Here is a 55810-nt window from a genome sequence, read left to right on the forward strand (position 1 = left end):
CCTGGATGAGTATAGGAAAATGGCAGGGGCGGCTGGATTCGAACCAACGCATGGCAGGATCAAAACCTGCTGCCTTACCGCTTGGCGACGCCCCTGTATCTGTTGCTACGAGTACCCAGTACCCGATTCCTCTTAGAGCAGACTTTGCAGCTTGCGATGCAACATCGAAACGTTGCTTCCTTTTGCCACAAACCCTGTAAGGGTCTCTGTAAGAAGGGCCGAGACTTTATCAGCTTCAGCTTTGCTTGGGAAGCCCCCAAACACACAACTTCCAGTTCCGGTGAGTTTTGCTTCGGTAAATTTACCTAACAAATTCAAGGCGTTACGTACCTCTGGATAACGTCTTGCTACCACCGGTAAGCAGTCATTTCGACTGTTTCCCTTGGGAACGGGGCGCACTTTAATGGGCGGAGAGTTACGTGTCAACAGTGGATCTGAAAAAATTTCTGCTGTACTTACAGAGACTTGCGGCACAAGCACGAGATACCACGGTTCTTCAGGCTCTACAGGCGTGAGTTTCTCTCCCACGCCCTCGGCGAAAGCCGCGTGGCCACGCACGAAAACCGGGACGTCGGCGCCAAGTGTCAGGCCCAGCGCGGCCAGCCGGTCTTCATCCCAATCCAGTTGCCAGAGGTGATTGAGGCCCAGCAACGTGGTGGCCGCATTCGAACTGCCGCCACCGATTCCGCCGCCCATGGGCAGGATCTTTTCAATCCATATGTCGACGCCCAGCGCACAACCGGATTGCTCCTGAAGTTTTTTCGCGGCTTTGACGATCAGGTTGCTGTCGTGAGGGACGTCGGCGAATTCGGTGTGCAACCGAATCACGCCATCGTCGCGAACGACGAAGCTGATTTCATCGCCGTAATCGAGAAACTGAAAAATTGTCTGCAACTCGTGGTAACCGTCTTCACGGCGGCCGAGGATGTGCAGCATCAGGTTGAGTTTGGCGGGCGCGGGCAGCGTCAGGCGTGGTGCAGTCATGTTCACTGCCCCAGTTTGCGTGGTTGCCAGTCCTTGATCACCAGCGTGACATCAAGGTCGGTGCCGTGCAGTTTGATCCGCTCGGGCAGCCAATAGCCGTTCTGCTCGGCATAACTGAGGTACTCGACCTGCCAGCCATCCTGTTCGAGGTTGGCCAGGCGGCTGTCGACATCCAGAGTCAGGCGACTTTTGCTGTCCGGGGCCGGGAGCCCGCGAACCCACCATGCCAGATGGGATACCGGTAATTTCCAGCCCAGTTGTTCTTCAACCAGGGCTTCCGGGGTCGGCGCGTCATAGCGGCCCTGATTGGCCACTTCCAGCGAGACTTTGCCCGGGCGACCGGTCAAGCGGGCCGCGCCACGACCCAGCGGGCCGGAGAGACGGATGTCGTAGTAGTCCTGGCGTTGCAGCCAGAACAACGTGCCGCTACCCGAATCTTTTGGCGCGCGGATGCCGATTTTGCCGTTGATCTGCCAGCCGTCGAGGCCGGTCAGTTGCTGTTTGTGCTCGCGCCATTGGGCCTTGTTGCCTTGACCCTGGACCGATTCGCGGGCAACGAAGCCCGCGCAACCGGCGAGCAGGGCGATGAAGCTGAAAACGATGATGTGGCGCAAAAACATAATCTTAAAGAGTCTCTGATCCGGTCAGGCGCTTGATGGTGCCGCGCAGGGTTGGGCTGTCGGGCTGTTCCTTGAGGAACTTGCTCCAGACTTGTTTGGCTTCGCGTTGCTTGCCATTGGCCCACAGGACTTCGCCCAGGTGAGCGGCGACTTCCTGATCGGGGAAACGCTCCAGTGCCTGACGCAAATAGCGCTCGGCTTCATCGAGGTTACCCAGGCGGAAGTTCACCCAGCCGAGGCTGTCGAGAACGGCCGGGTCTTCCGGGTTGAGCTGGTGCGCCTGTTCGATCAGGGCCTTGGCTTCGGCGTAGCGTGTAGTGCGGTCGGACAGGGTGTAGCCGAGGGCGTTCAACGCCATCGCATTGTCCGGGTCGCGCTTGATGATCAGCCGCAGGTCTTTTTCCATCTGCGCCAGATCATTGCGTTTCTCCGCCTGCATGGCCCGGGTATACAGCAGATTCAAATCGTCCGGGAATTTCTGCAGGGCTTGCTGCAAGACGTTCCAGGCCTTGTCGCCCTGTTTGTTGGCCGACAGGGTTTCGACTTCGATCAGGTACAACTGGATCGCGTAATCGGGTTGCTCGTCACGCTGGGCCGCCAGACGGCTTTGGGCTTCGGCGGTCCTGCCGTTGTTCATCAGAATATCGGCCTGACGCAATTGCGCCGGCAAGTAATCGTTGCCCGGCCCGACCTGGGCGTACTCGATCAGTGCGCCCTGAGGGTCGTTACGCTCTTCAGCGATGCGCCCAAGGTTCAGGTGAGCCGAATCAACGTGGCTTTCCCGGGCGATCAAGTCTTCCAGGTAACCTTTCGCCTCACTCCAGGCCTTGGCTTCCAGGCAGACCAGCGCCAACGAATAACGCAGTTCGTCGTCTTCCGGGTATTGCTGCACCAGGCTCGAGAACTCGACCTTGGCGTCGTCCATGCGGTCCTGTTCAACCAGCATGCGCGCATAGGTCAGGCGCAGGCGTTTGTCGTCCGGGTACTTCTTGATGCTTTTTTTCAGCAATGGCAAGGCTTCATCGCCACGGCTGAGCCCTTGCAGCAGGCGCGCGCGCAGCAGGATCGGCGCTATCTCGCCTTCGTCCGGCGGGTTGTTTTCCAGCAGGGTCAGTGCGCCTTTGGCGTCGCCGTCCTGTTGCAGCAGCAAGGCCTTGCCGAAAATCAGCTGGTTGTTGTGCGGATGGCGCTGCAACAAACGGTCAAAACCTTTCATCAGACCGTTGCGGGTTTCCTGGTCGGTATCGGCCGCAGACAGGGCGAGGAAGTCGAAATGCGTGTCGCCCTTGCCTTGCAGGACTTTCTCCATATAGACCATGGAGTCGTCGTAACGCCCGGCACGGGCGAGTTGCACGGCAGCCGCCCGTTGCGCCTCGAGATCGTTCGGGGCGTTTTTGGCCCAGATCAGTGCGGTGTCGAGGGCCGGTTGATCAGCGCCCAGGTACTCGGCAATGCGAAATGCCCGCTCGGAGATCCCCGGATCCTGGGTGTTGATGGCCTGGGTCACATAGTTGTCCAGGGCGATGTCGTAACGATTGCGCTGGCCAGCCAGTTCGGCGCTCAACAGGCTGAAGACGGTTTCTTCGCTGAACGAGCTGTAAACCTTGGGCTTTTCAGGTGCCGGAGTGCTGTCTTCGACCGGCGGCGTACCGTCCGACGAAACGGGTGCCAAGGCCTGGCAGCCGCTGAGGAAGACAAAAGCGAGGAGCAACGCGGAAGATCTATTCATATAGGAAGAGGACGACTAACCTGCGGTCGGATCATCATGACACAAGCCTTCGGCCAAACATAACCGCCCAGCCAATTTACCCGCGCATGCAATCCCGGCAGGCCCGGCACTGGTGTAAACGAGAATGGGTCGCGGCTTCGGCAACGTCAACCGGGATGATAGATATCGAGTGGTTGTTCTGGCCCTGTCGAAGTAGGACAATTGTCGGCTTCACGTCACCATCAGCGACCTTGAATGGCCTTCCTTGCACTCGGTATTAACCACAAGACTGCTTCAGTAGACGTCCGCGAGCGCGTGGCCTTTACCCCTGAGCAGCTGGTTGAGGCCTTGCAGCAGCTCTGCCGACTCACCGACAGTCGCGAAGCTGCGATCCTCTCCACCTGCAATCGCAGTGAACTGTATATAGAACAGGATCACCTTTCGGCTGACATCGTGTTGCGCTGGCTGGCCGATTATCATCATTTGAGCCTCGACGAGCTGCGCGCGAGTGCTTATGTGCATGAAGATGATGCGGCAGTTCGTCACATGATGCGGGTCGCCTCCGGGCTCGATTCGCTGGTGTTGGGTGAGCCGCAGATTCTCGGCCAGATGAAATCGGCTTACGCCGTGGCTCGCGAGGCGGGCACCATCGGTCCGCTGCTCGGGCGGTTGTTCCAGGCCACATTCAATGCGGCCAAACAGGTGCGAACCGACACCGCCATCGGTGAAAACCCGGTGTCCGTGGCGTTTGCCGCGGTCAGCCTGGCGAAACAGATTTTCAGCGATTTGCAGCGCAGCCAGGCCTTGCTGATCGGCGCCGGCGAGACCATCACCCTGGTCGCCCGCCATCTGCATGATTTGGGGGTGAAGCGAATCGTGGTCGCCAACCGCACCCTGGAGCGCGCGAGTACCCTGGCCGAGCAGTTCGGCGCCCACGCGGTGCTACTTTCGGACATCCCGGCAGAACTGGTGCGCAGCGACATCGTTATCAGTTCCACCGCCAGCCAGTTGCCGATTCTCGGTAAAGGCGCGGTGGAAAGTGCCTTGAAATTGCGCAAGCACAAGCCGATCTTCATGGTGGATATCGCTGTACCTCGGGATATCGAGTCGGAAGTCGGTGAGTTGGACGACGTTTATCTGTATAGCGTCGACGATCTCCACGAGGTGGTCGCCGAAAACCTCAAAAGCCGTCAGGGTGCTGCCCAGGCCGCCGAAGAGATGGTGTCGGTCGGTGCCGAAGATTTCATGGTTCGCCTGCGCGAGCTGGCGGCGGTGGATGTGCTCAAGGCTTATCGTCAACAAAGCGAGCGCCTGCGCGACGAAGAACTGCACAAAGCCCAGCGCATGCTCGCCAACGGCAGCAGCGCCGAAGATGTGCTGGTGCAACTGGCCCGCGGCCTGACCAACAAACTCTTGCACGCCCCGAGCGTGCAATTGAAAAAGCTTTCTGCCGAAGGCCGCCTCGATGCGCTGGCCATGGCCCAGGAACTCTTTGCCCTCGGTGAGGGCTCATCGGATAGCTTTTCGGATAAGAAACCGCAATGAAAGCGTCACTGCTCAATAAGCTGGACATCCTCCAGGACCGCTTCGAGGAATTGACTGCCTTGCTTGGCGATGGCGAGGTCATTTCCGATCAGAACAAATTCCGCACCTATTCCAAGGAATACGCGGAAGTCGAGCCGATCGTCGCCACCTATAAACAGCTGCTTAAAGTGCAGGGCGACCTCGAAGGGGCTCAGGCGCTGCTCAAGGACAGCGACCCGGACATGCGCGAAATGGCCGTGGAAGAAGTCCGCGAAGCCAAAGAGCAACTGATCGAAATCGAAGCCAGCCTGCAACGCATGCTGCTGCCCAAGGATCCGAATGACGGTCGTAACGTGTTCCTCGAGATCCGTGCCGGTACCGGCGGTGATGAAGCAGCGATTTTCTCCGGTGACCTGTTCCGCATGTATTCGCGTTATGCCGAGCGGCGGGGCTGGCGAGTAGAGATTCTCTCGGAGAACGAAGGCGAACACGGCGGTTATAAAGAAGTCATTGCCCGGGTCGAAGGCGAGAACGTTTACGGCAAGTTGAAGTTCGAATCCGGCGCGCACCGTGTGCAGCGGGTTCCGGCCACTGAATCTCAAGGTCGCATCCACACCTCAGCCTGCACCGTGGCCGTGTTGCCCGAGCCGGACGAGCAGGAAGCCATCGAGATCAACCCGGCGGATCTGCGGATCGACACCTATCGCTCCTCCGGTGCCGGTGGTCAGCACGTCAACAAGACCGACTCGGCCATTCGTATCACGCACTTGCCGTCCGGTATTGTCGTCGAATGCCAGGAAGAACGTTCCCAGCACAAGAACCGCGCCCGGGCGATGTCCTGGCTGTCGGCCAAGCTCAACGACCAACAGACCAGCGCGGCGGCCAATGCCATCGCCAGCGAGCGTAAATTGCTGGTAGGTTCCGGTGACCGCTCCGAACGGATCCGTACTTATAACTTTGCCCAGGGCCGGGTCACTGATCATCGAGTCAACCTGACGCTGTATTCGCTCGACGAAATTCTCGCCGGCGGTGTGGAGGCGGTGATCGAACCGTTGCTGGCCGAGTACCAGGCCGACCAATTGGCAGCGATAGGTGAGTAAATGACGATCATTGCCAGTTTGCTGCGCGCCGCCGATTTACCCGATTCGCCCACCGCGCGTCTGGATGCCGAATTGCTGCTGGCGGCGGCCTTGGGCAAGTCCCGCAGCTTTCTGCACACCTGGCCCGAGCGTATCGTCCCGAGCGAAGCGGCACTGAAGTTTGCCGAGTATTTGCAGCGCCGCCGCAGCGGTGAGCCGGTGGCCTATATTCTGGGGCAGCAAGGCTTCTGGAAACTCGATCTGGAAGTCGCGCCCCACACGCTGATTCCGCGCCCCGACACCGAGTTACTGGTGGAAGCCGCGTTGGAGCTATTGCCTGCGACACCGTCCAAGGTGCTCGATCTGGGCACCGGCAGTGGCGCCATTGCCCTGGCGTTGGCCAGCGAGCGTCCGGCCTGGAAAGTCACCGCCGTGGATCGCGTGCTGGAAGCCGTGGCCCTGGCCGAGCGCAACCGTCAACGCCTGAACCTGAACAACGCCACTGTGCTGAGCAGCCATTGGTTCAGCGCTTTGGAAGGCCAGCGTTTTCAACTGATCATCAGCAATCCGCCTTACATTGCTTCGACCGATCCGCATCTGGCGGAGGGCGACGTGCGCTTCGAACCGGCCAGTGCGCTAGTGGCTGGCGTCGATGGGCTCGACGATCTGCGTCTGATCGTCGCCCAGGCACCCGATTATCTTGAAGCAGGCGGCTGGTTGATGCTCGAACACGGTTACGATCAAGCCTTGGCCGTGCGAGATTTGCTGCTGACCCGCGGCTTTGAAGAGGTCCATAGCCGCACCGATCTGGGCGGTCACGAACGCATCAGTCTGGGGCGCTTGCCGTGCTGAATGATCAGGAATTGTTGCGCTACAGCCGGCAGATTCTGCTGCAACACGTCGACATCGACGGTCAGTTGCGACTGAAAGAGAGCCGCGTATTGATTGTCGGCCTCGGCGGTCTCGGCTCACCGGCTGCGCTGTACCTGGCCGCGGCCGGTGTCGGTCAGTTGCATCTGGCGGACTTCGACACGGTCGACCTGACCAATCTGCAACGCCAGATCGTTCACGACACCGACAGCGTCGGCCTGAGCAAGGTCGATTCGGCGATCCGTCGTCTGAGCGCGATCAATCCCGAGATTCAGCTGATCGCCCATCGCGCTGCATTGGACGAAGACTCGCTGGCCGCCGCCGTTGCGGCAGTGGATCTGGTGCTGGACTGTTCCGACAATTTTTCCACTCGCGAAGCGGTCAACGCTGCGTGTGTAGCCGCGCGCAAGCCGCTGGTCAGCGGTGCGGCAATCCGGCTGGAAGGGCAATTGTCTGTGTTCGACCCCCGTCGCCCAGAGAGCCCTTGCTACCACTGTTTATACGGGCACGGCAGCGAAGCCGAGTTGACCTGCAGCGAAGCGGGCGTCGTCGGTCCTTTGGTCGGGTTGGTCGGCAGCCTCCAGGCGCTGGAAGCACTGAAATTGCTGGTGGAGTTCGGCGAGCCGCTGGTGGGGCGCCTGTTGTTGATCGATGCCTTGGGCACCCGCTTCCGTGAATTGCGCGTCAAGCGTGATCCGGGCTGCAGCGTCTGCGGGTCGAGCCATGCGTGAAGCGCCGATTGCTGTATTTGATTCCGGCGTCGGTGGACTCTCCGTGCTGGCCGAGATCCAGCAGTTGCTGCCCAACGAGTCTCTTTTGTACCTCGGCGATTGCGGGAATATTCCCTACGGCGAGAAAACTCCGGCATTCATCCGTGAGCGTTGCAGTGTCATGGCGCAGTTCTTTGCACAGCAGGGCGCCAAGGCGCTGGTGCTGGCTTGCAATACCGCGACGGTTGCTGGCGTTGCGGACTTGCGACGCGATTTCCCCGAGTGGCCCATCGTCGGCATGGAGCCGGCGGTCAAACCGGCTGCTGCGGCGACGCGCAGTGGTGTGGTGGGGGTACTCGCCACCACCGGCACTTTGCAGAGCGCCAAGTTCGCCGCTTTGCTCGACCGTTTCGCCACTGATGTGCGGGTGATCACTCAGCCGTGCCCCGGGTTGGTGGAGTTGATTGAAAACGGCGATCTGCACAGCGAGGCATTGCGTCAGTTGCTGCAAGGGTATGTCGAACCGCTACTGGCTGCCGATTGCGACACGATCATTCTTGGCTGCACGCATTATCCCTTTCTAAAACCGCTGCTTAAGCAGATGCTCCCGCAGGGCATCAGCCTGATCGATACCGGTGCCGCTGTGGCGCGGCAGCTTCAGCGGTTGTTGGCCGAGCGTGAATTGCTGGCCGAGGGACCCGTTCGTGCTGCCCGGTTCTGGACGAGTGCCGATCCTGCGCATTTCAGAAATATCTTGCCGGTGTTGTGGCATTCGACGGGTGATGTGCAAAGCTTCGACTTGTAGATAAGAATGTGAAGAAACGAATAATGGGCTGGAGCTTCTGATTGAGCGGCGACTTCTACAGCTTTGTCAGTCGGACAGCATAAAAACCATACGAATTTGTTCGGAAAAGGATGTTTCTAATGAAGCGACTATTCTGCTTGGCCGCGATTGCGACCGCATTGATGGGGCACAGTTTTACCGCGCAGGCAGCAGGGGTGGAGTTCGGGGTGGGCCAGACCAGCGATTCGACCATGACTTACCGACTGGGCATGCAATTCGACTGGGACAAGAGCTGGTTGCAGAGTGATATCGGTCGCTTGACCGGTTACTGGAGCGGCGCTTACACCTATTGGGAGGGCGATGAAACGTCGAGCAATCACAGTTTGTCGTTCTCGCCGGTGCTGGTGTACGAGTTTGCCGGTCAGACCATCAAACCCTACGTTGAAGCGGGTATCGGCATCGCGGTGTTTGCCAACACCGAAGTCGAAGACAACAAACTTGGCGGGGCCTTTCAGTTTGAAGACCGTTTCGGGTTTGGTCTGCGCTTTACCGGTGGACATGAGGTCGGGATTCGCGCCACGCATTATTCCAATGCCGGGATCAGCAGCCCGAACGATGGCGTAGAGAGTTACTCGCTGCATTACGCGATGCCGTTGTAACGTCAAAAGTTTCGTCGGAATGCCACCCAGACCAAGCCTCGCTCCTACAGGTTTTGTGTGATCCCTGTAGCGAGGCTTGCCCGCGAAGGCGTCAGACCTGCTGACACATCTCTGAAATTGACCCTTTACCGATACGCCGTCGCAATCCCCTGGCGTTCGGTGATGCATTCCGGTGCGCCCATTTCGAACTCCCGGCAGATCAGCGGACGTTTTTCGTAGATGGTGCACATCATGCTGTTGCGATCCAGCGCGGCGCACCAGCCGTCATCCAGTCGCAGCATGACTTCCCCGCCCCAATCGTCGGTATCGATAAAGCGCTCGGGCACGCCGGTGTCGGTGATCAACATGACTTCAAGCTGGCAGCAGCAGGCCGCGCAGGTCGAACAGGTGATCGCAGGTTCGGCGATTTGCGTGTGGGGAATGGTTTTCATGACGCGCAGTGTAAGGCAGTGGGCCCACGCCGTGTGAAAGGTCTGACGGACGCTCAGGCTTCATGGCAAGTCTTCGAGCGGCGGATTGCATCGCGCCCGCTCGCCAATGGTCGGCCCCGTGCGGTCGGGCTTTTGCGACAGGGGCCAAAGGACAGGCATGAGCAGTTCCGGCAGGGGGAGGTCCAGTGGGCGATTCTTGAGCATGTCGAAGAGGTATCGAGCCGCTTTTCCCGCCGACCAGTCGAGGTGTCCTTGAGCGTTGTTGCTCAGGGGCGTATCAATAAGTCCTGGGCTGACCACGGTCATTTCGATGTTTTCCGGCGCCACGTCGATGCGTAAGGACTCGAATAGATGCCGCAACCCAGCCTTTGAATCGCCATGGGATTCGGCCCGCGGCAGGGGCAACCAGGTCACCGAACTGGCCATGCCCACCAGATGCGGCGCAGTGCCCGCCTGTAGCAGGGGCCGGGCGGCTGCGATGCAATAGCTGCTGGCAAGCAGGTTGGTGCGCACGATGTGTTCGATGATTGATGAGTCGAACTGATTGGCATCGACGTATTCGCAGGTGCCTGCGTTGAGGATCATGGTGTCCAGAGAGCCCCATTCCTTGGCAATCTGCTCGCCGATTTCGCGCACCCTTTGGCCGTTGGTCAAGTCCCCCGCGACCACCAGCACCTGTCCGGGGTAACGCTGAGACAGGGCCTTCAATGGCGCCAATGAACGGGAACTGACAGCCAAGTGGGCACCGGTTTTCAGTATTTCTTCAGCCAGCGCGGCACCAATGCCGTTGCTGACGCCAGTCAACCAGTATCGCCTTGGAGGTGTACGCCTCATCCCAATTCCCTTTTTAACCAGATAATTTCCCGGCTCAACACCGTATTTATAGCGCAGTGCGGCGGCATCAAATTAATTCCGGGGATGATAAGCCATGTCAGGATGGCAGGTTCTTGAACGCGGCCAGGGCCCGTTCGCGGGAAGTGTTCAGGTTGACGATCGGCGATGGATAATCCGTCACATCGAATAATCCGTCGCGTCTCGCGGGATTGTGCAGGTCTTTTTTGTTCATTCCATTGATCTGCGGCAACCAATGTTTGATGAAAATACCTTCGGCATCGAATTTTTCCGATTGACTCAGTGGGTTGAAGATCCGGAAGTAGGGTGCCGAATCGGTTCCGGTGGACGAACTCCACTGCCAGCCACCGTTGTTCGCCGCCAGGTCGCCATCAATCAGATGCCGCATGAAGAAACGCTCGCCTTCACGCCAGTCGATCAGCAGGTTTTTGGTCAGGAACATTGCCACGACCATGCGCAAGCGGTTGTGCATCCAGCCGGTTTCCAGCAATTGGCGCATGGCGGCATCAATGATCGGCAGGCCGGTACGGCCTTGTTGCCAGGCCTTGAGGTCTTCCGGGGCGTCACGCCAGGCGAGGGCTTCGGTTTCCGGGCGAAAGGCCCGGTGCCGGGAGACCCGTGGGTAGCCCACCAGAATGTGTTTGTAGAATTCGCGCCACAGCAACTCATTGATCCAGGTGATGGCACCGACCTTGCCGCTTTCGAACTCCCCCTGATTGCTTTGCAACGCGGCGTGCAGACACTGACGAGGGGAGATGACCCCAGCGGTGAGATAGGCCGAGAGTTGGCTGGTGCCGGGTTTTGCCGGGAAATCGCGCTCGCTGTGGTAATAGTCGATCTGTGCGTCGGTAAAGGTCTCGAGGCGGCGTCGGGCCTCGGCTTCGCCGGCCGGCCAGAGAGCACGTAAACTGTCGCTGGGTGTGTCGAAACCCTCGACATGAGAGGGTGGTTCGTCGCTGGCGATACCCAACGGCGCCTGAATGGCGGGGGCGCTAACCAATCCCGGCAATGAGGCGTGCAAGCGTTCGTAGCAGACCTTGCGGAACTGGCTGAAGACCTGGAAGTAAGTGCCGGTTCTGGTCAGCACGGTGCCGGGCTTGAACAGCAATTGATCGAGGTAGCTGTAAAAGTCGATGCCCTGGGTTTTCAGGGCTTGGGCTACCGCCGCATCACGACGGGTTTCATGGATGCCGTATTCCTCGTTGGCGTGTACTGCGTCGATCTTCAATTGCTGGCACAACTCGAGCAGGACCTTGGGGGCCTCATCCCAGCGGGACGCCTTGCGAATCAGCAGCGGGATGTTCAGGGCGCCCAGCGCATGGCGTAATTCGTTCAGGTTGCGCAGCCAGAAATCCACTTTGCACGGCGCGTCGTCATGCGCCAGCCATTGCTGCGGACTCAGCAAATACACCGCCACAGTCGGGCCGCAGGCTGCGGCGGCCGAGAGGGCGGTGTTGTCATGTAGACGCAAGTCGCTGCGCAGCCAGATCAATTGCATGGTGGTATCCGCACGATCCATTAAAAAAGCGTCATTAAATGAGCCCACGCTGAATCAGGCCCTGATGGGCCGACAACGGGTCTTCGGCCAGGGACAAGTCAGCAATGGCGACGGTTTTTGCGGATAACTCGGCGTGGTGAATGCACACCGTTGGTCCGGCAATCATTTTGGGGCAGCTGACGCCATTCAAAAGTTTCGTCAGCTGCGCAAGATTCATGGCTTTGCTGGAATACAGCAGTACGCCGCGGGCTTGCAGGTGATCGACCGCCAGCGCAAGTTCACCAGCGGGGAGCGGCCAGTCGAAAACTTCCACCGGGCAATCGACGCTGCTGATCAGCCAGGCGGTGAGCCACAGATGAGGCTCCAGTGGCAGGTCCGAGTGATTGATCAGCAGCAGCGGCGCGGTGCGTAACTGACGATTGTTATGGTAGATCCTCGCGCCGAATTTGCTACGCAACCAGGAATAAACAAACACTCGCTCCATCTGCGCGCCGAACTGACCTTGCCAGCGTTGTTCCAGTTCCGCCAGCAACGGCATCAACAATCTTTCACACAGGGTGCGTGGCGGATACAGCGCCATCGCCTGATTCACCGTGTCATCGAGGGTGCGTTCGGCCAGCTGAGTGACCGCTTGCAGCAGTGTCTGACGCAGCACCAGCCAATCGTTCCCGATGGGGTCGGTAAGCCCCTGAGGCGTGTCGAGCAGTTGTTTGACCTGGCTGACAGCCACGCCGCGATTGAGCCAGGTGAGAATCGTCAGGATCCGTTGAACGTGTTCGGCACAGAACAGCCGATGCCCCTTGGGCGTACGCTGGGGCACGATCAGCCCATAGCGCCGTTCCCAGGCGCGCAAGGTGACAGCATTGACCCCGGTCTGCCGGGCCACTTCACGAATGGGCAGCCAACCAGCGTCCAGGGCCTTCTTGAAGTCGGTGCCCAGGTCTTCGCTGGCGCTGGTGTCCGGTGGGTTTTTCATTAAATTGTGTTTCGCAGGCTGAGGTTTTCCGGATGCGGTTGCAGGTAAACCTGTTGCGCAATGTAGGGATCCGGGTGTTGGCGAAAGTAGTGTTTGAGCAGCGTCAATGGCACCACCAGCGGCACGATGCCCTGGCGATACTGGCCGATGACGTGCTGCACTTCTTGTTTGTCTTCAGGGCTGATGACTTGTTTGAGATAGCCGCTGAGGTGCTGCAGCACGTTGGTGTGGGTGCGGCGTGTGGCGCATTTTTTCAGCGCCGCCATCAGCTCGCTGAAATAGCGCGGGCCGAGCACTTCGAGAGCGGACTGGCCCATATTGCCCAGCAAGTTGCCCAGGGTTTTGTATTGCACCGGGTTGTGGGCCATCAACAGGTATTTGTAGCGCGAGTGAAAGTCAGTGAGGTTGCGCCGGGTCAGGCCTGTGTGCAGCAACTGCTGCCAGGCGCTGTAGGCGAACACGCGGGTGAGGAAGTTTTCCCGCAGCACCGGGTCGTTGAGGCGGCCGTCTTCTTCCACCGGTAGATCAGGATGCAACGCACAGAAGGCTTGGGCGTAGATGCCACGGCTACCGCCGTCCATCGGCACGCCATTGGCGTGGTAGACCTTGACCCGTTCCAGCCCGCACGAAGGGGATTTCTGCATGAAGATATAGCCGCAGATGTCGCCCAACTCCATCGCCATTTTTTGACCGTACTCGGCCAGCGGTCGGGTGACGTTGATCTCAGGGGTGATCGTGCCGACAGCCTCCGGGTGTTCGGGGTTGCCGACCAGGCGGATCGGTTCGCGAGGGATACCCAGGCCAATGGCGACTTCCGGGCACACCGGGACGAAATCGAAATAATCAGTGAGGGTAAGGCTGCACAGCCGCGATGCTTTGTGCCCACCGTTGTAGCGCACTTCGGCTCCCATCAGGCAGGCGCTGATGGCGATTTTGGGTTTCATGGCTGTGGGGGGCATCGGAGCGCCTCGAATCCAGACCTGTACAGATTATTAGATCTGTACAACATGACTTCATCATAGATTCAAAGGTATACAAGTCAATTTTTTTGTATAAGTTTTTGCGGGGCTGCTGCCCATGTCGACAGCAGCGACGGGCTGGACTTGATTCGATTCACTGCAGGTGTTCATGCAGCCTGCGGGCTGCTTCCTGACCACTGAGCCAGGCACCTTCGACGCGGCCGGACAGGCACCAGTCGCCGCATACATATAGGCCCAGATCAGCATCGGCCAGGACACCCCATTCATGGCTGCTGGCCGGTCGGGCATATAGCCAGCGGTGAGCGAGGCTGAAAGTCGGAGCAGGCATGGCGTCGTGCAGCAGTTCGGCAAAGGCACCGTGCAATTGCTCGATCACCGCTTCCTTGGGCAAGTCGATATGCTGCCGGCTCCAGGCACTGGTGGCGTGCAGCACCCAAGTGTCGAGGGTGGTGTCGCGTCCCGGTTTGCTGCGGTTGCGCGCCAGCCAGTCGAGGGGGCTGTCCTGCACGAAGCAGCCTTCAATAGGGGTTTCCAGTGGCGTGTCGAAAGCCAGGGCGACGGCCCAGGTCGGCTCCATTTTTACCCCGGCTGCGGCTCCGGCCAGCTTCGGCGCGGCCGCCAGCAGCGCGGTCGCCTGAGGGGCGGGCGTGGCAATGACGACATGACTGAATGGGCCGTGGGTGAAGCCCTCGGCGTCTTGCAGGTGCCAATGTTCTTCACCGCGATAGACCTCGGTGATGCGGCAGGCGAAATGCACTTCCAGATCACCGAGCAGGCCGCGCGTGATCGCGCTCATGCGTGGTGTGCCGACCCAGCGTGTCTGTTCGTCCGGCGAAGGTCTGAGCTGGCCGCCGTGAAAGGTATAAAGCTGCGGCGTCCACACGGCGACCCAGCCATTGGCTTGCCAGCGCTGGACTTCGGTGACAAAGCGGCGGTCGCGGGCAGTGAAATATTGCGCGCCCATGTCCAGGGCACCCGCATCGCTGCGCTTGCTCGACATGCGTCCGCCACTGCCGCGGCTTTTATCGAAAAGTTGAACGACATGCCCGGCCTCCGTCAGGGCCTGGGCGGCTGAGAGTCCGGCGATGCCGGTGCCGATGATTGCGATAGGTACAGTCATAGGGGCCTCGTTTACCTTTCTGTACAGACTACGCCGTGGTTCAAACCTGTACAATATTGTTTTTTGGTATAACTTTTAGCGTCCTCGTTCTGACAGCTTGGCCTATTGTTAAGCACAGAGCCTGCCCAATACCAAAGATCCCTGCTTATAAAAATAGACTAGTGATCCGGGTAAAACGCCACGCGAGGAAGATGTCATGCACATATTGCTGACCGGCGGTACTGGTTTGATAGGACGTCAACTCTGCCGACACTGGTTGAGCCAGGGACATCGCCTGACGGTCTGGAGTCGCACGCCTGCAAAAGTCGCCAAAGTCTGTGGCACTCAGGTACGTGGAATCGCACGACTTGAGGACCTGGGTCAAGAACCGGTGGATGCCGTTATCAACCTCGCGGGTGCACCGATTGCCGATCGGCTCTGGACGCACAAACGCAAGGCGTTATTGTGGAGCAGCCGGATCACCCTGACCGAAACCCTGCTGGCCTGGCTCGAAAGCCGCGAGCAAAGACCGCAGATATTGATTTCTGGCTCGGCGATCGGTTGGTACGGCGACGGTGGTGAGCGGGAGTTGACTGAAGAATCTCCACCGGTCATCGATGATTTCGCCAGCCAGTTGTGTGTCGCCTGGGAGGAAACCGCGCAGCGCGCCGAAGCCTTGGGCATTCGCGTGATCCTCATTCGTACCGGGTTGGTACTGTCCGCCGAGGGCGGCTTTTTGTCGCGGTTGTTGTTGCCGTTCAAACTGGGGCTCGGCGGGCCGATTGGCAACGGTCGGCAGTGGATGTCGTGGATTCATATCGAAGATCAAATCGCCCTGATTGATTTTCTTCTGCATCGCAATGGAGCCAGCGGTCCCTATAATGCCTGCGCACCCAAGCCGGTACGCAATCGCGAATTCGCCCAAACGTTGGGTAGCGTGTTGCATCGTCCGGCATTCATGCCGATGCCAACCCTCGTGTTGAAGGTGGGCCTGGGCGAATTGTCATTGTTGCTGTTGGGTGGCCAGAAGGCCATGCCGGCTCGCTTGCTGGAAGCGGGTTTCACTTTCCGGTTCACTGATTTGCGCGCGGCGTTGGACGATCTGTCCAGCCGCCTCTGAAATAGGACGTTGCATGACCGATCACGCGTTGCTTCTGGTCAACCTGGGTTCACCTGCTTCCACCTCGGTGGCGGATGTGCGCAGTTACCTCAATCAATTTCTGATGGACCCGTATGTGATCGACCTGCCATGGCCGGTGCGGCGTTTGCTGGTGTCGTTGATTCTGATCAAGCGCCCGGAGCAATCGGCCCATGCTTACGCGTCGATCTGGTGGGAGGAGGGCTCGCCACTGGTGGTGCTCAGCCAGCGTCTGCAACAGGCCATGATCGCCCAATGGACCCACGGGCCTGTTGAACTGGCGATGCGCTACGGCGAGCCGTCAATTGAGTCGACACTGGTACGGCTGGCCGCCCAGGGGCACAAGAAAGTGACCCTGGCGCCGCTCTATCCGCAGTTTGCCGACAGCACCGTGACCACGGTGATCGAAGAAGCCAAGCGCGTGGTGCGCGATAAAAAGCTCGACGTGGAGTTCTCGGTTCTTCAGCCGTTCTACGATCAGCCGGAATACCTCGATGCACTGGTGGCCAGCGCCAAGCCCTATTTGCAACAGGATTACGATCACCTGCTGCTGAGCTTCCATGGTTTGCCGGAGCGGCATCTTAAGAAGCTCAATCCAGGTCACAGTTTCGAAGGTGGCGGCGACTGCTGCGCCGGTGCGCCGCCGGAAGTGGTCGCGACCTGTTACCGCGGTCAGTGCCTGCGCACGGCTGCAGAGTTTGCCAGGCGCGTGGGCATACCGGACGGCAAGTGGTCAGTATCTTTCCAGTCGAGGCTGGGCCGGGCCAAGTGGATCGAACCCTACACCGAAGCGCGTCTCGATGAGTTGGCCAAAAGTGGTGTGAAAAAAGTCCTGGTGATGTGCCCGGCGTTCGTCGCCGATTGCATCGAAACCCTCGAAGAGATCGGTGATCGCGGCAAGGAGCAATTCCGCGAAGCGGGAGGGGAGGAGTTGGTGCTGGTGCCGTGCCTCAACGATGATCCGCAGTGGGCCAAGGCGTTGAACGCGTTGTGCGAAAGGGCGCCGATAGCTTTGTAAAATTTGAGGGCCATTCGCGAGCAAGCCCGCTCCCACATTTGATCGGTGTCGAACACAAAATCTGTGTTCACCGAATATCTCATGTGGGAGCGGGCTTGCTCGCGAAAGCTATCTCACAAAAAACAAAGAACTCAAGCCTTACAGCAACGGCTCATCCGCCTTCTTGTGCTTCCAGCTGTCATGACCCGGCAGCAACAGGTTCAGCGCAATCGCCACCACCGCACACAGCGCGATGCCTTTGAGGCCGAAATCGTCCGGGCCGGTACCGGTGCCGACCAGTACGCCGCCAATCCCGAACACCAGCGTCACCGAGACAATCACCAGATTGCGTGCTTCGCCCAGGTCGATCTTGTGGCGAATCATGGTGTTCATCCCCACCGCGGCAATCGAGCCGAACAACAGGCAGAGAATCCCGCCCATCACCGGCACCGGGATGCTTTGCAGCAGGGCACCGAACTTGCCGATGAACGCCAGGCTGATCGCGAAGATCGCTGCCCAGGTCATGATTTTCGGGTTGTAGTTTTTGGTCAGCATCACCGCGCCGGTCACTTCGGCGTAAGTGGTGTTGGGCGGGCCGCCGAACAGGCCGGCTGCGGTAGTGGCAATGCCGTCGCCGAGCAGGGTGCGGTGCAAGCCGGGTTTCTTCAGGTAATCGCGACCGGTCACGCTACCGACCGCGATCACGCCGCCGATGTGCTCGATGGCTGGCGCCAGAGCCACCGGAACGATGAACAGAATCGCCTGCCAGTTGAATTCCGGCGCGGTGAATTGTGGAAGCGCGAACCACGGTGCCACGGCAATCTTCGCGGTATCGACCACACCGAAATAGAACGCCATGGCAAAACCCACCAACACACCGGAGATGATTGGTACCAGACGGAAAATACCTTTGCCGAACACCGCGACGATCAGGGTGGTCAGCAGCGCCGGCATCGAAATCATCATCGCCGTCTGGTAAGGAATCAGCTCCGTACCGTCACCGGCCTTGCCCATCGCCATGTTGGCGGCAATTGGCGCCATGGCCAGGCCGATGGAGATGATGACCGGGCCGATCACCACTGGTGGCAGCAGCCGGTCGATGAACCCGGTGCCTTTGATCTTCACGGCAAGGCCGAGGAAGGTGTAGACGAAACCGGCTGCCATCACACCGCCCATGGTCGCCGCGAGGCCGAACTGGCCCTTGGCGAGAATGATCGGGGTAATGAAGGCAAAGCTTGAGGCGAGGAACACTGGCACCTGACGCCCGGTGACCACCTGGAACAGAATTGTCCCAAGGCCTGCGGTGAACAGCGCCACGTTCGGGTCAAGGCCGGTAATCAGCGGCATCAACACCAGGGCGCCGAAGGCCACGAACAGCATCTGCGCGCCGGACAGTACCGTGCGCCAGAGCGGATCGTTGAACTCTTGCTGCATGGTCACGCGTCCTTCTGCTTGGTGCCGAAGATCTTGTCACCGGCATCGCCCAAGCCTGGGATGATGTAACCGTGTTCGTTCAGTTTCTGGTCAATGGAAGCGGTGTAGATGGTCACGTCCGGGTGAGCCTTCTCCACGGCGGCGATGCCTTCAGGAGCAGCCACCAGGACCATCGCGCGGATGTCCTTGCAACCGGCCTTCTTCAGCAAATCGATGGTGGCGACCATCGAGCCGCCGGTGGCGAGCATCGGGTCGATGATCATCGCCAGGCGCTCGTCGATTTCCGGCACCAGTTTTTCCAGGTAGGTGTGGGCTTCGAGGGTTTCTTCGTTACGGGCCACGCCCACGGCGCTGACTTTGGCGCCCGGGATCAGGCTCAGCACGCCTTCGAGCATGCCGATACCGGCCCGCAGGATCGGCACCACGGTAATTTTCTTGCCGGCGATTTTCTCCACCGACACCGTGCCGCACCAGCCTTCGATGTCGTAGCTTTCCAGCGGTAGGTCTTTGGTGGCTTCGTAGGTCAGCAGGGCGCCGACTTCCTGAGCGAGCTCACGGAAATTCTTCGTGCTAATGTCGGCGCGGCGCATAAGGCCGAGTTTATGACGGATCAGCGGATGGCGGATCTCACGGATGGGCATGGGGAACGGCTCCGGCGGCGGGCAAAAAAACCGGCCTAGATTAATCTATCCGAGGGTGTTGTCCTATAGACATACAGTACGTTAGTCCACAAACGCTTGATCTGGCCGTGCGGGATGCGTACCTTTGCCCGCTTTTCCGAATCCGTCCCTCCCCCTCAACCCCTTGGAGAGCGCCATGTCCGCTGATCTCGAGCATATCCGTCAAATCATGCGAGAGGCTGACTGCCTGTACACCGAAGCTGAAGTCGAGGCGGCCATCGCCCGCGTCGGTGCGCACATCAACGAACAACTGGCTGACAGCAATCCGGTGGTGTTCTGTGTGATGAATGGCGGCCTGATTTTCGCCGGCAAGCTGCTCACCCATCTGCAATTCCCGCTGGAAGCGTCCTACCTGCACGCCACCCGTTATCGCAATGAAACCAGCGGCGGCGAGCTGTTCTGGAAAGCCAAGCCGGAAGTCTCGTTCATCGACCGTGATGTGCTGATCATCGACGACATCCTCGACGAAGGTCACACCCTGGGCGCGATCATCGACTTCTGTAAACACGCCGGCGCCCGCAAAGTGCACACCGCCGTGCTGATCGACAAGGACCACGACCGCAAGGCTCGCCCGGACCTGAAAGCCGATTTCGTCGGCCTGCCATGCATCGACCGTTACATCTTCGGGTACGGCATGGACTACAAAGGCTACTGGCGCAACGCCAACGGGATTTTTGCCGTTAAAGGCATGTAAGCGGGCCCGCCGTGCGCAGTTCACTTGAACTGCGCATTCAGTCCTGTCTGGCGAGCCAGCGTTCGCTTTTGCGCCGAGCCTGTTCCAGGTTGTTCACGTAAGCCAACTGACGCTGTTCCCGATGGATGCCTGCGCGCCTGAGTTTCAGACGTACTCGCGCAGCCGTCCCGACCAGAATCAGGCCGATGCCGTCGGTGCGGTAATCCCTGAGGATATTGTCGAAGGCCGCCAGCGCCGTCATGTCCAGCATGGGCACGGCACTCATCTCGACGATCACCACTTTGACCTCGGGGCTGAATTTGCGCAGCACGCCCAGGGCTTTTTCCGCCGCGCCGAAAAACAACGGCCCGCGAATCGCATAGCAACGAACATGCTCCGGCATATCCTGCAAGGCTTGATGGAACGCTCGAGGCAATTCGGCGGTGTCCGTGAGGTCGCTCATGCGCTTGATGAACAACCCGGCGGCCAACAACAGCCCAACGGCAACGGCCAGCACCATGTCGAACAGCACTGTCAGGCTCAGACAAGTCAGCAAAACCAGCACATCGCTGCGTGGTGCGATGCGCAAGGTGTGCACGACATGCCGGGCCTCGCTCATGTTCCACGCCACCATCACGAGCAATGCCGCCAGTGCCGCCATCGGCAAGTAGCTGAACAGCGGAGCCAGGACGAGTATCGCCAGCAGCACCACCGCACTGTGGATAATCGCCGCCAATGGCGAAAACGCCCCGCTGCGCACATTGGTGGCGCTGCGGGCGATCGCCGCGGTGGCGGTAATGCCGCCGAACAGCGGTGCGACCAGGTTACCGATGCCCTGACCCAGGAGTTCGGCGTTGGGATCATGTTTGCTGCCCGTCATGCCATCGGCCACCACCGCACACAATAACGATTCGATGGCGCCGAGCATGGCAATGGCGAACGCTGGCGCCATTAATTGGCGGATCAGGTCGTAAGACATATGCAGCGGCTGGCCATTGGGCCCCGACAGATTCCACGGCCAGTCGAAGCTCGGCAGAAACGGCGGAATGCCGGGGTGGCTGACGCCGTCGACGATATAGCTGAAGCGCTCGCCGAGCGTCGCAATCGGCAACCCGCTGCCTTCCAGCGCCAGCCCCAATAATGCACCGACAGCCAGTGCCACCAGATGCCCCGGAATCCGTGGCACAAAGCGCGGCCAGACGATCAGAACCACCAGGCACATAACACCGATGATCCCGTCCCCCAGGCGAGCGGTGGGTAATGCCTGGAGCAGCGCACCTAGTTGTTCGATGTAATGTTCGGCGTGCCCGGTGGTACTCAGGCCCAGCAAATCCTTTAACTGGAGGGTGGCGATGACAATGCCGATTCCGGCGGTAAAGCCCAGAGTCACCGGATAAGGGATGTACTGGATCAGCCGTCCGGCCCGAATCAGTCCCAAGGCAATCAGGATTGCCCCGGCAAGCAGGGTGCAAAGCAGCAGGCCTCCCAGACCATATTGTTGGGTGATCGGCAGCAGTATCACCACGAACGCGGCTGTCGGCCCGCTGACGTTGAAGCGTGAGCCTCCCGTCAAGGCTATCAGCGGGGCGGCGATCAGCACCGTATACAAACCTTGCTGGGGCGCTACTCCCACCGCTATCGCCAGGGCCATGGCCAAGGGAATGGCGATTATTCCTACCGTCACCCCGGCACTGATGTCTCCGCGCAAACGTCTGAGGCTATAACCTGCACGCAGGGTCTGACGCCAGGCGGCGAATAACGGAGGCATAGACAATGACATGGGGACTCCACAGTAGACGGCGTACCATCGAAACAGGGCTGAAAGCTCTTTCAGTATGCCCAGCCTTCTCCTTCAGAGTATTGATCTGGATCGGTTATTCGCTCAATAGATCATCGTGCTAGAGTGCTCAGCCTCGTCCCTGGAGCCTGTCATGAGTCTTTTGATCCGCAGCTGCGCCGCCCTGTTGTTGGTCTTCAGCCTGCCCCTGGCCGCCGCCCCGGCACCGATGCATGCGCAGTTTCTGCCCCCGGACGATCTGACCTTGCGTGACGCCGAACCCGAGCAGCAACAACTGTTGCAGGTCACCGAGTATTCAGTGGTCCTCGGCAGCCAGCGTCAGTCCAACCAACAACCGATCCCGGTCACCTCACCGCTGCTGATCCGCCTCAAGGGCAAACCCTTGAACAAGGGCGCGACCATCAGCCAGGTGTTGGTCAACTTCGATGGCGAAAGCAAAAGCCTGAAAAAGCCGATCTTCGACGACAAAAGCAAAACCCTGACCCTCTATTACCCGTTGGCCCAGTACCGGGTGGTGATCGACTTGTTGCGCAACGAGACGGTGTATTGCCAGTTTCTGAGTTACGCCAACGGCCATATCTGGGCCGATCTGCACACCGGCAGTGTTCGTCCGCGTTGAGCCCGGCATCAAGGCAGGGGTAAACTGCCCGCCCCGTGAAATGTCTGCGAGCTGGAGTCGGCAATGCGTAAAGATAAGAAGCAAGTGATTGGTGACGAGATCGGCGATGCGCAGATCAAGCTGTTCCTCGATTTCGAGCCGGTCGACGCCACTTCACCGTCGCTGCACAAACTGATCAAGGCGTACCGCGGCCTGCGTATCGATGACTTTGAGCGTTTTCTGACGTTCTTTATCGAAGCCGGCTACGATCTGGATGGCAAGGATGAGCACGGCAACAATTTTGTGGCCCTGATTCAGGATCAGCGCAATGCGGCCGAATACATCGAGGTGATCGAAAAGGCTCGCGGTTAAGATCTTTTAAAGGCACAAAAAAACGCCCCGCCCTCAATGAGGACGGGGCGTTTTTCATGCCGCTGAATCAAGCGTAGCTTGGGGTTTCGCTGCTTTCTTCAACCAGTTCCAGTGCGATGTTGTTCTGCGTGTTGATCTTGCGATACAGCGCAGCATCGGCTTCCAGGACTTTTTCCCGGGCCGGGAATATTTCCGCCAGTTTGGCGGCCCATTCACCCTTGGCTTTGCCTGGGAAGCATTTTTCGATCAGTTCCAGCATGATCGAAACGGTCACCGATGCACCTGGCGAGGCACCGAGCAGGGCGGCAAGGGAGCCGTCCTTGGCCGCGACCAGTTCGGTACCGAACTGCAGAACGCCGCCTTTCTTCGGGTCTTTCTTGATGATCTGCACCCGTTGGCCGGCCACTTCCAGGCGCCAGTCTTCGGCTTTCGCCTGTGGATAAAAGCGACGCAAGGATTCCAGGCGTTGCTCCATCGACTGCATCACTTCGCTGACCAGGTACTTGGTCAGGTCCATGTTGTTTTTTGCCACGGCCAGCATTGGGCCGATGTTGCCGGCGCGAACCGACATCGGCAGGTCCATGAAGGAGCCGTGCTTGAGGAACTTGGTGGTGAAGCCGGCGTAAGGTCCGAACAGCAGGGACTTCTTGCCATCGACCACGCGGGTGTCCAGGTGCGGCACGGACATCGGTGGCGAACCGACCGCGGCCTGGCTGTAAACCTTGGCCTGGTGGTGCTTGACCACTTCCGGGTTGTCGCAACGCAACCACTGGCCGCTGATCGGGAAGCCGCCGAAGCCTTTGCTTTCTTCGATGCCCGACGCTTGCAGCAGCGGCAGTGCCGCGCCGCCAGCGCCGAGGAAGACGAACTTGGCGTCGACTTCACGGGTGTTGCCGCTGTTGACGTCCTTGATGCTGACGGTCCAGCCGCCATTGTTACGCTTCAGGCCGGTGACGCGCTTGCAGTACTTGACCTGGGCATCGGGTGCGCTGGTCAGGTGCTGGAGCAATTGGTTGGTCAGGGCGCCGAAGTTGACGTCGGTGCCGTTCATCACGCGGGTGGCGGCGAGGACTTCGTCGGCCTGACGGCCAGGCATCATCAGCGGCATCCACTCGGCCATTTTGGCCTTGTCTTCGGTGTATTCCATGTCGGCGAAGGCGTGGTGCTTGCTCAGGGTCTTGAAGCGTTCCTTGAGGAAGGACACGCCGTCCTCGCCCTGCACGAAACTCAGGTGCGGCACCGGGCTGATGAACGACTTGCACGAACCGAAGGTGCCTTTCTTGGTCAGGTACGACCAGAACTGCTTCGACACCTCGAACTGGGTGTTGATGTGCACGGCTTTCTTGATGTCGACGGTGCCGTCGGCGGCCTGTGGTGTGTAGTTCAGCTCACACAACCCGGCGTGACCGGTACCGGCGTTGTTCCACGGATTGGAACTCTCCGCGGCACCGGAATCCATCAGCTCGACGACTTCCAGCTTGATCGCGGGGTCGAGCTCTTTGAGCAGTACAGCAAGGGTGGCACTCATGATGCCGGCCCCAACCAGTACTACGTCGACTGCTTCGTTATGCGCCATTTAACGCGTCTCCAAAATCTGCAGCACCAAATTGTCGGCATAGCTGCCAGGTGTTCCGGGGCGTGTCGGTGATGCCCCAGGTACCCATGGCCAGGATCGCCATGTCCGAATCTTCGCAATTTTTCGCAACTTCGACGGATGCATGCGGCCTGGCCTCAAGAGTCATATGAACTCATTTCGGCACATGGCTGGCAATTCGACTTATGGTCGAAACATCCGTTTGTGCAACCAAATCCGTAGCGGACAGGCTTCAGGCTCCGTTGTTCGAGGAGTACTCGGTCCTGTGTCGTTGGGCTGTTGTAGACGCTAATGGTGCATGTTCAGACGCAAAACTATTCATTTGCTCGCCACACTCTTGTGAAGTTGTGAAAACCCGTTTTTTTTCACGCTCTTTTGAAGACGTGAACCTCAAAAAAGGGCTGTCCCAGCCTGGCACCGCGCCCGGATGGATTGCCGCCATGGAGTGCATGGTCAGGCAAAACGGGCAAACAGCTCAGTGACCGAGCGTAATGACAGCTCTGCAGATTCGCGAAAAGTGGGGTTTTGCTTGAAAAACAGCAAGCGCGCCAGCTTCACTCGATCTGTGTGGGCGGCTCTCTGTGGGCGGTTCGGGGGGTCAATACCAGGGCATTGACGATGCTGCGAGGCCCGATCAGGAGACGTCCTTATAATCGGGGGGAGATTGTAACGAAGAAACGCAGAGAAATGGTCGTGTTTAATGACTTTTATTAGGCGTCCGGTCAGGTGGTCAGCAGTTGCTGCGCCCGTGCCCGTGGCTGGTGCTGGCTGACACGGGCGCTGGCGGGCAGGGGCTGGTGCAGCCAGTTGAGGCGAATTTCTTCGATTTCGACCCAGCCGTCGCCCATGGGCTGGAGGCTGCACTGCTTGAAGGCCTGGCAGTGGCCATTGCGGTCGAGCAGGGCGAAGCTGCGGTGCAGCGGGCGTGGCGCGAACATCGAGATGAGAAAACGCATGGCAACGTACCGTGTGGGGGTGACTGCCGTGAAGGTTGCCAGCGGGCGATGACGTGCGCGTGTCCGGGCGGTGACGAATATGTGACAGGAACCGCGCTGTGCCGGGTTTGTCAGAGATTGCAGTAATCGTTGCTCGGCGCTAGTTCGCCGCAGTGGCGCACCGCTATACTGCGGGCACTGTTTAGTTGCCTGATTCTGGAGAGAAGAGCATGTTGCAACGCCTGTTGTTCGGTTTGATCACTGTGACCAGTTTGACCCTCGTCGGCTGCGCCCACAGCCCGCAACAACTGAACCCGGAACCCAAGCTGACGGCTCAACTGGCGCCGGTCGGCCGTGGTCAGCCGGTGGTGGTGCGAGTGGTGGACGGTCGTCCATCGCCAACCCTGGGGACCCGTGGCGGTCTGTATCCGGAGACCAGTGCGATCACGGTGCAGGGCGCGCAGATTCTGCCGAAGCTGCAGGCTCAGGCGGAGGCGGCCGTGCGGTTGCTGGGCTTTACGCCGACGCCCAATGCGCTGAATGCGCCGCAATTGACGGTGACCCTGGCCGAGCTGAAGTATCAGTCGCCCAAAGAAGGCCTGTATGTAACCGAGGCAACAATTGGCGCGACGTTCCGTTCGGATGTGCAGAATGCCAACCGTCGTTACAGCGGTCGTTATGGCGCGTCGCTGGATCAGCGTTTTGGCATGGCGCCAAATCAGGAAACCAATACCAAGCTGGTCAGTGATGTGTTGAGCGATGCGTTGACCCGCTTGTTCAAGGACCCGACGATTGGTCAGGTGCTGGCCGAGTAACGGTTTGCGGTTTGTTTAGAGAACCCGGTGTCAGTGATGGCGCCGGGTTTTTTTGTGCCTGCCGCTTGTAGGAGCGAGGCTTGTCCGCGAAAACGGTTTGTCAGGCGACATTAATGTTGAATGTGAAATCGCCTTCGCGGGCAAGCCTCGCTCCTACAAGTAAATCAAGCCGCTTGCGAATAGAAGTCCAGCACACTCACCCCCGTCAGCAAGTCCGTCTCCGGCAAATCCGCATGTTGATGCCCGCTCAGCGCGCAATACACCAGCCAATGCCGGTCCTGTACGTTGAAGGCGAGGCTGCCGACCAAGGTTTGTTGTTCTTCGCTTTGGGCAATGAGGTAGAGGCGGTCCTGGTTTTCTGCGTGGAGCATGACGTGGTCCGTGTCGGTTTCGAGGGGCGACAGACTGGCGGATTCAGATGACGGCGCCGTGACACAGGACAGCTTTCGGCCAAATGGTTTCGTTATTTGTCGGAAAGCCGGGGCAGGCTCGAGCGCTTTCGGTAGAATTCGCGCCGCAGTCGTCGGTTGGGCGCCTGCCACACTGGTTCTGCCTGAGGTCTGTGATGTCGCTGCAATTGATTTCGCTCTTTACCGCTCATCCCGCCAAATTGATCAACCTGCTGGCCTTGCTGTTCGCCTTCCCGGGCGGCTGGTTGCTGCACGCCACTCGTCGTCGTGAACAGCGCGCAATGGCGAGTCTTCAGGCGCAACGCCAAAGTCGTCCCAGTGAAGAGCCAACGCTGGACTGGGCAACCCTGCGCATGAACCGGTTTTTCTATCGCTTCGGTTTTGCCTGCCTGGGGATGGCGTTGTTGGTGTCGTGGGTCAGTACTCGCGTCTGAAGTTCTGACACAAGACCTTGTGGCGAGGGGGCTTGCCCCCGTTCGGCTGCGCAGCAGTCGTAAAGTCGATGGTCGTGATCTGAAAGAACAGCGATTGCAGATTCTGGGTCTGCTGCGCAGCCCAACGGGGGCAAGCCCCCTCGCCACAGGGCGCCGTTGTCGTATCCAGCCAAATAGCCTTAAAGCGGCAATCCGGCCTTGACCCGATACTGATTACGCACCGGCGTCGCATATTGCAGCACCAGGAACGGACGATGCTCCTCAGGGCAAGCCTCCAGCCGTCGCTGCCATTCTTCCCGGGCCTTGGCCAGTTCGTCTGCCGCAAACACCTCGGCCGCTTTGGGCACCTGCAATTGCGGATCGGCGTCTTTCCACTGTGCATACGCCAGGTAGTGCACCGGAAACAACCGGTAGCCGCCCAGGATCTGCTTGTCTATTTCGATCGCCAATTGTTTGGTGTCTTCGAACAGCTCGGTGATCGGCGCGGCAAAGTTCACATGGACCCGGCCCTTGTAGCCGGTGATGCCTTTGGCGATGCTCACGTCATCCTCGCCCGGCGCCTTGGTGTAGGTGCCGGTGGTGGCGCGGATGTACAGCTCGCGGGCCTTTGCCTGGTCGCACGGGTCGTATTCGTAGCTGATCGACACCGGGGTGAGGTTCAGCGAGCGGATGACTTCGCCGAACGGCTCGTCCTTGCGGCTCATGTGGAACATCTTGAGGATCGCCGACTCGGTGCGGTCGTCGCCATCCTTGGCCCGGCCTTCGGCCTGAGCGATCCAGATCGAGGCGCAATCGTTGCGGATCGAGTGGTTGATGTAGGCCGATAGCAACTGATACGCCGCCATTTTTTCCCGGCGGCCGGTGATCGAACGGTGCACGATGAAGCTCTTGTTCAGGCGCATCAAATCGCTGACGAAGGGCTTTTGCAGCAGGTTATCGCCGATGGCGATGCGCGGGGTCGGCAGGCCGGCGTGGTACACGGCATAGTTGACGAAGGCCGGGTCCATCACGATGTCGCGGTGGTTGGCGATGAACAGGTAGGCACTGCCGGATTTGAATTGCTCCACGCCGGTGTAGGTCACCCCGTCCGTGGCACGTTCGATGGTGTGATCGACGTAAAACTCGACTTTGTCCTGCAACGTGGCCACCGACGTGACGCTGGCGAACTCACGGCGCAGCCGATGCGCTATAAGAGGTTTGAGCATCCAGCCTAAGGCACCGGCATAACGCGGGAAGCGGAAGTGGGTGAGGATATCTAGAAACGCCTTGTCGCCGAGCAGCCGTGCCAGCACCGCTGGGACTTCGCTATCGTCGTAAGGTCGGATGGCATCGAATTCGCCCATCATGCTCTCTTGTTAGAAACGGCTAGGGTAAGTAAAGGTTTTGATCGAAAACCAACGGGGCACGGTCTGAAAAGGTAGTCAGACGAAAATAGCCCTGCAAATAGACCGGCGATTATACGCACAAGTCACCTGGGAGACCGCGATGCTGGAAACCGAGCGTTATGAATGCCCGTATTGTGGTGAAGAGTCTGAAGCTGTTCTGGACTTGTCCGGCGGCGATCAGACCTACATCGAAGATTGTCCGGTGTGTTGCCGTCCCATTACTTTTGTCTTGCAGACTGACGGTCATGAATGGTTGCTCGAGGTTCACAGCGAAAACGAGTGAGGGTCTATGCAGCGTATTTACGAGCCGGAAAACCTGATGGAAGGCGAATTGCTGCTAAGCATGCTGGCCAGCGAGGGCATCGAGGCGCATCTGGTGGGGCGGGATTTGATCGGCGGTACCGGGGAGTTGCCGATCTTCGGCCTGCTGGGTTTATCGGTCGATAATGACCAGGCGCAATACGCGCGGGAGCTGATCGCCGCGTACAATGCCGCGCTGCCGCTGTCCGGCGATGAACCGGACAACTTTCCCGGCACGCTGGTCTGTTAGGCTGACGTTCGTTTGATCAAGAGTCGTATTACCCCATGTGTGGACGTTATGCCCTGTTTCGCTGGAACCGCGACTTCGCGGCCCTGCCCGGATTCCCCGCCGATCAGCAGGCCCAGTGGAATATTTCTCCCAACGATTCGGTATTGATGCTGCGTGCAGGCGCGGACGGGCAGCGTGAGTTGGCCCGCGCCCGCTGGGGCCTGACGCCGCCGTGGCTGACCGACCTGTCCCGCACCCCGGCCCATGCTCGCGCCGAAACCGTGGCCGAACAGCCGATGTTCCGCGAAGCCTTGCGCTTGCGTCGTTGCTTGCTGCCGGCCAATGGTTTTTACGAATGGCGCGGTACCACACGCAAGCGCCCATACTGGCTGACCCCGGGGGAGGGCTCGACGCTGTACTTCGCGGCGATCTGGGAGGCGTATCCGGTGCAGGAGCAGGTGTGGCTGAGCACGGCGGTGATCACCCAGCCCGCTTCGAGTCAGCGTCGGCCGCTGATTCTCGATGCGGCGGGGCAGGACGCCTGGCTTAACCCCGAAACCCCGTTGCATGCCTTGCAGGCACTGCTGTTCAGCGAACCCGCGGCGCTGCGCGAGCGGGTGCTGGCGAACATGGTGAATGATCCGAAACTCAATGGGCCGGAGTGTTTGACCCCCGGCTGAGCGAGTAATGATCGTTCCCACGCTCTGCGTGGGAATGAATCCCGTGACGCTCTGCGTCACAGTGGACGCGGAGCGTCCATGGCTGCATTCCCACGCGGAGCGTGGGAACGATCATTGAACCCTACACCTTGAACTGATTGATCAACCGCCGCTGCTGCTCCGCCAACTTGGTCAAATCCGCACTCGCCGCGCTCGATTCATCCGCGCCACCGGCCACTTCATTAGCCACTTGCCCGATGTTGATCACGTTGCGGTTGATGTCGTCGGCCACTGCGCTCTGTTCCTCGGCCGCGCTGGCGATCTGGGTGTTCATGTCGTTGATCACCGACACCGCCTGGGTAATGGTTTCCAGCGCCTCGGCCGCTTTCGCCGCGTGTTGCACGCTTTCGTCGGTGCGGTTCTGGCTGTCTTCCATGACCCGCACCACATCGCGGGTGCCTTGTTGCAGTTGCTGGATCATGGTCTGGATTTCTTCCGTGGCCTGCTGGGTTTTCTGCGCCAGGTTGCGCACTTCATCGGCTACCACCGCAAACCCCCGGCCCTGTTCACCGGCCCGCGCCGCTTCGATGGCGGCGTTCAAGGCCAGCAGGTTGGTCTGCTCGGCGATGCCGCGAATGGCGGTCAGGATCGCATTGATGTTTTCGCTGTCCTTGGCCAGGGTCTGCACCACGCCGACGGCTTTGCCGATTTCGATGGCCAGCACGCCAATCGAATTGGACGTATCCCGGACGATTTGCTTGCCTTGCGCCGCTGCCTGATCGGCATGACTGGCGGCTTGTGCGGCCTGGGTAGCGTTGCGTGCCACGTCCTGGGCCGTGGCGGTCATTTCGTGTACAGCGGTGGCGACCTGATCGATCTCGGCCATTTGCTTATGCACGCCGATGTTGGTGCGGATGGCGATGTCGGCGGTGTGTTCCGATGAGTCGCTGACGCTCTGCACCGACGTCACCACTTGCGTAATCATCGCCTGCAACTTCATCAGGAAGGTGTTGAAGCCCTTGGCGATCGAGCCCAGTTCGTCGCTGCGATCGCTGGTCAGACGGCGGGTCAGGTCGCCTTCACCTTGGGCGATGTCATCGAGCATGGTCACCATCTGCTTCAGCGGCCGGGCAATGCCGTGGCCCACCAGCCAAATCACCAACAAACCGATACCGGCGATCAGCAGGCCGACCATGGCCATGCCGAAGGTGTCGGATTTGCGCTGTGCGTCCAGATCGCCCTGAAGTTTTTGCAGATCGGCCATTACCGCGTTCAGCGGCAATTGCAGCATCAAGGTCCAGCGGGCGTCGGTCTGGCCGATGCCGAACGGCAGGTACAACTCGATCCGGCCCTGGGCCTTGTCGACGGTATAAGTGACTTCGCCGCGTTTGAGATTGGCCATGTTGGCAATCTGCTTGCTGTCGAGGATGTCGCTGACCTTTTCGCCGAATTTGCTCGGGTCTTTGGTGTAGGCGACGATCCGGCCATTGCCGCCGATCAGGGCCATTTCCCCAGCGCCGCCGTACAGTTTCTGATTCGCCCCCAGGAGCATTTCCTGGATGAAGTTCACCGACAGGTCGGCGCCGACGATGCCCTGGAACGCGCCGTTGAGCATGATCGGTTCAATGAAGGAAGCGAGCATGACGATCTTGTCGCCGACCTTGTAAGGCGCCGGATCGATCACGCAGGATTTTTTGGTTTCTTTCGAGCACAGGTAGTACTCGCTGGCGCGCACGCCGGTGGACAGGGTTTTCTGGTCGTCGACATCCACCAGTTTGTCCAGGCCCAGACTGCCGTCTTCGTTGCGGAACCACCACGGCAGAAAGCGCCCGTTGCTGGCATCGATGCCGACGACTTGGGTGCCGACGTAGGCCGCATCATTGTGGTCGAGTACGTTTTTTTCCCAGCCGATGTAGGTACCGAGAATTTTCGGGTTCCGGACGACGTTTTCCTTGATCAGGCTGATCAGTTGCTCACGGCTCAGGCTCAGTTGCGGCTGACCATCGGTGCCCGGTGTGCCGATCAACGCATTGACCCGCACCAGGCCGCCGGCTATCAGCAGCGGCGCTTCGAGTTCGCGCTGGATCTGGCTGACCTGGGTTTGCGCCAGCGACGTCAGGCGTTGCTCGATGACTTGCTCGAACTGCGCCTGGGTCCGTTGCTGAACCATGTCTTGGGTCCGGGCGCCGGAAAACAGCGCGTACAGCACCAGGGCGGCGACGACGCTGAGCACAATAGCGCCGGCCAGGGCGGCAACGGAAAACTGGATCGACTTGAATTTCATGGGTGCTCCGCACGCAAGAGGACGTCTGCGGTGCTGTATCGGCAGGGAAGCGGAGGGTCATGAATGAGGTGTGACGAATTGGCTGTTTTGGAGTGCTGGATGTCGTAAATGAATCGTTGTCGACCGCGATCGGCTGCGGCGGGCAGTCTTATGTGAATTTTTTCCTACGATGGTCGGGGCTTTGTCTGAAATGTACGTGTTACACGTCCGTTGTATCTGGCGCCGATACAAATCCCCACCTAGGATACGCGGCATGTTTCCAGGGAGCTTCTTGATGAGTAAGACATTGGTTTTGTGTGCACTGAGCGCAAGTCTGCTGCTCGCCGGTTGTCAGTCGGTCAACACCACCAGCGGTGGGGCCGTGGGCGTTGAACGCAAGCAGTACATGTTCAGCATGCTGTCGACTGCCGAGGTCAACCAGATGTACGCCCAGTCTTATCAACAGACGATCGGGGAGGCGAGCACCAAAGGCGTGCTGGACAAATCCAGTAACGATGCCAAGCGCGTCCAGGCGATTTCCAATCGCCTGATTGCCCAGGCACCCGTGTTCCGTCCGGATGCGGCCCAGTGGCAATGGGAAGTGAACCTGATCAAGAGTGACGAACTGAATGCCTCCTGCGGGCCTGGCGGCAAGATCATTTTCTACTCCGGGCTGATCGACACCCTGCAACTCACCGACGACGAAATCGCCGCCATCATCGGCCATGAAATCGCCCACGCCTTGCGCGAGCACGGTCGTGAAGCGATGTCCAAGGCTTACGGCATCGAAATGGCCAAGCAGGGCGCCGGTGCGTTGCTCGGTCTGGGCCAGGACAGCCTGGCCCTGGCGGACACCGTGGCCAAATACGGCATGACCTTGCCCAACAGTCGCGGCAATGAAAACGAAGCGGACCTGATCGGTCTCGAACTGGCCGCCCGCGCCGGTTACAACCCGAACGCCGCGATTACCCTGTGGAACAAGATGAGCAAAGCCTCCAATGGCGCGCCGCCAGAGTTCTTGAGCACGCACCCGGCGTCGGCCAGTCGGATTGCCGCTTTGCAGGCGGCGATTCCGAAGGTTATGCCGTTGTACGAGAAAGCCAGGAAATCCTGAGTAAGTGATCGTTCCCACGCTCTGCGTGGGAATGCCGCCATGGGCGCTCCGCGTCCGCTTTAACGTCGTGACGCGGAGCGTCACCGGATGCATTCCCACGCAGAGCGTGGGAACGATCGGGTTGTCGTGTCAAACCCACCCACTGCTCTGCATCGCCTTGTACACCGCGACAATCGCCAGAATGAAGAACGCCGACGCCGCCAGGCGACGGATCAGGGTCAAGGGCAGTTTTTCCGCCGCAAAGTTACCCGCCAAAACCACCGGCACGTTGGCGATCAACATCCCGGCGGTGGTGCCGATGATCACCAGCCATAGATCCGGGTATTGCGCGGCGAGCATTACGGTCGCGACTTGAGTCTTGTCGCCCATTTCCGCGAGGAAGAACGCAATCAGCGTGGTCAGGAATGGCCCGAACTTGCGGGCGGTGCTGGCTTCGTCTTCGTCCATCTTGTCCGGCACCAGGGTCCACAGCGCGGTGGCGGCGAAGCTCGCGGCGAGGATCCAGTGCAGCGTCGCATTCGAGAAGAAACTGCCGAACCAGGCGCCTACCGCACCGGCTGCCGCGTGGTTGGCCAGGGTGGCGGCGACGATGCCGGCGATGATTGGCCAGGGTTTACGAAAGCGTGCCGCAAGAATGAGCGCGAGCAGTTGCGTCTTGTCGCCGATTTCGGCCAAGGCAACGATTGCGGTGGGAACGAGAAGTGAATCCAGCATCAGGGTTTTCCTAAGGGGCGGGTCGACACGGCTATGACACGTACAGCCTTCCCGCCCCGGGTAAGGTGTTCGTGTCATAGGTCTTGTCAAACCCTGCGAACCGTCTGATGCGGACGCTTGGGTCGCATACGCCATGGCCTGAGGACCAAGTATGTTGACGTATGCCGGACGAGCATGGCGCTCGTGGGAGACTACTCCCCTAGGACGGAGCGGATTCTGCCTAGGCAAATCCGATTGGGCAAGCCCTCTTTTTCAGCCGCGCTTGGCGCGATAGATTCGGAAACCCTGTCCTTCAGCCTTGATCGCACACGCGCCCAGATGCTCTTCGATCAGCGGTTGGTACTTCAGGAAGCTGTTCGCGACCAGGCGCAGTTCGCCGCCGTTTTTCAGATGTTTAGCCGCTTTTCGCAACAGGTTCTCTGTGGCGAAGTAGTCGGTGTGCACGCCGACATGGAACGGCGGGTTGCTCAGAATTGCGCTCAAACCCATCGGTGCGGCATCGATGCCGTCACCGGTCATCACCTCCGCTTCCAGACCATTGGCAGCCAGGGTCAGGCGACTGCTGGCGGCGGCAAACGCGTCGACATCGAGCAGGGTGACCTGGTTGTGCGGATAACGTCGCTTGACCGCCGCCCCCAAGACGCCCGCGCCGCATCCGAAGTCCAGCAAATGGCCGCTGGGCAGTTTGTCCAGATGCTCCAGCAGCAGGGCGCTGCCGCGATCCAGTCGACCGTGGCTGAATACGCCCGGCAGGCTGATGACTTTCAACGGCCCTTCGGCCAACGGCAATTCATAGGTCTGGGCCAGGCTTTCCAGCGATTTGGCTTCTGGCGCATTGGCCACGGTCACCTGCCAGAGCTGGCAATGCCGCGCGCTGTCGAGCTTGCGGGGTTTGCCGAAGGGGTTCAGCTGCTTGGCCGCGCCTTCGATGCCGCTGCGTTTTTCGCCCACCAGATACAACTCACGACCGGCCAGACGAGAGGCGAGGGCGTTGAGGAGGTAGTCGGTCAGGTCCTTGGACTTGGGCAAAAACACCACCGCGCTGTCGAACTCGCGCGCGGGCGCATTCACGCCAAAATGGCTGCGCTCGGCGAAACGAGCGTCCAGCGCTGCTTGATCGCCAGCGTGCCAGCACCAGCCGTGGGCGTCGGGCAAGCGACCCAGCAAGTCGTCGGCGGGCAAGCCGGCCAGCAATAGCGAACCCTGGAATAACTCGGCCTGACGAAGCAGTACTTCACTGCGCGGATCCATACTCTGCTCCTTGAAAAAAAGTGCCGCAGTTTATCAACTGACGACCCGCAGCGCTTTACCGCTGAAATAGGCCTGAGCGTTTTCCGTCAACTGGCCAACGATTCGCTGCCGCGCCTCGCGACTGCCCCAGGCGTTGTGGGGGGTGACGATCAGCCGTGGAATGTCCTGGGCCAGCAGCGGATTGCCCGCAGTCGGTGGCTCGACACTCAGCACGTCGGTAGCCGCGCCGCCTAAGTGGCCGTTGCGCAGGGCGTCGGCCAATGCTTGTTCGTCAATCAAACCGCCGCGCGCGGTATTGACCACGAAAGCACCGGGCTTCATCGAGGCCAGTTCACGGGCACCGATGAAGTGGCGGGTGTGTTCGTTGAGCGGGCAATGCAGGGTCAGGGCGTCGATTTGCGGCAGCAGTTCATCCAGCGGCAAGCGATCCGGCCGGGCAGGGCGCCCCGGGATCTGCCCCAGCAAAACGCGCATGCCGAACGCTTCGGCCAGCCGCGCCACGGCACTGCCCAGTTCGCCGTGGCCGAGCAGACCGAGGGTTTTGCCTTCCAGTTCGACGATCGGGTAATCCAGCAGGCAGAACTGTTTCGCCTGTTGCCAGCGACCTTCGGCGACGGCTTTTTGATAGTCACCCAGACGCGTCGCCAGGTTCAGCAACAACATGATCGTGTGTTGAGCCACCGACGGCGTGCCGTAACCCTGGCAATTGCAAACGGTGATCCCGTGGGCGCGGGCGGCGGCCAGATCGACGTTGTTGGTGCCGGTGGCGGTGATCAGAATCAACTTCAACTCGGGGCTGGCCGCCATGGCTGCCGCATCGATCAGGATTTTGTTGGTAATGGCGACGGTGGCACCTTTGAGGCGCTCGATCACTTGATCTGGTGTGGTCTGGGCGAACAGCTCCAAGTCGCTGAAGCACTCGCGCAGCGGGCTGAGGTCGAGGTCGCCGAGGTCCAGGGATGGATGGTCAAGGAAAACGGCGCGGCGAGAGTTCGTCATCAACTGTACCTTTTGTGCATTGAACTGAAGGCGTAATCTGCCGAGCCTACCAGATGAAACAAGCAGTTACGCTTGGCCAAAAGGAGCCCCCATGTACTGGACCGAGTTTTTGACCGTTGCCCTGATTCACCTGCTGGCCGTCGCCAGCCCCGGTCCGGACTTCGCCGTGGTGGTGCGTGAGAGCGTGACCCACGGTCGTCGTGCCGGGACCTGGACCGCGCTGGGCGTCGGCTCGGCGATTTTCCTGCACGTCGGTTATTCGCTGCTGGGGATCGGGCTGATCGTTTCCCAGTCGATCGTATTGTTCAACGCCTTGAAATGGGCCGCTGCCGCGTACCTGCTGTACATCGGCTTCAAGGCCCTGCGCGCACAACCGGCCAAACCTGCGGCTGACGACCTGCACCAGGAAGCGGGTGAGCGCACCGCTCGGGGCGCCTTCACTTCGGGGTTCGTGACCAATGGCCTGAACCCGAAAGCCACGCTGTTTTTCCTGTCGCTGTTCACCGTGGTGATCAACCCGCACACACCCTTGGCGGTACAGGCCGGTTACGGGGTTTATCTGGCCGCGGCAACGGCAGTCTGGTTCTGCCTGGTGGCGATGCTGTTCAGCCAGCAACGCGTGCGTGCCGGTTTCGCCCGCATGGGCCACTGGTTCGACCGGACCATGGGCGCGGTACTGATCGCCATCGGCGTGAAACTCGCGTTCACCGAGATGCATTGATCTCTCGAAACAGGCACAAAACCCCTACGGTCCATGTGATGGATCGCAAATTCCTGCAAGTGCTGGCGCAAAGCTAGCATTTGTACGGCTCTGCAAATCATACCTTTGGCTGATTTGGCTGGCGTTCAAGGCCTCTAGAGTGCTTAGCTTTAGCAGCCAAGACTGTGCAGTCAAAAAGGGACTCTTATGTTGCAGACTCGCGTTATTCCTCCCGCCGAGGGCGCTTACCAGTATCCGTTGTTGATTAAACGGCTGCTGATGTCCGGTGCCCGTTACGAAAAAACTCGCGAGATCATCTACCGCGACCAGTTGCGCTACAGCTATCCGACCCTGATCGAGCGGGTCGCGCGGTTGGCCAATGTGCTGACAGAGGCCGGCGTGAAGGCCGGGGATACCGTGGCGGTGATGGACTGGGACAGTCATCGCTACCTGGAATGCATGTTTGCCATCCCGATGATCGGCGCGGTGATTCACACCATTAACGTGCGCCTGTCACCGGAACAGATTCTCTACACCATGAACCACGCCGAGGACCGCTTTGTGCTGGTCAACAGCGAGTTCGTCGGGTTGTACAAGGCAATTGCCGGGCAACTGACCACGGTGGAGAAAACCCTGCTGCTGACCGATTTGCCGGAAAAGACTGCCGAGCTGCCGAACCTTATCGGCGAGTACGAGCAACTGCTGGCCGCCGCGAGCCCGCAGTACGACTTCGAAGACTTCGATGAAAACTCGGTGGCCACCACGTTCTACACCACCGGCACCACCGGTAACCCCAAAGGTGTGTATTTCACCCACCGGCAACTGGTGCTGCACACCATGGGCGTGGCGACCATCATGGGGGCCATCGACAGCGTGCGGCTGCTGGGCACCAACGACGTGTACATGCCGATCACCCCGATGTTCCATGTGCACGCCTGGGGCTTGCCGTATGTGGCGACCATGCTCGGGCTCAAGCAGGTCTATCCGGGCCGTTACGACCCCGAGTATCTGGTGGAGTTGTGGCGCAAGGAGAAGGTGAGCTTCTCCCACTGCGTGCCGACCATCCTGCAAATGGTCCTCAATGCCAAGGCGGCGCAAAACGTCGATTTCGGTGGCTGGAAAATCGTCATCGGCGGCAGTGCGCTCAACCATGCGCTATATGACGCCGCCAAGGCCAAGGGCATTCAACTGACCGCCGCTTACGGCATGTCGGAAACCGGGCCATTGGTATCCTGCGCCCACCTCAACGATGAACTGATGGCCGGCACCGAAGACGAACGCACCACCTACCGGATCAAGGCCGGTGTGCCGGGGCCGTTGGTCGAGGCGGCGATCGTCGACACCGACGGCAATTTCCTGCCGGCCGATGGCGAGACTCAGGGCGAACTGGTGCTGCGCGCGCCGTGGCTCACCGAGGGTTATTTCAACGAACCGCAGAAGGGCGCCGAGCTCTGGGCCGGGGGCTGGCTGCACACAGGCGACGTGGCGACCCTGGACAGCATGGGTGTGATCGACATTCGCGACCGGATCAAGGACGTGATCAAGACCGGCGGCGAGTGGATCTCCTCCCTGGACCTGGAAGACCTGATCAGTCGCCACCCGGCGGTACGCGAAGTCGCTGTAGTGGGTATCCCCGATCCACAGTGGGGCGAACGACCCTTTGCGCTGCTGGTGGTCCGCGAAGGGCATCAGATCGGGGCCAAGGAACTCAAGGAACACCTCAAGCCGTTCGTGGAGCAGGGGCACCTGAGCAAGTGGGCCATCCCGAGCCAGATCGCCATTGTTACTGAAATTCCCAAGACCAGCGTCGGCAAGCTCGACAAAAAGCGTATCCGCGTCGACATCACTCAATGGCAGGCCAACAACAGTACCTTCCTCTCGACGCTTTAAGCGTCATCTGGCGTGCCCGAAAGGGCGCGCCAGAGCCACCAAGCAAGCGCTTGGCTTGTGAAATCCGAATTTTCAGCCATCCTTGCCGTGCCGACATGTGTCGGACTGGCGAAAGGACTGTTCCAGAGTGGCCGGCAGCTGCAAATCACACTTTAGAGGGATCAAGCACTACTACCTGCTGGCTATAGTCCGCTCAAGGATTTTTAAGAACGGAGCACACGCACAAAACGGGGCGATGCAACTTTGGAGTGACTTCGGACCGCCTGGCTTCCGGTCACCCACAGCGTTTTTAAAAGTACTCAGCCATAACAATAATGCACATGGAGTAGCGTCGATGACATCAGTAAACCAGTTCTGGCGCCGGGCGAAACTGCCCCTGGCGGTCAGTCTTGCCTCTTCGCTCGCCGGGCCTGCATTCGGCGTCAGTTTCAACGTCGGTGAAATCGAAGGTCAATTCGACTCATCCCTGTCGATCGGCGCCAGTTGGTCTACCCAGAGCCCCAACAAGAATCTTATCGGCGTCAATAACGGGGGCCATGGCCTGTCCCAGACGTCCGATGACGGTCACAACAACTTCAAGAGCGGTGAAACTTTCTCGAAGATCTTCAAGGGTATCCATGACCTTGAATTGAAATACGGCGACACCGGCGTCTTCGTTCGGGGCAAATACTGGTATGACTTCGAACTCAAGGATGAAAGCCGCGAGTTCAAGGACATCAGCGACAGCAACCGCAAGGAAGGCGCCAAGTCCGCCGGCGGCCAGATCCTCGATGCCTTCGTCTACCACAACTACTCCATTGCCGATCAGCCGGGTTCCGTGCGCTTGGGCAAGCAGGTCGTGAGCTGGGGTGAAAGTACTTTCATCGGCGGTGGTATCAACTCGATCAACCCGATCGACGTGTCCGCGTTCCGTCGTCCAGGTGCCGAGGTCAAGGAAGGTCTGATCCCGGTCAACATGTTCTACGTGTCCCAGAGCCTCACCGACAACCTGTCGGCCGAAGCCTTCTATCAACTGGAATGGGACCAGACCGTCGTCGATAACTGCGGCACCTTTTTCTCCCAGCCCGACATCATTGCCGACGGATGCGACAACAACCTGCGGGTGCTGAACAAGCGCTCGACCATTCCGGCCATCGCCCTGGGCCCATTGGCCGCGGCGGGCGTCGATGTCAACGAAGAAGGTGTGCTGGTGCGCCGTGGCCCCGACCGCGATGCGCGGGACAGCGGCCAGTGGGGCGCGTCCTTGAAGTACATGTTCGAACCGCTCGACACCGAGTTCGGCGCGTACTTCATGAACTACCACAGCCGCGCGCCGATCTTCAGCGCCACCGGTGCTCCGCAATCGATCTACAACGGCGTGGCGGCATTGCCGGCGGCGTTCCGCGCGCTGGGGCCACTGGTGGTCGCGGGTAACTCCCAGTACTTCGTCGAGTACCCGGAAGACATCCGCCTCTACGGCCTGAGCTTCTCCACCACCCTGCCTACCGGTACGGCGTGGAGCGGCGAAATCAGCTACCGTCCGAATGCGCCGGTGCAGCTCAACTCCACCGACATCCTGTTCGCCGGCGTTCGCCCATTGGGCGGCGCTCTGACCAACGCTTCGCTGCTTCCCGGCGTACCGGGTCAGGATCTGCACGGCTATCGCCGCAAGGAAATCACCCAGTTCCAGACCACCCTCACGCACTTCTTCGATCAGGTCATGGGCGCCAGCCGTATGACCCTGGTGGGCGAAGTGGGCGTGACCCATGTCGGCGGCCTGGAAAGCAGTTCGGAGATCCGTTATGGCCGTGACCCGGTCTATGGGCCTGGCGAACTGCCGTCCACCGGTGGCCTCGATACCTGTTCGGCGATCCTCAACACCAGCACCATCAACGGTGCCGGCGCCGGTGCCGCTACCAACAACCGCAGCCGCAATTGCGAAGACGAGGGCTTTACCACGGCGATGTCGTGGGGTTATCGCGCTCGTGCCATCTGGGAATACAACGACGTCTTCGCGGGTGTGAACCTCAAGCCGAACGTGGCCTGGTCCCACGACGTGAGCGGTTACTCGCCTGGCCCTGGCGGCAACTTCGAGGAAGGTCGCAAAGCGGTGAGCCTGGGGCTCGATGCCGAATACCAGAACACCTACACCGCAAGCCTGGCGTACACCAACTTCTTCGACGGCAAGTACACCACCGTGGATGACCGCGACTTCGTTGCGCTCAGCTTCGGCGTGAACTTCTAAGCACTGTATTTTCAGGACGAACACATTTATGAAAATAACAAAGAGTCTGTTCCACGTTGGCGTTCTGGGGCTTTCGCTGCTGGCGACCAGTGTCATGGCAGCGGTCCCCGCGGCCGAAGCGGACAAGTTGGGCAAGAGCCTGACCCCGATGGGCGCCGAGATGGCGGGTAACGCCGATGGTTCGATCCCGGCCTGGAAACCCATGCCGAAAAACGCCGGTTCCGTGGACAGCAAGGGTTTCCTGGCTGATCCGTTCCCGAGTGAAAAACCGCTGTTCACCATCACCGCGCAGAACGTCGACCAGTACAAGGACAAGCTCGCGCCGGGTCAGTATGCGATGTTCAAGCGCTACCCGGAAACCTTCAAGATGCCGGTCTACCCGTCCCATCGCGGTGCCACCGTGCCGGATGACGTGTTTGCCTCCATCAAGAAGAACGCTACCAACACTAACCTGGTGTCCGGCGGCAACGGTCTGGAGAACTTTGAAACCGCGATCCCGTTCCCGATTCCGAAAAGCGGCGTTGAAGTCATCTGGAACCATATCACCCGTTATCGCGGCGGCAGTGTGACCCGTCTGTTAACCCAGGCCACACCGCAGCCGAACGGCTCGTTCAGCCTTGTGTACTTCGAGGACCAGTTCGTGTTCCGCGACAAGATGAAGGATTACGACCCGAAAAATCCGGGCAATATCCTGTTCTACTTCAAGCAGAAAGTGACCGCGCCGGCGCGTCTGGCCGGTGGTGTGCTGCTGGTACACGAAACCCTCGACCAGGTTAAAGAACCGCGTTCGGCGTGGGTCTACAATGCCGGGCAACGCCGTGTACGTCGTGCGCCGCAAGTGTCCTATGACGGGCCGGGTACCGCTGCCGACGGCCTGCGTACCTCTGACAACCTGGACATGTACAACGGTGCACCGGATCGCTACGACTGGAAACTCGAAGGCAAGAAAGAGATGTACATCGCCTCCAACAGCCACAAGCTCGATTCGCCACAGCTGAAGTACGCCGACATCATCAAGGCTGGTCACATCAATCAGGACCTGACTCGCTATGAACTGCGTCGGGTCTGGCATGTAGTCGCGACCCTGAAGGAAGGTCAGCGTCACATTTACGCCAAACGTGACTTCTACATCGACGAAGACACCTGGCAGGCGGCTGTGGTCGACCACTACGACGGTCGCGGGCAACTGTGGCGTGTCGCCGAGGCTCACTCCGAGAACTACTACGACAAGCAAGTGCCGTGGTACGCCCTCGAAACCCTGTACGACCTGCAGTCGGGCCGCTACCTGGCGCTGGGCATGAAGAACGAAGAAAAGTCGGCGTATAACTTCGGCTTCACCGCTAGCACCGCCGACTTCACCCCGGCTGCTTTGCGTCAGGAAGGCGTTCGCTAATACGTTGTAAATCGAGGCCGCATCCTCGAAAAACGCCCCGACTGGTTCGGGGCGTTTTTTTTGGACGTTCATAAAGACCGTTGTAGCAGCTGCCGAGCCCGCGAGGCTGCGTTCGGCTGCGCAGCAGTCGTGAATCCGGCTGACGCGGTCTGCCTGATCTACCGCAAGTTATGGTTTTACGACTGCTGCGCAGCCGAACGCAGCCTCGCAGGCTCGGCAGCTGCTACTAGTCCGGCGTGGCTGTCCGGTTTACCGACACTTTTGTTCGTAGTCTTTTTGTAGCCATTTGTAGCAAGAACCTTCAATAGCTCTTCGTTTACCGCTAGGCTGCGGACATCTGCACGCCGCCATCAGCCTTTCAAACAAGAGCCGGCCATGACTGATCTGTCCCCACTTCCGGGCCCTGCAAGCGTTGCCGTCGTCGCATTGGACGGGCGCTTTTTCCGGCCTCCGCTGCCCGCCGGCCATGTGCTGCGGCCGCGTTTGTGCGAGCGCCTGAGCGCCGGCCTCGGTGGCAGGCTGTTACTGGTCAGCGCGCCGGCAGGGTTCGGCAAGAGTTCATTGGCGGTCGAGTTTTGTCAGGGGCTGCCGGATCACTGGCAAAGCCTGTGGCTCGGCTTAAGTCCGCGGGACAGCGATCCCGGCCGTTTTCTTGAGCGTTTGCTCGAAGGCCTTCAAGACTATTTTCCCAGATTGGGCACCCAGGCGCTGGGGCTGCTGAAAATGCGCCAACGTCATCAGCCGTTCGCCTTCGAAGAATGGCTGGACGGTTTGCTCGATGAGCTGGCGGTGCACCTTTCACCCAGCACGCCGCTGCTGCTGGTGCTTGATGACTATCATCTGGCCCAGGGCCCGGTGCTTGATCGTTGCCTGCAATTCTTCCTCAATCATTTGCCCGATGGCCTGCTGGTCATGGTCACCAGTCGGCAGCGTCCGGACTGGCATCTGGCACGCCTGCGACTGTCGCGGCAACTGCTCGAGTTGCATGAGCAGGACCTTCGACTGACTCACGATGAGGCCGTGAGCCTGCTTGATCGACACAGTATTTCACTGCGTGGCGAGGCACTGGAGAGTTTGATCCAGCGCAGCGAAGGCTGGGTGGCCGGGCTGCGCTTCTGGCTGCTGGCAGCCTCCGAGGCGGGCAGCGAGGGCGCATTGCCCCAGTCGCTGTACGGTGGGGAAGGGCTGATTCGCGATTATTTGCTCGAAGAAGTCATCGATAGCCTGCCCGCCGAGGTGCAGTCGTTCCTGTACGACACCGCGCCTCAGGAACGTTTTTGCAGCGAGCTGTGCGACGCCGTGCGCGAAGCCCATGACAGCGCCGAGATCCTGCGTTTCCTGCTGGCGCATCAGGTGTTTCTGGTGCCGCTGGACGAACACGGTCACTGGTATCGCTATCATCACCTGTTTTCCGATCTGCTGCGCAGCCGGCCCACCGTCCAGACGATGGTGCCGCTGGCCAGTTTGCACCTGCGTGCCTGCCGCTGGTTCAACGCCCAGGGGCTGCTCGATGAGGCGGTGGAGCAGGCGTTGCGTGCCGGGCATCTGGATGTCGCGGCGAATCTGGTGCAAAACCTCTCCGAGGAACAGCTGCTGGCCGAGCAGAACGTCGGCATGCTGCTGCGCTGGAAAATGGACTTGCCCGACAGCCTGCTGATCAGCACGCCACGGCTGATCGTGCTCTACAGCTGGGCGTTGGGGCTGGCCTGTCAACTGGACGCCGCCGAGGAACTGGCCAGTCACCTGAGTCGCTTTCTGCCAGCCCCGTCAGCCACCGCACAAAAGTCCATGCTGGCGCAATGGCTGGCCTTGAGCGGCATCATCGCCCGGGGGCGAGGCAATCGAGAGCTGACGCTGCGCTATTGCACCGAAGCGCTGGAAAGTCTGCCGGCCAAACGCTATGGGCAACGCCTGATGTGTCTCTCGACCTTGTCCAACCTGGCCATTGCCGACAGCGACCTCTGGCGTGCGCGGGGATTGAATCGCGAATCCCTTGAGCTGGCGCAACGGGTCGGTAATCCGCTGTTCGAGGCGTTGGCCCATTACGACCGCGCCCGCGTGCTGCAAGCGCGCGGGGAGATCCTTCGTTCACTGGACGAAGTCCGCCAGGGGTTGCGGCGCTTGCAAGGCTTATCTGCGCAACGGTTGTATGCGGTGCGCGCGCGCCTGACCTTGTACGAGGGTTTTTTGCTGGCGCTGCGCTTGCAGCCCCAGGCCGCGCGGGCACGTTTGCTGGCGGGCTTGAGCGAAGCCCGGGCCTGTCGTGACATCAGCGTGCTGATCGGCCACTGCGTGATTGCCCGGCTGGAGGGCAACAACGGCGAATTCGCGAAAGCCTTCGCCGAACTCGCCGAAGCCGAGCGCCTGATGCACATCTGGGACGTCCCGCCGATCTATTACCTGGCGATGATAACCCTGGTCAAATGCGAACTCTGGCTGGCCCAGGGCCGCACCGATCTGGCCGAAGCCTGGCTCGCGCGACTGGGCCAGACCTACAACGGCGAGCACCCGGCGGCGCCCCCGGAATTCCATCCGCAACTGCCGCTGCACATTGAGCTGCAACAGGCAGTGCTGGACATGATGAAGGGCCAACCCATGCTCGCCGAAGGGCGCTTGAATGCGCTGCATGAACATGGTCAACGTAGTGGCCGACAGATGCTCAGCGTTATGGCGCTGAATCAAATCATCATTCTGTTGTTGGCGGGCGGACGCGAACCCGAGGCCCGCAAGGCGCTGGCCCAGGCTTTGGAAGCGGCTGCCGGAGGCGTTCTGCAACCGTTTGACCGATTGCTGGCCGAGCACCCGGACTGGCTGCGAGGGCAACTTCAACTCTGTGCGGCGACGGCCGTTTCACAGAATCTCTCGGAAAAACTTCCGGCCATGGCCTCCCGTCCGGCAGTGGAGTCATCACCTGTTGCCGAACAGCTCAGTACGCGTGAACTGGCCGTTCTGCGACTGATCGCTCAGGGGTGTTCGAATCAGGAGATCAGTGAGCAGTTGTTCATTTCGCTGCATACGGTGAAGACACATGCCAGTCATATCAACAGTAAATTGGGCGTTGAACGGCGCACGCAGGCAGTGGCTCGGGCGAAGGAGTTGGGGGTATTGGGGTAACCCTTTCCACGACGCACATGGGCGTAAATGGATTAAGGCAATTTGTGCCAAAATTGGCCATTCTTGTTTTCCGAGTGTGCCCGATGTCCCAGCAACCCACTCTCATCCGCGAAACCTTCCCCGTCGGCCCCCTCCAGTGCAACTGCACAATCATCGGCGACCCGATCACCAAAAAGGCCATCGTCGTCGATCCGGGCGGCAATCACGAACTGATCCTCGCGCGTCTCGACGCGTTGGGCCTGAAGGTGGTCAGCATCATTCACACCCACGCGCACCTGGATCACTTCCTGGCCTCCGGTCAATTGAAGGAGAAAACCGGCGCGACCCTGCACCTGCATAAAGAAGATCAGTTCCTTTGGGACAACCTGGAGATGCAGTGCCAGATGTTCGGTGTGCCCTACACCCCGGTGCCATCACCAGATCGCTGGCTGGCCGATGATGAAGAACTGGCCTGCGGATGTGGCGTGGCATTGCACACGCCGGGGCATACGCCGGGTTCCATGAGCTTTTGGTTTTCTGAGGCTAAGCTGCTGATTGCCGGTGACACGTTGTTTCGTCGCGGGGTGGGGCGCACGGATTTGTGGGGGGGCGATCAGGCAACGCTCGTGCGGTCGATCAAGCAGCGGTTGTATACCCTCGACGAAGAGGCAACCGTGGTGGCCGGGCATGGTCCGGACACCTGTCTGGGCGATGAAATGCGCGGTAACCCCTTTGTGCGAGCTTGAAAGGCTCTGATGGAATTTTTGTCGTTGCCAGTGATCCAACGCCCGCAAAGGTTGATTGCTTAAGTCCGTTGCACCACAGAATGCAAAAAAAGTAGGAGCTCCTCCATGTTCACCACGCGTCGTTTGATTGTTGTCGCTACTGCGGTGGCTCTGTTGTCCGGTTGTGCATCGCCGAACCCTTATGACAGCCAGGGTCAGGCCGATGGCAGCTCCACGGGCATGAGCAAAACCGCCAAATACGGTGGCCTCGGCGCCTTGGCCGGTGCGCTGGCCGGCGCTGCCATCAGTCACGATAACCGTGGCAAGGGCGCTCTGATTGGCGCCGCCGTGGTGGGGGCTTCCGCTGCCGGTTACGGTTACTACGCCGACCAGCAGGAGAAAAAACTGCGGGCCAGCATGGCCAACACCGGGGTTGAGGTGCAGCGCCAGGGCGATCAGATCAAGCTGATCATGCCGGGCAACATCACGTTCGCCACCGATTCGGCGAATATTGCTCCAAGCTTCTACCAACCGCTGAACAACCTGGCGGGCTCGCTCAAGGAGTTCAACCAGAACCAGATCGAGATCGTCGGCTACACCGACAGTACCGGCAGCCGCCAGCACAACATGGACCTGTCCCAGCGTCGCGCCCAGAGCGTGGCGACTTATCTGACCTCCCAGGGTGTCAGCGGCGCCAACCTGTCGGCACGTGGTGCCGGGCCGGATAACCCGATTGCCAGCAACGCTGATGCCAATGGCCGGGCCCAGAACCGCCGGGTCGAGGTCAACCTGAAGGCGATTCCGGGTCAGGAGTATCAGCAGCAGGGTCAGGTTCAGCAGTACCCATAAGGGCTGACTGAATCCGGTTGTAAAAAAGCCCGCCCGATCCTTTGCAGATCGGGCGGGCTTTTTTTTTGTTGTCTGCTTCGTCCTGAATAAGGTTTACACCTGTTTCAGGACTAGACAGCGCGAAACCTGATTACTTCTTCAGGCCGTAATGCTCATCGAGCATGCCCGGCGCGTTCGGGGCTTTGGGAGCGTAATCGCGAGGCGGTTCCTGATCGCGCGGTGGCGTCAGGCGTTCCCGTGGAGCCTGCACCGCGTCAGCGTGCAGGGCTGCCAGCAAGCGTTGGCGAGTCTGCTCGTCCAGGGCCAGGCGGTTGGCACCCTCGGCGAGATGATCCTGCACTTCCTGATAGCTCTGAGTCAGTTTCTTGACCAGGGATGCAGTGCTGTTGAAGTGGGTGACCACTTCGTTCTGATACTTGTCAAAACGTTCCTGAATATCATCCAGCTGACGTTGCGTGCTGCTCGGAGCGGCATTCGGCACCAGGCGAGCGATCAGGAATCCAATGGCGACACCCACAACCAGGGCAAGAGTCGGTAACAACCAAACTAAGAGCGAGTGTTCCACGAGTCCTTCCTCTATAAACGGCTTTGCTTTACGTTAACGGCTCGAACCTGCGCTGTATACCGCGATTCACTCGCAATAGATTGGCACAGACAATTGGCTAGACGAGTCGACCCGATTCGAGGTCACGGAGTTCCTTCCTTGCTTATGCGCGAAACCCCTGTAGTGATTGATGGCCCGGTGGGTCAACTGGAAGCACTTTATTTGAATAATGAGGGCCTGAACAATGAGCAGCCCCGCGGTCTGGCGCTGATCTGCCACCCGAACCCGGTGCAGGGCGGCACCATGCTCAACAAAGTCGTCTCGACCTTGCAGCGCACCGCGCGGGACGCCGGTTTGATTACCTTGCGTTTCAACTACCGTGGCGTCGGCGCCAGTGAAGGCACGCACGACATGGGCACCGGCGAAGTCGACGATGCCCAGGCGGCAGCCGAGTGGCTGCGGGCCAAACATCCTGAATTACCTTTGACCTTGTTCGGTTTCTCCTTCGGCGGTTTTGTTGCAGCCAGTCTCGGCGGACGCCTGGAAGCCAAGGGCGAACAGCTCGAGCATCTGTTCATGGTTGCGCCTGCCGTCATGCGTCTGGGCGATCAGGACCCACTGCCGCAACAAGGTACATTGACCCTGATCCAGCCGGAAACCGACGAAGTGATCGATCCGCAGCTGGTTTACGATTGGTCCGACGCACTCGATCGCCCCCATGAGCTGCTGAAAGTGGCAGAATGCGGACACTTTTTTCATGGCAAGCTGACCGATCTCAAGGATCTGATCCTGCCGCGTCTTTCGAATTGATTGCAGTCTGACAAGCGATTACCCATGACGACTCGTACCCGTATTCTTACCGGCATCACCACCACCGGCACGCCGCACCTGGGCAACTACGCCGGGGCTATCCGCCCGGCGATCATCGCCAGCCGTGACAGCAATGCCGATTCGTTCTACTTCCTGGCCGACTACCACGCCCTGATCAAATGCGATGACCCGCTGCGCATCCAGCGCTCGCGTCTGGAAATCGCCGCGACCTGGCTGGCCGGTGGCCTGGACGTGGACCGGGTGACCTTCTATCGCCAGTCCGACATTCCGGAAATCCCTGAACTGACCTGGCTGTTGACCTGCGTGGCCGCCAAGGGCCTGCTCAACCGTGCCCACGCCTACAAGGCGTCGGTGGACAAGAACGTCGAGACCGGCGAAGACCCGGACGCGGGCATCACCATGGGTCTGTACAGCTACCCGGTGCTGATGGCCGCGGACATCCTGATGTTCAACGCCCACAAAGTGCCGGTCGGCCGTGACCAGATTCAGCACGTGGAAATGGCCCGGGATATCGGCCAGCGCTTCAACCACTTGTTTGGCCAGGGCAAGGAGTTCTTTACCATGCCCGAAGCACTGATCGAGGAGAGCGTCGCCACTTTGCCGGGCCTCGATGGTCGCAAGATGTCGAAGAGTTACGACAACACCATTCCGTTGTTCAGCAGCGCCAAAGAGATGAAGGACGCGATTTCGCGGATCGTGACCGATTCCCGTGCCCCGGGCGAAGCCAAAGATCCGGACAACTCGCACCTGTTCACCTTGTTCCAGGCGTTCGCTACGCCAGCACAAGCCGACGAATTCCGCAGCGAATTGCTCCAGGGCCTGGGTTGGGGCGAGGCGAAGAATCGCCTGTTCCAGTTGTTGGATAACGAATTGGGCGAATCCCGCGAGCGTTATCAGCAGTTGATCGAACGTCCGGCGGATCTGGAGGACATCCTGCAGGCCGGCGCCAAAAAGGCCCGTGCCGTGGCCACACCGTTCCTCCACGAGTTGCGTGAAGCGGTCGGTCTGCGTTCTTTCGTTGCCCAGACCCAGGTCGCTGCCGTCACCAAGAAAAAAGCCGCGAAAGCCGCGCGTTTTGTCAGCTTCCGTGAAGACGATGGCAGTTTCCGCTTCCGTCTGCTGGCGGGCGATGGCGAACAACTGTTGCTGTCGCGCCACTTCGCCGACGGCAAAACCGCGGGGCAGGTGACCAAGCAATTGCAGTCCGGTCAGCCGCTGGATGTGCGCAGCGAAGACCTGAACTTCAGCGTCTGGCTGGAAGGCGAGTGCGTGGCCGACAGCCCGGCCTTCGCCGATAGCACTGCTCGCGATGCTGCGATCGACGCGTTGCGCGTTGCGCTGACACCGGTTCAGGAATAAACAACGGCTCGGTCCGATCAAGGGCCGATTGCCATTCCCACAGGCCGTCGCTACAGTGACGGCCCGTTTTTGTTGCCTTGCTAACGAATTATGACGCCCCTAGAACGATATCAAGCTGATCTGAAACGCCCGGAATTCTTCCACGATGCTGCCCAGGAAACGGCAGTGCGTCATTTGCAGCGCCTGTACGACGATCTGGTCGCGGCCTCGCAAAACAAACCGGGCCTGCTCGGCAAACTGTTTGGCAAGAAAGACCAGGTACCGGTCAAGGGCCTGTACTTCTGGGGCGGCGTGGGTCGCGGCAAGACTTACCTGGTCGACACCTTCTTCGAAGCGCTGCCGTTCAAGGAAAAGACTCGCACTCACTTCCACCGCTTCATGAAGCGCGTGCATGAAGAGATGAAGACTCTGGGCGGCGAGAAGAACCCGCTGACCATCATCGCCAAGCGTTTCTCCGATGAAACCCGGGTGATCTGTTTCGATGAGTTCTTCGTCTCCGACATCACCGACGCCATGATCCTTGGCACGCTGATGGAAGAGCTGTTCAAGAACGGCGTGACCCTGGTCGCGACCTCGAACATCGTGCCGGACGGTCTGTACAAGGACGGCCTGCAACGTGCGCGCTTCCTGCCGGCCATTGCGCTGATCAAGCAGAACACCGAGATCGTCAACGTCGACAGCGGCGTCGATTACCGTCTGCGTCACCTCGAGCAAGCGGAGCTGTTCCACTTCCCGCTGGACGCTGCCGCCCAGGAAAGCCTGCGCAAGAGCTTCAGGGCCCTGACGCCGGAATGCACGGCTGCCGTCGAGAACGACGTGCTGGTGATCGAGAACCGTGAAATCCGTGCCGTGCGCACCTGCGATGACGTGGCCTGGTTCGATTTCCGCGAACTGTGCGACGGCCCGCGCAGCCAGAACGACTACATCGAACTGGGCAAGATCTTCCACGCCGTATTGCTCAGCGGTGTCGAGCAGATGAGTGTCACCACCGACGACATCGCCCGCCGCTTTATCAACATGGTCGACGAGTTCTACGACCGCAACGTGAAGCTGATCATTTCGGCCGAAGTCGAGCTTAAAGATCTCTACACCGGCGGTCGCCTGACCTTCGAGTTCCAGCGCACGCTTAGCCGTCTGTTGGAAATGCAGTCGCACGAGTTCCTGGCCCGGGCGCACAAGCCATAAGCGTCTCAAAATAGTAGAGCGGTTCGGAAAGTAAAAAAGGCCTGCAATGCAGGCCTTTTTTGTGTGCGTCAATTTTGAAATCGGATGTCCTCTTTGAGGTAGCGCGCCAGCTCAGCCTGTCGCTGGCTGCCCACGAGCAGCCAAAGCAGAATCCTGGCTTTGCGCGGGCAGAGAAATCCAGCCATCAATGCATCTTTACGGATCAGATCCATTTCGCTGCCGATAAAACCATAGGTCGATTGAGCAGTGGAGCCGGAACCCGTCCGGGTCGCGATGATGACAGGGATTTTCTCTGCGATTTTTTCCAGGACGTCAGCCCAGCTGTCTGAGACGTGTCCTGCGCCGAAACCCGCGATCACCAGCCCGTCGTAGCCCAGTTCGAGGATGTTTTCCAATATCAACGTGTCGGCGTCGAATGATGCCTCCAGCAACGCAATCTTCTGTGTGGTCTGTCGTGGCAAGGGTAAACGCATCTGCCGGGTCCGCTGACGGAGATAGCGGACAGTGTCTTCCACGAGCATGCCTGCGGGACCAACGATGGGAGAGGAAAACGCCTGCAATGCCAATGAATCGGTCTTGCGGATGCTGCATGCCTGGTGAATCTGCCCGTTCATGACCACTTGAACGCCTCGTTGCCGGCTGTTCTCGGCGAGCGCGACTCGGCAGGCATCCAACAGGTTTGCCGGACCATCGGCTCCCGGCTGGGCGGCTGAGCGCATGGCGCCGGTAAGAATCAACGGTTCGTCGCAGTCCCATAAGTAGTCAAGGAATGTTGCTGTTTCCTCGAGGGTGTCCGTGCCTTGCGTAATGACAACGCCAACGGCGCCTTGCTCAACCTGGTACTTCGCCCAGGAAAGAACGCTAAGCAAACACTCGAAATTCAGTGAAGCACTTGGCAATAGCCCGAGTGTTTCAACGGTCACCCGGGCCAGTGTCGTCAGGTGCGGTATTGATGCCAGCAGAGTTTCACCGCTGAGGGTCGGGATAACACCTTCACCGGCAATCCTGGTTTGCATGCTCACAGTGCCGCCGAGTGCCGCAATGGCCAGTTTGGGCAGGTCCATGGGGTACCTCGCTTGTTTGTGATGAAAAGTGGCTGTACCCGGTTTTTGAGTCCGGAATACAGCCGGATGGCAGAGTGCGTCAGTGAGCGATCAGAAGTCCGATAAACGGAATGATCAGCAAGGTGCTGATGGCCATGGACAGTACATTTCCGATGTAGGCATGCATGTCGGCCGGCAGCCGTTTTGAAATCGCGCATGCCAAGGGGGGGGCAATCAGTGCCCCCAACAGTGCGCTTGAGGCGATGACCTGCCAACTGCCGCCGTACGTCAGAACTGCTGCCGGCACGACTGACACCAACGGAACGTAGGTGGGATACCAACCGCACAACATCCATTGTCGACGCCAGATCACTACCCCTAATGCCGAGGTCAACACCTGCGCGGCGATCAGTTGGGGCAGTAAGCCCGTGCCGTACACCGGGCTCGTCGGGTTCAAGGTGTAAGCCAGCAAGGCGCCTGCTATCAAGCCAAGGCTGGCCCATTCATTGCCAAAGAACGGCGCTTCCGAAAAGTCGGCCATTACCCGGCGCAGGCTCCAGACGAGGCCATAGTCGGGCGTTTTGGTGATGGCGGGAGCAGAGTCGGACGGCTTCGCGCAGGCTTCGGACTTCACCAGGCTCGGCAGATAACGACACAGAAGAAAGGCGATGACGCTGGCGACAGCCATGCCCGAGACATTCCCGATCACAGCTGGCAAACCCAGTGGATTGCAGGCGTAGTTGACGATCAACAGACACATCGGAGTGACGAACACCGCACCCATGATTGCGCCGTTGATCGTGACCTTCCAGCCGCCGCCAAACATCAGCACCATCGCCGCCGGCAATGAAACAAAGGCTGCAAACGTAGGTTGCCAACTGCTGGCTGTGACCGTCCATCCCCATAGCAAGTTACTCAGCAACAATCCAAGCAACGAGCTGGTGACGAGCCATGGCCATAATCCGCTGCCATAGCAAATGGTAAAGCCTTGCCAGGTTTTTCCCGTTCGATTTGCCCAGTAGGCCAGATAGGCTCCAGCCAGAAGCCCGATCGAAGCGAACTCGTGTTTGTAAAACGCAACCTCGCTGATGTCCCCCAGCACCCAACGCAACCAGGCACTTGGCTCCGGGAGGTTCGATACCATGTGACTGTAGTCTGGCCAATGGGCTGACCAGGATGACCGGTAGGTGAATGAAAGCCAGATGATCAGCAATGCCGTGCCGAGCACCAGCCAGATAATCGCAATATCCTGCGGTGACCTGGCAGCAAGCCGGTTTGCTGATTTTTCGTTTGTGGTGTCCATCAGTCATGCCCCCTGATCAGCGCGGCAGACTAGGATGCTGGGTATAACCGAGCATTTGATCGTAGAGATCTGCTCGACGATCGCGGTGCAAATCGTTCAAGTTGTTCCAGATGGGCGCGCTGCGCGAGCTGGTGAGATCGATATCGGCAAACAGGATTTCCTGCTTGTCTGCGGAAGCCACTTCGCCAATAGGCCAGCCATTTGTACCCGCGATCAGCGAGCAGCCCAGATAGCGTGCACCTCGCTCTTCACCGATCCGACTCGCCGCCGCAATAAACACGTTGTTAACGTGAGCGGCCGTCATCGTCAGGTACGAAGCCATGCACTTGCCGACGTCATCGAACAGAGGCGGCGGGGTCCAGACCCAGTTGTTCAGGCTGCAAATGATGTCCGCACCTTGCTGACTCAAAATACGTGGTACTTCCGGAAACCAGATATCCCAGCAGATCAACAACCCTATGCGACCTATCGGGGTGTCGAAAACCGGAAAGCCCAGATCACCCGGCGTGAACCACATTTTTTCCAGATTCCACAAATGGGCTTTTCGATACTTGCCGATAAAGCCGTCAGGCCCCACAAGAACGCCGGTGTTGAAGAGCTGCATGCCATCGCGCTCCGTCAAGCCAGCGACCAGATAAACCCTGTGCTGACGGGCGAAGTCCATCCAGCTTTGCACGCTCGGCCCGCCGGGAACCGACTCCGAATGTTCGAACGCATCCTGCCGATTGCTGAAGAAATAACCTGTACTTGAAAGCTCGGGCAGGACGATGAGATTCGCTCCTCCGTTCACCGCCTCCAGGGCCAGTTCCAGGCTACGACGCAGATTGTTTTCACGATTCTCCATGCCGACTTGTGGATCGAATTGCACGACTGCTACACGAACAGGGCTTGTTGGCTCGTTCATTCCCGAAAACCTCTTTTTATTGTTATTCACGCGGTTAAATTGCGTGTTCATAAGAGGTGAAACAGGGGCAGGGCGTAAGTCAGCTACTTCCGTTTAGGATGTAGTCCGTATCCCAAGATGAATGAGCGAGGCGCTTGGCGGGCGGGGCGCGTAGGTAGAGCCTATGCACGTCGTGCATGGCTCCAGAACGGGGGGAGGGTGTCAGGTTCCGACTTTATATTGCGGATAGTCACTCATGGTAAAACCACCATTGAAGGTCGCGGCGGTTTTGTTGCAGATATGAATGACCGCATCGACGGCGCCCCGAAAGCAAGGCTCCGTCCAGCCGACATCGACTGAAAATGACTCGCCGGAAAAATACAGATTTGAAACATGCGCGAAGTCCCTGTTGTACTTCATCAGGCTCACGGCATCGTAGTAGGTGCCGGGTCGGTATAGCTTTGCACAACCCAAAGTATTTTTATCTGTTATCCAGCGTTGGACCACGGCTTGATCAAGGCCGATGTAGGGAGAAATTTTCTCCTGGATATTGGAAGAGTTCATAAGGATTCGGTCCAGCTCTTTGGCACATTTTCTCACCAGTTCCTTGTCGGTGAATGAGGCGAGTTTGGTGGCGTCATCCTCCCATGTGTAACTTAAAAGGATGCAGTCATAACTGTAGTTATCGTTGTAGCGGTAGGTGTAGACGTCGTGGATGAAGCTGTCAGTGACGATGGCTTGCGGGATTTTGCTGTTTTTTGAAAGGAATGATTTTTTTAATGGTGCGAAAACTTTGCAACTGGTTTCCCAGTGCGCCGTTTTGTAGGCATTGATCGTCTCGAAAGGCAGCATCTGTGGTGTGAAGTTCTCAAGCGTGATGCGAGTTTCAATCAGCCAGGAGGGAAGGGTCATGATGACCGAATCAAAGTCATCGAAGTGCTCCTGGGTTTGCTCGGGTTGGCTGTGTTTCCAGTTGAAGTAGACGCGTGTTTTCTGATTGGTCAGCTTTTCAAGTTTTGTGACGGATGAGTCCATGAACAAACCATTGTTTCTTTCCCGGCAGTGTTCGTAGAAGGACTTTCCGGTTTCGTCGGTTTTCATGAACAGCAGGCATTCGTCTAGCGCGGCGAGACCGATGTAGCGGGGCCTGTCGAAACTCAGCCCGGTCGAGTCAAAAACGGTTTCGCTGTGCAGGTAGGGTGAATCTAGCGGATCGCCCGTTGAGTCCACCCGACCATGGATCAGTTGCAGCTGGCTGCTGAATCCAAAAATGGCCGTGCGCAGGGGGTAAAGAGAGCACACATCGTAAAAAGCCCCCCAGCTACCGTCGCCGATGCCAATGGCATAGAAGATCGCGGACTCTTCGGCGGACATTCCCATTCCGCCAAAGTCCCCCGGTGAGCGTTCATCCCAGGCTTGCGCGGTGGGCATGCTGACCAGATCGCGAAACGAAACGCTCTCGTACTTTTCGACGATAGCGGCCCACATGGCTTCCCATTCCTGACTGGCGTAAACCTCGGCGACGTGCCGGGTCATGCGATCGGCAAAGGCTTTCCACTTGGCATAGACTTTTTGCAGTTCCTCGCCGGGAGGCGGTGTCTGGCCGTCTTCATTTTTCCAGATCAGCATCTGCGGCGTCGGTCCGCCGCCCATGCTGCCTTCTCGCAGATAGATTCCGGTCGAGCTGACCCATTGGCTTCCGGGGTTGGCGAAATCCGAAAACGACAAATCAAACGCCTTGGCGTAGTAAGCCATCAGCGACCGACCCTCTGTTGGAGGCTCATCCGCCCGGTTGAAGAAGGGCATGCGCATGGCTCCCATTTCAAACGGTGTATGGCTTATCGGCGAGTGCGGGCTTCCAGGAACGGTCAGATGCCTGCCGCCTAGACGTCTGGATTGTTCTATGAGAGTGATTTGGGTAAACCCGCAGCGATAAAGTTCTCTGGCAGCAGTCAGGCCGGTGACACCGGCGCCAATAATGCAGATTCTGTGTTGCGGGTCAGTTGCCTTGGCGATGCCGTTTTCCTGTTCAACCAGTGCTCGATAGTCGAAGCACAAGTCTGGTGGATTCGGAAAGCGAGTCGCCCATTTGTTTTTAACTGAACGTTTTTTTCGAGCGGCATCCCGGGTAACGAATGACGGGTAGTTGTAGCTTGATCCGATGGTCACTATTGATCTTCCCTGATGTTGTACGCAGGGAGAAATTTGAAGTTTTCAAGGGG

The 55810-nt window shown here is 59.3% G+C and carries 52 protein-coding genes, 1 tRNA gene, 1 pseudogene and 1 riboswitch; of the genes and pseudogenes, 27 read left to right on the forward strand and 27 right to left on the reverse strand.

What is annotated here, in order from left to right; translation table 11 throughout:
• Positions 1-20 precede the first annotated feature (20 nt).
• The 4 genes from HCU66_RS17850 to HCU66_RS17865 all read right to left on the reverse strand — a co-directional run bounded on the left by HCU66_RS17850 (position 21) and on the right by HCU66_RS17865 (position 3333).
• Positions 21-95, reverse strand: a tRNA-Gln gene (locus tag HCU66_RS17850).
• A gap of 37 nt (positions 96-132) precedes the next feature.
• Positions 133-984 carry a 4-(cytidine 5'-diphospho)-2-C-methyl-D-erythritol kinase gene (ispE, locus tag HCU66_RS17855; protein ID WP_205889728.1) on the reverse strand — a complete coding sequence of 284 codons (852 nt, stop codon included), beginning with the start codon at positions 982-984 and terminating at the stop codon, positions 133-135.
• Positions 985-986: 2 nt separating this feature from the next.
• Positions 987-1604, reverse strand: a complete 618-nt coding sequence (lolB, locus tag HCU66_RS17860) for a lipoprotein insertase outer membrane protein LolB (RefSeq protein ID WP_205889729.1) — start codon at positions 1602-1604, stop codon at positions 987-989.
• A 4-nt stretch (positions 1605-1608) separates the two neighbouring features.
• The gene (locus tag HCU66_RS17865; RefSeq protein WP_205889730.1) at positions 1609-3333 is read right to left on the reverse strand and encodes a tetratricopeptide repeat protein; all 1725 of its coding nucleotides are present in this window, start codon (positions 3331-3333) and stop codon (positions 1609-1611) included.
• A gap of 234 nt (positions 3334-3567) precedes the next feature.
• On the opposite strand from HCU66_RS17865, the gene hemA reads away from it, so the two are divergent.
• The 6 genes from hemA to HCU66_RS17895 all read left to right on the forward strand — a co-directional run bounded on the left by hemA (position 3568) and on the right by HCU66_RS17895 (position 8938).
• The gene (gene hemA, locus HCU66_RS17870) at positions 3568-4857 is read left to right on the forward strand and encodes a glutamyl-tRNA reductase (RefSeq protein ID WP_205889731.1); all 1290 of its coding nucleotides are present in this window, start codon (positions 3568-3570) and stop codon (positions 4855-4857) included.
• Positions 4854-5936, forward strand: coding sequence for a peptide chain release factor 1 (gene prfA, locus HCU66_RS17875; protein WP_205889732.1), 1083 nt, complete (start codon positions 4854-4856; stop codon positions 5934-5936). Before hemA ends, prfA begins: the two co-directional genes overlap by 4 nt.
• Positions 5937-6767, forward strand: a complete 831-nt coding sequence (gene prmC / locus HCU66_RS17880; protein WP_205889733.1) for a peptide chain release factor N(5)-glutamine methyltransferase — start codon at positions 5937-5939, stop codon at positions 6765-6767. It abuts the gene before it with no gap.
• Entirely contained in the window at positions 6761-7516 is a 756-nt protein-coding gene (locus tag HCU66_RS17885; protein ID WP_205889734.1) for a molybdopterin-synthase adenylyltransferase MoeB, read from the forward strand. Before prmC ends, HCU66_RS17885 begins: the two co-directional genes overlap by 7 nt.
• Positions 7509-8300 (forward strand): glutamate racemase, encoded by a 792-nt coding sequence (gene murI, locus HCU66_RS17890; protein WP_205889735.1) that lies wholly within the window; start codon positions 7509-7511, stop codon positions 8298-8300. The genes HCU66_RS17885 and murI overlap by 8 nt, the downstream gene beginning before the upstream one ends.
• Before the next feature lie 119 nt (positions 8301-8419).
• The gene (locus HCU66_RS17895) at positions 8420-8938 is read left to right on the forward strand and encodes an acyloxyacyl hydrolase (RefSeq protein WP_205889736.1); all 519 of its coding nucleotides are present in this window, start codon (positions 8420-8422) and stop codon (positions 8936-8938) included.
• A 125-nt stretch (positions 8939-9063) separates the two neighbouring features.
• Here HCU66_RS17895 and HCU66_RS17900 read toward each other — a convergent pair whose 3' ends face one another.
• From HCU66_RS17900 to HCU66_RS17925, 6 genes are all read right to left on the reverse strand, one after another.
• Positions 9064-9369: a YkgJ family cysteine cluster protein gene (locus tag HCU66_RS17900; RefSeq protein WP_205889737.1), complete on the reverse strand. Its 306-nt coding sequence runs from the start codon at positions 9367-9369 to the stop codon at positions 9064-9066.
• Positions 9370-9429: 60 nt separating this feature from the next.
• Positions 9430-10203: an SDR family NAD(P)-dependent oxidoreductase gene (locus HCU66_RS17905; RefSeq protein WP_205889738.1), complete on the reverse strand. Its 774-nt coding sequence runs from the start codon at positions 10201-10203 to the stop codon at positions 9430-9432.
• Between the two features lie 97 nt (positions 10204-10300).
• Positions 10301-11719 (reverse strand): deoxyribodipyrimidine photo-lyase, encoded by a 1419-nt coding sequence (phrB, locus tag HCU66_RS17910; protein WP_205889739.1) that lies wholly within the window; start codon positions 11717-11719, stop codon positions 10301-10303.
• A 34-nt stretch (positions 11720-11753) separates the two neighbouring features.
• Positions 11754-12695 (reverse strand): MerR family transcriptional regulator, encoded by a 942-nt coding sequence (locus HCU66_RS17915; protein ID WP_205889740.1) that lies wholly within the window; start codon positions 12693-12695, stop codon positions 11754-11756.
• Entirely contained in the window at positions 12695-13654 is a 960-nt protein-coding gene (locus HCU66_RS17920) for a YbgA family protein (protein ID WP_205889741.1), read from the reverse strand. The genes HCU66_RS17915 and HCU66_RS17920 overlap by 1 nt, the downstream gene beginning before the upstream one ends.
• Before the next feature lie 154 nt (positions 13655-13808).
• Positions 13809-14795: an NAD(P)/FAD-dependent oxidoreductase gene (locus HCU66_RS17925; RefSeq protein ID WP_205889742.1), complete on the reverse strand. Its 987-nt coding sequence runs from the start codon at positions 14793-14795 to the stop codon at positions 13809-13811.
• A gap of 196 nt (positions 14796-14991) precedes the next feature.
• Between HCU66_RS17925 and HCU66_RS17930 the strand changes: the two genes are divergently transcribed.
• Both HCU66_RS17930 and hemH read left to right on the forward strand, forming a co-directional pair.
• Complete coding sequence (locus HCU66_RS17930) at positions 14992-15894, forward strand: TIGR01777 family oxidoreductase (RefSeq protein WP_205889743.1); 903 nt, start codon at positions 14992-14994, stop codon at positions 15892-15894.
• A 13-nt stretch (positions 15895-15907) separates the two neighbouring features.
• A complete protein-coding gene (hemH, locus tag HCU66_RS17935; RefSeq protein WP_205889744.1) occupies positions 15908-16930 on the forward strand; it encodes a ferrochelatase in 1023 nt (340 codons plus the stop codon).
• Between the two features lie 138 nt (positions 16931-17068).
• On the opposite strand, the gene HCU66_RS17940 is transcribed toward hemH, so the two are convergent.
• Positions 17069-18343 carry a uracil-xanthine permease family protein gene (locus HCU66_RS17940; protein ID WP_205889745.1) on the reverse strand — a complete coding sequence of 425 codons (1275 nt, stop codon included), beginning with the start codon at positions 18341-18343 and terminating at the stop codon, positions 17069-17071.
• Between the two features lie 2 nt (positions 18344-18345).
• Positions 18346-18984: a uracil phosphoribosyltransferase gene (upp, locus tag HCU66_RS17945; protein WP_007939777.1), complete on the reverse strand. Its 639-nt coding sequence runs from the start codon at positions 18982-18984 to the stop codon at positions 18346-18348.
• A gap of 175 nt (positions 18985-19159) precedes the next feature.
• Between upp and HCU66_RS17950 the strand changes: the two genes are divergently transcribed.
• The gene (locus HCU66_RS17950) at positions 19160-19717 is read left to right on the forward strand and encodes a hypoxanthine-guanine phosphoribosyltransferase (protein WP_201194381.1); all 558 of its coding nucleotides are present in this window, start codon (positions 19160-19162) and stop codon (positions 19715-19717) included.
• 37 nt (positions 19718-19754) lie between these two features.
• Here the strand turns inward: HCU66_RS17950 and dauA are convergent, their stop codons facing one another.
• Positions 19755-21476 (reverse strand): C4-dicarboxylic acid transporter DauA, encoded by a 1722-nt coding sequence (gene dauA / locus HCU66_RS17955; RefSeq protein ID WP_205889746.1) that lies wholly within the window; start codon positions 21474-21476, stop codon positions 19755-19757.
• Between the two features lie 151 nt (positions 21477-21627).
• Here dauA and HCU66_RS17960 point away from each other — a divergent pair, with 151 nt between their 5' ends.
• Both HCU66_RS17960 and HCU66_RS17965 read left to right on the forward strand, forming a co-directional pair.
• On the forward strand, positions 21628-22113 hold the full coding sequence (locus HCU66_RS17960) for a hypothetical protein (RefSeq protein ID WP_205889747.1): 486 nt from the start codon (positions 21628-21630) through the stop codon (positions 22111-22113).
• 63 nt (positions 22114-22176) lie between these two features.
• Positions 22177-22464 carry a PA4642 family protein gene (locus tag HCU66_RS17965; RefSeq protein ID WP_205889748.1) on the forward strand — a complete coding sequence of 96 codons (288 nt, stop codon included), beginning with the start codon at positions 22177-22179 and terminating at the stop codon, positions 22462-22464.
• Positions 22465-22531: 67 nt separating this feature from the next.
• On the opposite strand, the gene mqo is transcribed toward HCU66_RS17965, so the two are convergent.
• Positions 22532-24040, reverse strand: coding sequence for a malate dehydrogenase (quinone) (gene mqo / locus HCU66_RS17970; protein ID WP_205889749.1), 1509 nt, complete (start codon positions 24038-24040; stop codon positions 22532-22534).
• Positions 24041-24780: 740 nt separating this feature from the next.
• Entirely contained in the window at positions 24781-25014 is a 234-nt protein-coding gene (locus HCU66_RS17975) for a hypothetical protein (RefSeq protein ID WP_205889750.1), read from the reverse strand.
• A gap of 209 nt (positions 25015-25223) precedes the next feature.
• Between HCU66_RS17975 and HCU66_RS17980 the strand changes: the two genes are divergently transcribed.
• Positions 25224-25808: a YajG family lipoprotein gene (locus tag HCU66_RS17980; protein ID WP_205889751.1), complete on the forward strand. Its 585-nt coding sequence runs from the start codon at positions 25224-25226 to the stop codon at positions 25806-25808.
• Positions 25809-25972: 164 nt separating this feature from the next.
• Here HCU66_RS17980 and HCU66_RS17985 read toward each other — a convergent pair whose 3' ends face one another.
• Positions 25973-26179, reverse strand: coding sequence for a hypothetical protein (locus tag HCU66_RS17985; protein WP_205889752.1), 207 nt, complete (start codon positions 26177-26179; stop codon positions 25973-25975).
• Positions 26180-26373: 194 nt separating this feature from the next.
• Here HCU66_RS17985 and HCU66_RS17990 point away from each other — a divergent pair, with 194 nt between their 5' ends.
• A complete protein-coding gene (locus HCU66_RS17990; RefSeq protein WP_205889753.1) occupies positions 26374-26652 on the forward strand; it encodes a hypothetical protein in 279 nt (92 codons plus the stop codon).
• Positions 26653-26831: 179 nt separating this feature from the next.
• Here the strand turns inward: HCU66_RS17990 and HCU66_RS17995 are convergent, their stop codons facing one another.
• Positions 26832-27998: a 1-acyl-sn-glycerol-3-phosphate acyltransferase gene (locus HCU66_RS17995; RefSeq protein ID WP_205889754.1), complete on the reverse strand. Its 1167-nt coding sequence runs from the start codon at positions 27996-27998 to the stop codon at positions 26832-26834.
• Between the two features lie 139 nt (positions 27999-28137).
• Between HCU66_RS17995 and HCU66_RS18000 the strand changes: the two genes are divergently transcribed.
• The 3 genes from HCU66_RS18000 to HCU66_RS18010 are packed head-to-tail and all read left to right on the forward strand — an operon-like array spanning position 28138 to position 29246.
• Positions 28138-28320 (forward strand): CPXCG motif-containing cysteine-rich protein, encoded by a 183-nt coding sequence (locus HCU66_RS18000; protein WP_007905243.1) that lies wholly within the window; start codon positions 28138-28140, stop codon positions 28318-28320.
• 6 nt (positions 28321-28326) lie between these two features.
• Positions 28327-28587 carry a putative signal transducing protein gene (locus tag HCU66_RS18005; protein WP_205889755.1) on the forward strand — a complete coding sequence of 87 codons (261 nt, stop codon included), beginning with the start codon at positions 28327-28329 and terminating at the stop codon, positions 28585-28587.
• Positions 28588-28622: 35 nt separating this feature from the next.
• Positions 28623-29246 (forward strand): SOS response-associated peptidase, encoded by a 624-nt coding sequence (locus HCU66_RS18010; RefSeq protein WP_205889756.1) that lies wholly within the window; start codon positions 28623-28625, stop codon positions 29244-29246.
• 121 nt (positions 29247-29367) lie between these two features.
• On the opposite strand, the gene HCU66_RS27525 is transcribed toward HCU66_RS18010, so the two are convergent.
• Positions 29368-30225 (reverse strand): methyl-accepting chemotaxis protein, encoded by an 858-nt coding sequence (locus HCU66_RS27525; protein WP_420908062.1) that lies wholly within the window; start codon positions 30223-30225, stop codon positions 29368-29370.
• Positions 30223-31509: pseudogene (locus HCU66_RS27530) on the reverse strand (methyl-accepting chemotaxis protein); the annotation flags it as partial. The gene HCU66_RS27525 and the pseudogene HCU66_RS27530, both read right to left, overlap by 3 nt.
• Positions 31510-31783: 274 nt before the next feature.
• Between HCU66_RS27530 and HCU66_RS18020 the strand changes: the two are divergent.
• Complete coding sequence (locus tag HCU66_RS18020) at positions 31784-32602, forward strand: M48 family metallopeptidase (RefSeq protein WP_205889758.1); 819 nt, start codon at positions 31784-31786, stop codon at positions 32600-32602.
• 129 nt (positions 32603-32731) lie between these two features.
• Here the strand turns inward: HCU66_RS18020 and HCU66_RS18025 are convergent, their stop codons facing one another.
• From HCU66_RS18025 to HCU66_RS18035, 3 genes are all read right to left on the reverse strand, one after another.
• Positions 32732-33316 carry a TMEM165/GDT1 family protein gene (locus HCU66_RS18025; RefSeq protein ID WP_205889759.1) on the reverse strand — a complete coding sequence of 195 codons (585 nt, stop codon included), beginning with the start codon at positions 33314-33316 and terminating at the stop codon, positions 32732-32734.
• A gap of 88 nt (positions 33317-33404) precedes the next feature.
• Positions 33405-33529, reverse strand: a riboswitch (yybP-ykoY riboswitch).
• A gap of 39 nt (positions 33530-33568) precedes the next feature.
• Positions 33569-34567, reverse strand: a complete 999-nt coding sequence (locus HCU66_RS18030; protein WP_205889760.1) for a class I SAM-dependent methyltransferase — start codon at positions 34565-34567, stop codon at positions 33569-33571.
• A 33-nt stretch (positions 34568-34600) separates the two neighbouring features.
• Complete coding sequence (locus tag HCU66_RS18035) at positions 34601-35566, reverse strand: 2-hydroxyacid dehydrogenase (protein WP_205889761.1); 966 nt, start codon at positions 35564-35566, stop codon at positions 34601-34603.
• 91 nt (positions 35567-35657) lie between these two features.
• On the opposite strand from HCU66_RS18035, the gene HCU66_RS18040 reads away from it, so the two are divergent.
• The 7 genes from HCU66_RS18040 (at position 35658) to HCU66_RS18070 (ending at position 46440) form a co-directional block, all read left to right on the forward strand.
• The gene (locus HCU66_RS18040; RefSeq protein WP_205889762.1) at positions 35658-36287 is read left to right on the forward strand and encodes a LysE family translocator; all 630 of its coding nucleotides are present in this window, start codon (positions 35658-35660) and stop codon (positions 36285-36287) included.
• Between the two features lie 186 nt (positions 36288-36473).
• A complete protein-coding gene (locus tag HCU66_RS18045; RefSeq protein WP_205889763.1) occupies positions 36474-38156 on the forward strand; it encodes a fatty acid--CoA ligase in 1683 nt (560 codons plus the stop codon).
• A gap of 334 nt (positions 38157-38490) precedes the next feature.
• Positions 38491-40380, forward strand: coding sequence for a DUF1302 domain-containing protein (locus HCU66_RS18050; RefSeq protein ID WP_205889764.1), 1890 nt, complete (start codon positions 38491-38493; stop codon positions 40378-40380).
• Between the two features lie 28 nt (positions 40381-40408).
• Positions 40409-41773 carry a DUF1329 domain-containing protein gene (locus HCU66_RS18055; protein ID WP_205889765.1) on the forward strand — a complete coding sequence of 455 codons (1365 nt, stop codon included), beginning with the start codon at positions 40409-40411 and terminating at the stop codon, positions 41771-41773.
• A gap of 375 nt (positions 41774-42148) precedes the next feature.
• The gene (locus HCU66_RS18060; RefSeq protein ID WP_205889766.1) at positions 42149-44887 is read left to right on the forward strand and encodes a winged helix-turn-helix domain-containing protein; all 2739 of its coding nucleotides are present in this window, start codon (positions 42149-42151) and stop codon (positions 44885-44887) included.
• Positions 44888-44970: 83 nt separating this feature from the next.
• A complete protein-coding gene (locus HCU66_RS18065; RefSeq protein WP_205889767.1) occupies positions 44971-45612 on the forward strand; it encodes an MBL fold metallo-hydrolase in 642 nt (213 codons plus the stop codon).
• A 105-nt stretch (positions 45613-45717) separates the two neighbouring features.
• A complete protein-coding gene (locus tag HCU66_RS18070) occupies positions 45718-46440 on the forward strand; it encodes a YiaD family glycine zipper/OmpA-like lipoprotein (protein WP_205889768.1) in 723 nt (240 codons plus the stop codon).
• Positions 46441-46570: 130 nt separating this feature from the next.
• On the opposite strand, the gene HCU66_RS18075 is transcribed toward HCU66_RS18070, so the two are convergent.
• Positions 46571-47005 (reverse strand): Z-ring associated ZapG family protein, encoded by a 435-nt coding sequence (locus HCU66_RS18075; protein ID WP_018930114.1) that lies wholly within the window; start codon positions 47003-47005, stop codon positions 46571-46573.
• Between the two features lie 144 nt (positions 47006-47149).
• Between HCU66_RS18075 and HCU66_RS18080 the strand changes: the two genes are divergently transcribed.
• From HCU66_RS18080 to zapE, 3 genes are all read left to right on the forward strand, one after another.
• The gene (locus HCU66_RS18080) at positions 47150-47794 is read left to right on the forward strand and encodes an alpha/beta hydrolase (protein ID WP_205889769.1); all 645 of its coding nucleotides are present in this window, start codon (positions 47150-47152) and stop codon (positions 47792-47794) included.
• A gap of 24 nt (positions 47795-47818) precedes the next feature.
• The gene (locus HCU66_RS18085; RefSeq protein ID WP_205889770.1) at positions 47819-49174 is read left to right on the forward strand and encodes a tryptophan--tRNA ligase; all 1356 of its coding nucleotides are present in this window, start codon (positions 47819-47821) and stop codon (positions 49172-49174) included.
• A gap of 90 nt (positions 49175-49264) precedes the next feature.
• Positions 49265-50359, forward strand: coding sequence for a cell division protein ZapE (gene zapE / locus HCU66_RS18090; protein ID WP_205889771.1), 1095 nt, complete (start codon positions 49265-49267; stop codon positions 50357-50359).
• Positions 50360-50427: 68 nt separating this feature from the next.
• Here zapE and HCU66_RS18095 read toward each other — a convergent pair whose 3' ends face one another.
• The 4 genes from HCU66_RS18095 to HCU66_RS18110 all read right to left on the reverse strand — a co-directional run bounded on the left by HCU66_RS18095 (position 50428) and on the right by HCU66_RS18110 (position 55757).
• Positions 50428-51423 carry an asparaginase gene (locus HCU66_RS18095; protein WP_205889772.1) on the reverse strand — a complete coding sequence of 332 codons (996 nt, stop codon included), beginning with the start codon at positions 51421-51423 and terminating at the stop codon, positions 50428-50430.
• Positions 51424-51502: 79 nt separating this feature from the next.
• Positions 51503-52705, reverse strand: coding sequence for a threonine/serine exporter family protein (locus HCU66_RS18100; RefSeq protein ID WP_205889773.1), 1203 nt, complete (start codon positions 52703-52705; stop codon positions 51503-51505).
• Positions 52706-52721: 16 nt separating this feature from the next.
• Positions 52722-53609 carry a nitrilase family protein gene (locus tag HCU66_RS18105; RefSeq protein ID WP_205889774.1) on the reverse strand — a complete coding sequence of 296 codons (888 nt, stop codon included), beginning with the start codon at positions 53607-53609 and terminating at the stop codon, positions 52722-52724.
• Between the two features lie 201 nt (positions 53610-53810).
• On the reverse strand, positions 53811-55757 hold the full coding sequence (locus tag HCU66_RS18110) for an FAD-dependent oxidoreductase (RefSeq protein ID WP_205889775.1): 1947 nt from the start codon (positions 55755-55757) through the stop codon (positions 53811-53813).
• Positions 55758-55810: the final 53 nt, after the last annotated feature.

This window comes from Pseudomonas frederiksbergensis, from assembly GCF_017114915.1.
Taxonomy (GTDB): domain Bacteria; phylum Pseudomonadota; class Gammaproteobacteria; order Pseudomonadales; family Pseudomonadaceae; genus Aquipseudomonas; species Aquipseudomonas frederiksbergensis_I.

What these genes read in the sequence shown, in the direction of transcription:
- HCU66_RS17975 (WP_205889750.1), bottom strand. Translation starts at nt 25,014, where the DNA reads ATGCGTTTTCTCATCTCGATGTTCGCGCCACGCCCGCTGCACCGCAGC.
- HCU66_RS18045 (WP_205889763.1), top strand. Translation starts at nt 36,474, where the DNA reads ATGTTGCAGACTCGCGTTATTCCTCCCGCCGAGGGCGCTTACCAGTAT.
- HCU66_RS18060 (WP_205889766.1), top strand. Translation starts at nt 42,149, where the DNA reads ATGACTGATCTGTCCCCACTTCCGGGCCCTGCAAGCGTTGCCGTCGTC.
- HCU66_RS18025 (WP_205889759.1), bottom strand. Translation starts at nt 33,316, where the DNA reads ATGCTGGATTCACTTCTCGTTCCCACCGCAATCGTTGCCTTGGCCGAA.
- HCU66_RS18000 (WP_007905243.1), top strand. Translation starts at nt 28,138, where the DNA reads ATGCTGGAAACCGAGCGTTATGAATGCCCGTATTGTGGTGAAGAGTCT.
- HCU66_RS17930 (WP_205889743.1), top strand. Translation starts at nt 14,992, where the DNA reads ATGCACATATTGCTGACCGGCGGTACTGGTTTGATAGGACGTCAACTC.
- HCU66_RS17985 (WP_205889752.1), bottom strand. Translation starts at nt 26,179, where the DNA reads ATGCTCCACGCAGAAAACCAGGACCGCCTCTACCTCATTGCCCAAAGC.
- hemA (WP_205889731.1), top strand. Translation starts at nt 3,568, where the DNA reads ATGGCCTTCCTTGCACTCGGTATTAACCACAAGACTGCTTCAGTAGAC.
- HCU66_RS27525 (WP_420908062.1), bottom strand. Translation starts at nt 30,225, where the DNA reads ATGAAGTTGCAGGCGATGATTACGCAAGTGGTGACGTCGGTGCAGAGC.
- HCU66_RS18040 (WP_205889762.1), top strand. Translation starts at nt 35,658, where the DNA reads ATGTACTGGACCGAGTTTTTGACCGTTGCCCTGATTCACCTGCTGGCC.
- HCU66_RS17990 (WP_205889753.1), top strand. Translation starts at nt 26,374, where the DNA reads ATGTCGCTGCAATTGATTTCGCTCTTTACCGCTCATCCCGCCAAATTG.
- HCU66_RS18100 (WP_205889773.1), bottom strand. Translation starts at nt 52,705, where the DNA reads ATGGACACCACAAACGAAAAATCAGCAAACCGGCTTGCTGCCAGGTCA.
- HCU66_RS18055 (WP_205889765.1), top strand. Translation starts at nt 40,409, where the DNA reads ATGAAAATAACAAAGAGTCTGTTCCACGTTGGCGTTCTGGGGCTTTCG.
- prfA (WP_205889732.1), top strand. Translation starts at nt 4,854, where the DNA reads ATGAAAGCGTCACTGCTCAATAAGCTGGACATCCTCCAGGACCGCTTC.
- upp (WP_007939777.1), bottom strand. Translation starts at nt 18,984, where the DNA reads ATGCCCATCCGTGAGATCCGCCATCCGCTGATCCGTCATAAACTCGGC.
- HCU66_RS18005 (WP_205889755.1), top strand. Translation starts at nt 28,327, where the DNA reads ATGCAGCGTATTTACGAGCCGGAAAACCTGATGGAAGGCGAATTGCTG.
- HCU66_RS18105 (WP_205889774.1), bottom strand. Translation starts at nt 53,609, where the DNA reads ATGAACGAGCCAACAAGCCCTGTTCGTGTAGCAGTCGTGCAATTCGAT.
- mqo (WP_205889749.1), bottom strand. Translation starts at nt 24,040, where the DNA reads ATGGCGCATAACGAAGCAGTCGACGTAGTACTGGTTGGGGCCGGCATC.
- prmC (WP_205889733.1), top strand. Translation starts at nt 5,937, where the DNA reads ATGACGATCATTGCCAGTTTGCTGCGCGCCGCCGATTTACCCGATTCG.
- HCU66_RS18070 (WP_205889768.1), top strand. Translation starts at nt 45,718, where the DNA reads ATGTTCACCACGCGTCGTTTGATTGTTGTCGCTACTGCGGTGGCTCTG.
- HCU66_RS17895 (WP_205889736.1), top strand. Translation starts at nt 8,420, where the DNA reads ATGAAGCGACTATTCTGCTTGGCCGCGATTGCGACCGCATTGATGGGG.
- HCU66_RS17920 (WP_205889741.1), bottom strand. Translation starts at nt 13,654, where the DNA reads ATGCCCCCCACAGCCATGAAACCCAAAATCGCCATCAGCGCCTGCCTG.
- HCU66_RS18020 (WP_205889758.1), top strand. Translation starts at nt 31,784, where the DNA reads ATGAGTAAGACATTGGTTTTGTGTGCACTGAGCGCAAGTCTGCTGCTC.
- HCU66_RS17960 (WP_205889747.1), top strand. Translation starts at nt 21,628, where the DNA reads ATGAGTCTTTTGATCCGCAGCTGCGCCGCCCTGTTGTTGGTCTTCAGC.
- HCU66_RS18030 (WP_205889760.1), bottom strand. Translation starts at nt 34,567, where the DNA reads ATGGATCCGCGCAGTGAAGTACTGCTTCGTCAGGCCGAGTTATTCCAG.
- lolB (WP_205889729.1), bottom strand. Translation starts at nt 1,604, where the DNA reads ATGTTTTTGCGCCACATCATCGTTTTCAGCTTCATCGCCCTGCTCGCC.
- HCU66_RS17980 (WP_205889751.1), top strand. Translation starts at nt 25,224, where the DNA reads ATGTTGCAACGCCTGTTGTTCGGTTTGATCACTGTGACCAGTTTGACC.
- zapE (WP_205889771.1), top strand. Translation starts at nt 49,265, where the DNA reads ATGACGCCCCTAGAACGATATCAAGCTGATCTGAAACGCCCGGAATTC.
- HCU66_RS18080 (WP_205889769.1), top strand. Translation starts at nt 47,150, where the DNA reads ATGCGCGAAACCCCTGTAGTGATTGATGGCCCGGTGGGTCAACTGGAA.
- HCU66_RS18035 (WP_205889761.1), bottom strand. Translation starts at nt 35,566, where the DNA reads ATGACGAACTCTCGCCGCGCCGTTTTCCTTGACCATCCATCCCTGGAC.
- HCU66_RS17905 (WP_205889738.1), bottom strand. Translation starts at nt 10,203, where the DNA reads ATGAGGCGTACACCTCCAAGGCGATACTGGTTGACTGGCGTCAGCAAC.
- HCU66_RS17965 (WP_205889748.1), top strand. Translation starts at nt 22,177, where the DNA reads ATGCGTAAAGATAAGAAGCAAGTGATTGGTGACGAGATCGGCGATGCG.
- HCU66_RS17940 (WP_205889745.1), bottom strand. Translation starts at nt 18,343, where the DNA reads ATGCAGCAAGAGTTCAACGATCCGCTCTGGCGCACGGTACTGTCCGGC.
- HCU66_RS18010 (WP_205889756.1), top strand. Translation starts at nt 28,623, where the DNA reads ATGTGTGGACGTTATGCCCTGTTTCGCTGGAACCGCGACTTCGCGGCC.
- HCU66_RS17925 (WP_205889742.1), bottom strand. Translation starts at nt 14,795, where the DNA reads ATGACTGTACCTATCGCAATCATCGGCACCGGCATCGCCGGACTCTCA.
- HCU66_RS18085 (WP_205889770.1), top strand. Translation starts at nt 47,819, where the DNA reads ATGACGACTCGTACCCGTATTCTTACCGGCATCACCACCACCGGCACG.
- HCU66_RS18065 (WP_205889767.1), top strand. Translation starts at nt 44,971, where the DNA reads ATGTCCCAGCAACCCACTCTCATCCGCGAAACCTTCCCCGTCGGCCCC.
- HCU66_RS17900 (WP_205889737.1), bottom strand. Translation starts at nt 9,369, where the DNA reads ATGAAAACCATTCCCCACACGCAAATCGCCGAACCTGCGATCACCTGT.
- HCU66_RS18050 (WP_205889764.1), top strand. Translation starts at nt 38,491, where the DNA reads ATGACATCAGTAAACCAGTTCTGGCGCCGGGCGAAACTGCCCCTGGCG.
- HCU66_RS17915 (WP_205889740.1), bottom strand. Translation starts at nt 12,695, where the DNA reads ATGAAAAACCCACCGGACACCAGCGCCAGCGAAGACCTGGGCACCGAC.
- HCU66_RS17995 (WP_205889754.1), bottom strand. Translation starts at nt 27,998, where the DNA reads ATGATGGGCGAATTCGATGCCATCCGACCTTACGACGATAGCGAAGTC.
- HCU66_RS17950 (WP_201194381.1), top strand. Translation starts at nt 19,160, where the DNA reads ATGTCCGCTGATCTCGAGCATATCCGTCAAATCATGCGAGAGGCTGAC.
- phrB (WP_205889739.1), bottom strand. Translation starts at nt 11,719, where the DNA reads ATGCAATTGATCTGGCTGCGCAGCGACTTGCGTCTACATGACAACACC.
- HCU66_RS17865 (WP_205889730.1), bottom strand. Translation starts at nt 3,333, where the DNA reads ATGAATAGATCTTCCGCGTTGCTCCTCGCTTTTGTCTTCCTCAGCGGC.
- HCU66_RS18095 (WP_205889772.1), bottom strand. Translation starts at nt 51,423, where the DNA reads ATGGACCTGCCCAAACTGGCCATTGCGGCACTCGGCGGCACTGTGAGC.
- ispE (WP_205889728.1), bottom strand. Translation starts at nt 984, where the DNA reads ATGACTGCACCACGCCTGACGCTGCCCGCGCCCGCCAAACTCAACCTG.
- murI (WP_205889735.1), top strand. Translation starts at nt 7,509, where the DNA reads ATGCGTGAAGCGCCGATTGCTGTATTTGATTCCGGCGTCGGTGGACTC.
- dauA (WP_205889746.1), bottom strand. Translation starts at nt 21,476, where the DNA reads ATGTCATTGTCTATGCCTCCGTTATTCGCCGCCTGGCGTCAGACCCTG.
- hemH (WP_205889744.1), top strand. Translation starts at nt 15,908, where the DNA reads ATGACCGATCACGCGTTGCTTCTGGTCAACCTGGGTTCACCTGCTTCC.